At 56.3% G+C, this 56686-nt stretch carries 60 protein-coding genes and 1 tRNA gene (2 of these 61 cut by a window edge); 14 read left to right on the forward strand and 47 right to left on the reverse strand.

All coding sequences use genetic code 11. The features are described from left to right. Positions 1-801: the 5' portion of a DUF6473 family protein gene (locus ABWV47_RS15210; protein WP_353313289.1), read on the reverse strand. The gene continues 27 nt to the left of window position 1, outside the view; only the first 801 of its 828 coding nucleotides appear in the window; the start codon lies at positions 799-801; its stop codon lies off the left edge, out of view. Positions 802-959: 158 nt separating this feature from the next. Between ABWV47_RS15210 and ABWV47_RS15215 the strand changes: the two genes are divergently transcribed. After that, positions 960-1835: a 3-hydroxybutyryl-CoA dehydrogenase gene (locus tag ABWV47_RS15215; RefSeq protein WP_353313291.1), complete on the forward strand. Its 876-nt coding sequence runs from the start codon at positions 960-962 to the stop codon at positions 1833-1835. Positions 1836-1915: 80 nt separating this feature from the next. Here the strand turns inward: ABWV47_RS15215 and ABWV47_RS15220 are convergent, their stop codons facing one another. Genes ABWV47_RS15220 through ABWV47_RS15250 form a run of 7 tightly spaced genes read right to left on the reverse strand, consistent with a single transcriptional unit; the run spans position 1916 to position 7338 of the window. Beyond that, a complete protein-coding gene (locus ABWV47_RS15220) occupies positions 1916-2806 on the reverse strand; it encodes a lysophospholipid acyltransferase family protein (RefSeq protein WP_422065579.1) in 891 nt (296 codons plus the stop codon). 31 nt (positions 2807-2837) lie between these two features. Continuing rightward, on the reverse strand, positions 2838-3116 hold the full coding sequence (locus ABWV47_RS15225) for an HPr family phosphocarrier protein (RefSeq protein WP_353313293.1): 279 nt from the start codon (positions 3114-3116) through the stop codon (positions 2838-2840). A gap of 4 nt (positions 3117-3120) precedes the next feature. Next, positions 3121-3513, reverse strand: a complete 393-nt coding sequence (locus ABWV47_RS15230) for a PTS sugar transporter subunit IIA (protein WP_353313295.1) — start codon at positions 3511-3513, stop codon at positions 3121-3123. Beyond that, the gene (gene rapZ, locus ABWV47_RS15235; protein ID WP_353313297.1) at positions 3510-4442 is read right to left on the reverse strand and encodes an RNase adapter RapZ; all 933 of its coding nucleotides are present in this window, start codon (positions 4440-4442) and stop codon (positions 3510-3512) included. Before rapZ ends, ABWV47_RS15230 begins: the two co-directional genes overlap by 4 nt. Next, positions 4443-4913, reverse strand: a complete 471-nt coding sequence (locus ABWV47_RS15240) for an HPr kinase/phosphorylase (RefSeq protein WP_353313299.1) — start codon at positions 4911-4913, stop codon at positions 4443-4445. It lies immediately after the preceding gene. A 4-nt stretch (positions 4914-4917) separates the two neighbouring features. Continuing rightward, positions 4918-6603, reverse strand: coding sequence for a sensor N-terminal transmembrane domain-containing protein (locus ABWV47_RS15245; RefSeq protein WP_353313301.1), 1686 nt, complete (start codon positions 6601-6603; stop codon positions 4918-4920). A 33-nt stretch (positions 6604-6636) separates the two neighbouring features. Then, positions 6637-7338: a response regulator transcription factor gene (locus ABWV47_RS15250; protein WP_353313303.1), complete on the reverse strand. Its 702-nt coding sequence runs from the start codon at positions 7336-7338 to the stop codon at positions 6637-6639. Between the two features lie 376 nt (positions 7339-7714). On the opposite strand from ABWV47_RS15250, the gene ABWV47_RS15255 reads away from it, so the two are divergent. After that, positions 7715-9313, forward strand: coding sequence for a phosphoenolpyruvate carboxykinase (locus ABWV47_RS15255; protein ID WP_353313305.1), 1599 nt, complete (start codon positions 7715-7717; stop codon positions 9311-9313). Positions 9314-9459: 146 nt separating this feature from the next. Here the strand turns inward: ABWV47_RS15255 and ABWV47_RS15260 are convergent, their stop codons facing one another. From ABWV47_RS15260 to ABWV47_RS15285, 6 genes are all read right to left on the reverse strand, one after another. Beyond that, positions 9460-9792 carry a PepSY domain-containing protein gene (locus ABWV47_RS15260; protein WP_353313307.1) on the reverse strand — a complete coding sequence of 111 codons (333 nt, stop codon included), beginning with the start codon at positions 9790-9792 and terminating at the stop codon, positions 9460-9462. Position 9793: 1 nt separating this feature from the next. Next, positions 9794-10408 (reverse strand): protein-methionine-sulfoxide reductase heme-binding subunit MsrQ, encoded by a 615-nt coding sequence (locus tag ABWV47_RS15265; RefSeq protein ID WP_353313309.1) that lies wholly within the window; start codon positions 10406-10408, stop codon positions 9794-9796. 87 nt (positions 10409-10495) lie between these two features. After that, the gene (locus tag ABWV47_RS15270; protein WP_353313311.1) at positions 10496-11029 is read right to left on the reverse strand and encodes a luciferase domain-containing protein; all 534 of its coding nucleotides are present in this window, start codon (positions 11027-11029) and stop codon (positions 10496-10498) included. Between the two features lie 145 nt (positions 11030-11174). Next, complete coding sequence (locus ABWV47_RS15275; protein WP_353313313.1) at positions 11175-11942, reverse strand: nuclear transport factor 2 family protein; 768 nt, start codon at positions 11940-11942, stop codon at positions 11175-11177. A 63-nt stretch (positions 11943-12005) separates the two neighbouring features. Beyond that, entirely contained in the window at positions 12006-12497 is a 492-nt protein-coding gene (locus tag ABWV47_RS15280) for a nuclear transport factor 2 family protein (RefSeq protein WP_353313315.1), read from the reverse strand. Between the two features lie 58 nt (positions 12498-12555). Further along, the gene (locus ABWV47_RS15285; RefSeq protein WP_353313317.1) at positions 12556-13032 is read right to left on the reverse strand and encodes an ester cyclase; all 477 of its coding nucleotides are present in this window, start codon (positions 13030-13032) and stop codon (positions 12556-12558) included. 121 nt (positions 13033-13153) lie between these two features. Between ABWV47_RS15285 and ABWV47_RS15290 the strand changes: the two genes are divergently transcribed. Next, positions 13154-14035 carry a LysR family transcriptional regulator gene (locus ABWV47_RS15290; protein ID WP_353313319.1) on the forward strand — a complete coding sequence of 294 codons (882 nt, stop codon included), beginning with the start codon at positions 13154-13156 and terminating at the stop codon, positions 14033-14035. 175 nt (positions 14036-14210) lie between these two features. Here the strand turns inward: ABWV47_RS15290 and ABWV47_RS15295 are convergent, their stop codons facing one another. Continuing rightward, entirely contained in the window at positions 14211-15356 is a 1146-nt protein-coding gene (locus ABWV47_RS15295; protein WP_353313321.1) for an alpha-D-ribose 1-methylphosphonate 5-triphosphate diphosphatase, read from the reverse strand. 52 nt (positions 15357-15408) lie between these two features. Between ABWV47_RS15295 and ABWV47_RS15300 the strand changes: the two genes are divergently transcribed. Then, positions 15409-16092, forward strand: coding sequence for a DUF1045 domain-containing protein (locus ABWV47_RS15300; RefSeq protein ID WP_353313323.1), 684 nt, complete (start codon positions 15409-15411; stop codon positions 16090-16092). Here ABWV47_RS15300 and phnN read toward each other — a convergent pair. The 8 genes from phnN to phnG all read right to left on the reverse strand — a co-directional run bounded on the left by phnN (position 16074) and on the right by phnG (position 21708). Continuing rightward, positions 16074-16613, reverse strand: coding sequence for a phosphonate metabolism protein/1,5-bisphosphokinase (PRPP-forming) PhnN (phnN, locus tag ABWV47_RS15305; protein WP_353313325.1), 540 nt, complete (start codon positions 16611-16613; stop codon positions 16074-16076). The genes ABWV47_RS15300 and phnN overlap by 19 nt on opposite strands. After that, positions 16613-17293, reverse strand: a complete 681-nt coding sequence (phnL, locus tag ABWV47_RS15310) for a phosphonate C-P lyase system protein PhnL (RefSeq protein WP_353313327.1) — start codon at positions 17291-17293, stop codon at positions 16613-16615. The genes phnN and phnL overlap by 1 nt, the downstream gene beginning before the upstream one ends. Positions 17294-17369: 76 nt before the next feature. Continuing rightward, on the reverse strand, positions 17370-18140 hold the full coding sequence (gene phnK / locus ABWV47_RS15315; protein WP_353313329.1) for a phosphonate C-P lyase system protein PhnK: 771 nt from the start codon (positions 18138-18140) through the stop codon (positions 17370-17372). Further along, the gene (locus tag ABWV47_RS15320) at positions 18137-19006 is read right to left on the reverse strand and encodes an alpha-D-ribose 1-methylphosphonate 5-phosphate C-P-lyase PhnJ (protein WP_353313331.1); all 870 of its coding nucleotides are present in this window, start codon (positions 19004-19006) and stop codon (positions 18137-18139) included. Before ABWV47_RS15320 ends, phnK begins: the two co-directional genes overlap by 4 nt. Beyond that, complete coding sequence (locus tag ABWV47_RS15325; protein WP_353313333.1) at positions 19003-19605, reverse strand: HAD family hydrolase; 603 nt, start codon at positions 19603-19605, stop codon at positions 19003-19005. Before ABWV47_RS15325 ends, ABWV47_RS15320 begins: the two co-directional genes overlap by 4 nt. After that, complete coding sequence (locus ABWV47_RS15330; protein WP_353313335.1) at positions 19602-20696, reverse strand: carbon-phosphorus lyase complex subunit; 1095 nt, start codon at positions 20694-20696, stop codon at positions 19602-19604. The genes ABWV47_RS15325 and ABWV47_RS15330 overlap by 4 nt, the downstream gene beginning before the upstream one ends. Continuing rightward, positions 20696-21265, reverse strand: a complete 570-nt coding sequence (phnH, locus tag ABWV47_RS15335; protein ID WP_353313337.1) for a phosphonate C-P lyase system protein PhnH — start codon at positions 21263-21265, stop codon at positions 20696-20698. Before phnH ends, ABWV47_RS15330 begins: the two co-directional genes overlap by 1 nt. Then, positions 21265-21708, reverse strand: a complete 444-nt coding sequence (phnG, locus tag ABWV47_RS15340) for a phosphonate C-P lyase system protein PhnG (RefSeq protein WP_353313339.1) — start codon at positions 21706-21708, stop codon at positions 21265-21267. The genes phnH and phnG overlap by 1 nt, the downstream gene beginning before the upstream one ends. 96 nt (positions 21709-21804) lie before the next feature. Here phnG and phnF point away from each other — a divergent pair, with 96 nt between their 5' ends. Both phnF and ABWV47_RS15350 read left to right on the forward strand, forming a co-directional pair. Continuing rightward, positions 21805-22536 carry a phosphonate metabolism transcriptional regulator PhnF gene (gene phnF / locus ABWV47_RS15345; protein WP_353313341.1) on the forward strand — a complete coding sequence of 244 codons (732 nt, stop codon included), beginning with the start codon at positions 21805-21807 and terminating at the stop codon, positions 22534-22536. A gap of 99 nt (positions 22537-22635) precedes the next feature. Continuing rightward, on the forward strand, positions 22636-23817 hold the full coding sequence (locus ABWV47_RS15350; protein WP_353313343.1) for an alpha-D-ribose 1-methylphosphonate 5-triphosphate diphosphatase: 1182 nt from the start codon (positions 22636-22638) through the stop codon (positions 23815-23817). Between the two features lie 13 nt (positions 23818-23830). Here the strand turns inward: ABWV47_RS15350 and ABWV47_RS15355 are convergent, their stop codons facing one another. From ABWV47_RS15355 to phnC, 5 genes are all read right to left on the reverse strand, one after another. Continuing rightward, positions 23831-24448, reverse strand: a complete 618-nt coding sequence (locus ABWV47_RS15355) for an LbetaH domain-containing protein (protein ID WP_353313345.1) — start codon at positions 24446-24448, stop codon at positions 23831-23833. Between the two features lie 104 nt (positions 24449-24552). Next, positions 24553-25878, reverse strand: coding sequence for a phosphonate ABC transporter, permease protein PhnE (phnE, locus tag ABWV47_RS15360; RefSeq protein ID WP_353313347.1), 1326 nt, complete (start codon positions 25876-25878; stop codon positions 24553-24555). Continuing rightward, positions 25875-26762 carry a phosphonate ABC transporter, permease protein PhnE gene (gene phnE / locus ABWV47_RS15365; protein ID WP_353313349.1) on the reverse strand — a complete coding sequence of 296 codons (888 nt, stop codon included), beginning with the start codon at positions 26760-26762 and terminating at the stop codon, positions 25875-25877. The genes phnE (ABWV47_RS15360) and phnE (ABWV47_RS15365) overlap by 4 nt, the downstream gene beginning before the upstream one ends. A 72-nt stretch (positions 26763-26834) precedes the next feature. Then, positions 26835-27743, reverse strand: coding sequence for a phosphonate ABC transporter substrate-binding protein (phnD, locus tag ABWV47_RS15370; protein WP_353313351.1), 909 nt, complete (start codon positions 27741-27743; stop codon positions 26835-26837). A gap of 56 nt (positions 27744-27799) precedes the next feature. Further along, positions 27800-28618: a phosphonate ABC transporter ATP-binding protein gene (gene phnC / locus ABWV47_RS15375; protein ID WP_353313904.1), complete on the reverse strand. Its 819-nt coding sequence runs from the start codon at positions 28616-28618 to the stop codon at positions 27800-27802. Positions 28619-28906: 288 nt separating this feature from the next. On the opposite strand from phnC, the gene ABWV47_RS15380 reads away from it, so the two are divergent. Further along, positions 28907-28983, forward strand: a tRNA-Met gene (locus tag ABWV47_RS15380). Between the two features lie 195 nt (positions 28984-29178). On the opposite strand, the gene ABWV47_RS15385 is transcribed toward ABWV47_RS15380, so the two are convergent. The 3 genes from ABWV47_RS15385 to ABWV47_RS15395 all read right to left on the reverse strand — a co-directional run bounded on the left by ABWV47_RS15385 (position 29179) and on the right by ABWV47_RS15395 (position 32273). After that, positions 29179-29853, reverse strand: coding sequence for a GntR family transcriptional regulator (locus ABWV47_RS15385; RefSeq protein WP_353313353.1), 675 nt, complete (start codon positions 29851-29853; stop codon positions 29179-29181). A gap of 72 nt (positions 29854-29925) precedes the next feature. After that, on the reverse strand, positions 29926-31083 hold the full coding sequence (argE, locus tag ABWV47_RS15390; RefSeq protein WP_353313355.1) for an acetylornithine deacetylase: 1158 nt from the start codon (positions 31081-31083) through the stop codon (positions 29926-29928). A 5-nt stretch (positions 31084-31088) separates the two neighbouring features. Then, entirely contained in the window at positions 31089-32273 is a 1185-nt protein-coding gene (locus ABWV47_RS15395) for a M24 family metallopeptidase (RefSeq protein ID WP_353313357.1), read from the reverse strand. Positions 32274-32517: 244 nt separating this feature from the next. Between ABWV47_RS15395 and eutB the strand changes: the two genes are divergently transcribed. The 3 genes from eutB to ABWV47_RS15410 all read left to right on the forward strand — a co-directional run bounded on the left by eutB (position 32518) and on the right by ABWV47_RS15410 (position 35976). Further along, positions 32518-33543 carry a hydroxyectoine utilization dehydratase EutB gene (gene eutB / locus ABWV47_RS15400; RefSeq protein ID WP_353313359.1) on the forward strand — a complete coding sequence of 342 codons (1026 nt, stop codon included), beginning with the start codon at positions 32518-32520 and terminating at the stop codon, positions 33541-33543. After that, the gene (locus ABWV47_RS15405; protein WP_353313361.1) at positions 33533-34519 is read left to right on the forward strand and encodes a cyclodeaminase; all 987 of its coding nucleotides are present in this window, start codon (positions 33533-33535) and stop codon (positions 34517-34519) included. Before eutB ends, ABWV47_RS15405 begins: the two co-directional genes overlap by 11 nt. An 83-nt stretch (positions 34520-34602) precedes the next feature. Next, positions 34603-35976: an aspartate aminotransferase family protein gene (locus ABWV47_RS15410; RefSeq protein WP_353313363.1), complete on the forward strand. Its 1374-nt coding sequence runs from the start codon at positions 34603-34605 to the stop codon at positions 35974-35976. A gap of 87 nt (positions 35977-36063) precedes the next feature. Here ABWV47_RS15410 and ABWV47_RS15415 read toward each other — a convergent pair whose 3' ends face one another. From ABWV47_RS15415 to ABWV47_RS15455, 9 genes are all read right to left on the reverse strand, one after another. Continuing rightward, positions 36064-36516, reverse strand: coding sequence for an SRPBCC family protein (locus ABWV47_RS15415; protein ID WP_353313365.1), 453 nt, complete (start codon positions 36514-36516; stop codon positions 36064-36066). Positions 36517-36644: 128 nt separating this feature from the next. After that, on the reverse strand, positions 36645-37418 hold the full coding sequence (locus ABWV47_RS15420) for an XdhC family protein (RefSeq protein WP_353313367.1): 774 nt from the start codon (positions 37416-37418) through the stop codon (positions 36645-36647). Positions 37419-37429: 11 nt separating this feature from the next. Then, positions 37430-38620, reverse strand: coding sequence for a vWA domain-containing protein (locus ABWV47_RS15425; protein WP_353313369.1), 1191 nt, complete (start codon positions 38618-38620; stop codon positions 37430-37432). Beyond that, entirely contained in the window at positions 38620-39486 is an 867-nt protein-coding gene (locus tag ABWV47_RS15430; protein ID WP_353313371.1) for an AAA family ATPase, read from the reverse strand. The genes ABWV47_RS15425 and ABWV47_RS15430 overlap by 1 nt, the downstream gene beginning before the upstream one ends. 81 nt (positions 39487-39567) lie before the next feature. After that, positions 39568-41985, reverse strand: a complete 2418-nt coding sequence (locus tag ABWV47_RS15435) for an aerobic carbon-monoxide dehydrogenase large subunit (RefSeq protein ID WP_353313373.1) — start codon at positions 41983-41985, stop codon at positions 39568-39570. Further along, positions 41982-42476, reverse strand: a complete 495-nt coding sequence (locus ABWV47_RS15440; RefSeq protein ID WP_353313375.1) for a (2Fe-2S)-binding protein — start codon at positions 42474-42476, stop codon at positions 41982-41984. Before ABWV47_RS15440 ends, ABWV47_RS15435 begins: the two co-directional genes overlap by 4 nt. 12 nt (positions 42477-42488) lie before the next feature. Further along, positions 42489-43322 (reverse strand): FAD binding domain-containing protein, encoded by an 834-nt coding sequence (locus ABWV47_RS15445; RefSeq protein ID WP_353313377.1) that lies wholly within the window; start codon positions 43320-43322, stop codon positions 42489-42491. A gap of 307 nt (positions 43323-43629) precedes the next feature. Beyond that, the gene (locus tag ABWV47_RS15450) at positions 43630-44250 is read right to left on the reverse strand and encodes a glutathione S-transferase family protein (protein WP_353313379.1); all 621 of its coding nucleotides are present in this window, start codon (positions 44248-44250) and stop codon (positions 43630-43632) included. A gap of 168 nt (positions 44251-44418) precedes the next feature. Next, positions 44419-45534: an MHYT domain-containing protein gene (locus ABWV47_RS15455; RefSeq protein WP_353313381.1), complete on the reverse strand. Its 1116-nt coding sequence runs from the start codon at positions 45532-45534 to the stop codon at positions 44419-44421. A gap of 248 nt (positions 45535-45782) precedes the next feature. Here ABWV47_RS15455 and aroQ point away from each other — a divergent pair, with 248 nt between their 5' ends. After that, a complete protein-coding gene (gene aroQ / locus ABWV47_RS15460) occupies positions 45783-46220 on the forward strand; it encodes a type II 3-dehydroquinate dehydratase (protein WP_353313383.1) in 438 nt (145 codons plus the stop codon). Between the two features lie 59 nt (positions 46221-46279). On the opposite strand, the gene ABWV47_RS15465 is transcribed toward aroQ, so the two are convergent. The 6 genes from ABWV47_RS15465 to ABWV47_RS15490 all read right to left on the reverse strand — a co-directional run bounded on the left by ABWV47_RS15465 (position 46280) and on the right by ABWV47_RS15490 (position 54634). After that, a complete protein-coding gene (locus tag ABWV47_RS15465) occupies positions 46280-48637 on the reverse strand; it encodes a Tex family protein (RefSeq protein WP_353313386.1) in 2358 nt (785 codons plus the stop codon). Between the two features lie 114 nt (positions 48638-48751). Next, a complete protein-coding gene (gene hisG, locus ABWV47_RS15470) occupies positions 48752-49450 on the reverse strand; it encodes an ATP phosphoribosyltransferase (protein WP_353313388.1) in 699 nt (232 codons plus the stop codon). Then, entirely contained in the window at positions 49447-50532 is a 1086-nt protein-coding gene (locus tag ABWV47_RS15475; RefSeq protein WP_353313390.1) for an ATP phosphoribosyltransferase regulatory subunit, read from the reverse strand. The genes hisG and ABWV47_RS15475 overlap by 4 nt, the downstream gene beginning before the upstream one ends. Then, the gene (gene hisS / locus ABWV47_RS15480; protein ID WP_353313392.1) at positions 50532-52022 is read right to left on the reverse strand and encodes a histidine--tRNA ligase; all 1491 of its coding nucleotides are present in this window, start codon (positions 52020-52022) and stop codon (positions 50532-50534) included. Before hisS ends, ABWV47_RS15475 begins: the two co-directional genes overlap by 1 nt. Before the next feature lie 177 nt (positions 52023-52199). Then, a complete protein-coding gene (locus ABWV47_RS15485; RefSeq protein WP_353313394.1) occupies positions 52200-53894 on the reverse strand; it encodes a flotillin family protein in 1695 nt (564 codons plus the stop codon). 47 nt (positions 53895-53941) lie between these two features. Beyond that, a complete protein-coding gene (locus tag ABWV47_RS15490; protein WP_353313395.1) occupies positions 53942-54634 on the reverse strand; it encodes a YqiJ family protein in 693 nt (230 codons plus the stop codon). A gap of 165 nt (positions 54635-54799) precedes the next feature. Between ABWV47_RS15490 and ABWV47_RS15495 the strand changes: the two genes are divergently transcribed. Continuing rightward, a complete protein-coding gene (locus ABWV47_RS15495) occupies positions 54800-55276 on the forward strand; it encodes a helix-turn-helix domain-containing protein (RefSeq protein WP_353313397.1) in 477 nt (158 codons plus the stop codon). On the opposite strand, the gene ABWV47_RS15500 is transcribed toward ABWV47_RS15495, so the two are convergent. Continuing rightward, the gene (locus ABWV47_RS15500; RefSeq protein WP_353313399.1) at positions 55265-56068 is read right to left on the reverse strand and encodes a crotonase/enoyl-CoA hydratase family protein; all 804 of its coding nucleotides are present in this window, start codon (positions 56066-56068) and stop codon (positions 55265-55267) included. The two genes, ABWV47_RS15495 and ABWV47_RS15500, sit on opposite strands and share 12 nt — an antisense overlap. Before the next feature lie 100 nt (positions 56069-56168). Here ABWV47_RS15500 and ABWV47_RS15505 point away from each other — a divergent pair, with 100 nt between their 5' ends. Together ABWV47_RS15505 and dnaE are read left to right on the forward strand one after the other, a co-directional pair. Continuing rightward, positions 56169-56363: a SlyX family protein gene (locus tag ABWV47_RS15505; protein ID WP_353313401.1), complete on the forward strand. Its 195-nt coding sequence runs from the start codon at positions 56169-56171 to the stop codon at positions 56361-56363. 141 nt (positions 56364-56504) lie between these two features. Continuing rightward, a protein-coding gene (dnaE, locus tag ABWV47_RS15510) for a DNA polymerase III subunit alpha (protein ID WP_353313403.1) crosses the window boundary here: on the forward strand, positions 56505-56686 show its 5' end (the start). Its footprint extends 3337 nt past the window's final position; 182 of the gene's 3519 nt are visible here — the first part of the coding sequence; its start codon is at positions 56505-56507; the stop codon falls past the right edge of the window.

Raw genomic sequence — 56686 nt, forward strand, 5'->3', positions numbered from 1 at the left:
TAGCGCCGTCGCGGTTTCAACATGTGCTTGGACGCCCAGCATTCGCTGTGCGGCAACGCGCTCCAATTCGGTAAACTGCATGCCCTCGATGCCTTGCGAAACCGCCTTGTCGCTGACCACAACCTCAACCACATCTTCAACCAAAGGGCGCAATTCTTCGATCATCAAACGATCAACAAACAGCGGATCGGCACCAAGTCCGCTGGTCCCCAAAGCTGTCTCAGGTGCGTGATCTGCCATCCAAAGCAACACAACTTTCCCCCCGATGGTGTTCAGCAACAACTTCATGCGTGCGCTCCACGCCATACGCAGTTCGTCCCGCACCATCGCATAGCGGTCAGGGGTGCGAGCGCATAGCGTGCCAAGCATGTGTCGGGTGAAATGGAATTCACTAAAGTCAACTTCGTTGAAAACCATCTGCATCATGTTGGAGGCGCCAATAAACCGATCATTACGACGGGGGTGCACTTTGTAGTACCGGTTGGACATATTCTGCGCGCCCATGATCTGAATAACCGTCAGTTCGGACTTTTGCGCAATTTCCAAAACAGAGGGCTCCGCCAGAAAGGCATCAATGCCTGCGTTCACATATCCCAAGTTCACACAGCCCAAATCCAACGTGTCCTCAAGAATTTCCACAAATGGCTGTGGTATGAATTTTCCGTAGGTTTCAGTTCCCCCCAGGAACGCCACATACGGTTTGGATAGGCTCTTCTGAGGTCCACGGAATGTCAGCCGCGACTCTCCATATTGGCATGGCTCATAATTGAGCTCATCGCCAACCATCTTTTCGTAAGACATTTTCTCACCCTAATTTTCTCACCCATCTAAGAGAATCGCGCAAAGGCCTTGCGAAAAAGCTAATGGCGGCCTTTGTCATAACTTTTAGGAACCTCCCCCTCTTGCGGCCTGACCGTTGCCGGGCATAAGGTCAGCGAAACGTCGAGAGGGTTAAATACATGGACATCAAGACAATTGGGGTCGTCGGTGCGGGCCAAATGGGAAATGGCATTGCACATGTTATGGCCGTGTCTGGATTTGATGTGCTTTTGAATGATATCAGCCAAGACGCTTTGGATGCGGCGGTGGCACGAATCGACAAAAACCTGGAACGCCAAGTCAGCCGTGAGAAGATCTCAGTCACCGAAAAAGCGGATGCCATGGCACGGATCGACACCACGCTCGAGCTGCCCGCACTTGGGACCACCGATTTGGTCATTGAGGCCGCCACTGAACGCGAAGAGATCAAACACCAAATTTTTGACACGCTCAAACCGCATGTGGGCCCAGACACGATCCTGACATCCAACACCTCTTCGATTTCGATCACCCGTTTGGCCAGCCGCACGAACCATCCCGAACGGTTTATGGGCTTTCATTTTATGAACCCCGTGCCGGTGATGCAGCTGGTGGAATTGATCCGCGGTATTGCGACTGATGAGGCCACCTATCAGACATGCTTAGGAATTGTTGAGCGTTTGGGAAAAACCGCCGCAAGCGCCGAGGACTTTCCTGCCTTCATTGTAAACCGAATTCTGATTCCGATGATCAACGAAGCTTGCTACACGCTCTACGAAGGCGTCGGCAATGTGGCCTCAATAGACAACGCGATGAAATTGGGCGCAAACCATCCCATGGGCCCGCTCGAACTGGCAGACTTCATTGGATTGGACACATGTTTGGCGATCATGAATGTCTTGCATGACGGATTGGCAGATACCAAGTACCGTCCCTGCCCACTGCTCACCAAATATGTCGAAGCTGGGTGGCTTGGACGCAAAACCAAACGCGGATTTTATGACTATCGTGGAGAAACACCGCTGCCAACCCGGTGACTGGGCGTCGGGAAGCAAAGCAATGTCTCGAAGAAAACCGCAGTCGCTTTGAATTGGCACCTAGATCCCGCGTAGGAAGCTCAATCCGCGCTCTTGCCAAGGTCCAATGTATGCTTGCGCAGCCAAGCCATAAAACCGCGCGGATCACTGTGCAGTTGTTGCATCTGCTCTTCGGTGAGTGGCTCGCCAACAACTGGTTTTTGCGGCCTGTGGCACGAACGCACAATTTCATGCAGCAGAAGCCCCTGACGTAAGATCGGGGACAATTTGTTGGCAATTTGATACGCGCGACTATTTTGCCCTGGATAGAAAATTGGCACCACGCGCGCGCCCGAACGGCGGATAAGCTGTGCCGTGAATACGTTCCATTCCTGCTCTATGGCAGGGCCAAACCAAGTGTCAGAACTCATCACCACACCAGACGGGAACAGCGCGACAACGCCACCCTCCTTAAGATGCGCCATCGTTTTACTGCGCATCTCGACCATCTTGCGTTGCGCATCCGGATCGTGGGGGAATGGCACCGGGATCATAAAGCTAGAAGCTGCCTCATCCAAACCGGTCAGCACAGAACGCGTCAGGATACGATAGTCCTGCCGGCGCCGGCCGATCAGATCCGCAAAAATCATTCCGTCAACCATACCGTGTGGGTGATTGGCAACCACCACCACAGGACCTTCTGTTGGGATATTCTCCAACTGGTCTTGTGGCGTCTGAAGTTCTATCCCCATCACATTGAGCGCCCCGCGCCAGAATTTCTGGCCGCGGTATTTTTCATTGTTGCCTTCAAACTTTTTGACCATCCGAAGTATGGTCAGCTTTCCGGTCAACCACTCAATCGCCCGGATCGCAAAAGAGGTCCAACGATCATCGAACGAGTTGGCATAGGTCAGCGTGCGGCGGTCGTAGATCTGACCTTCCGTGTCGCTTGCAGGTGCTTTGACCTGCGCCTCTGGCACCGTATCTACCAAATTTTCATTCCCGTCTCGCAACAATCCGCCTTTAGAAGCCTTCACCGAACTTGTCTGCGACAAGCGCCTCAATGGCATCAGCCAAGGCCCGTGCATCTGGCCCGCTGGTTTCAACGTCGATGCTTGTGCCTTTGGAAGCCGCCAGCATCAGCAAACCCATAATACTGTCGCCGCCTGCACTCAAGCCATCCTTTGCCACTTGCGCCGTTGCGTCAAAACCTTCTGCAACTTCGACCAGTTTGGCGGACGCCCGAGCATGTAGGCCTTTTTCGTTCACGATCTGCATCGTACGTTGGACAAGCTCGCTCATGTATCTACCCTGTTTGAATATTTTGGCTGTCAATATACTTGCGACCAGCTTCCAGAGCAGCCCGAACAGCATCTGTAACCGCCAAATGGCGACTTTTGGCCAATTTGATCAACATAGGCAAATTTGCACCATAAAGAATACGACGATTGGAAGGCGCACAGGCCCGCAAACTCAAATTTGATGGCGATCCCCCGAACATATCAGTCACGATCACAACGCCATCGCCCTGATCTACGCTATCTGCCGCTTCGCAAATTTCACGCTGTTTTTGTGGGCGATCATGATCGGCTTCGATCGTGATCGCTTGCACACCACCCTGCGCGCCCACAACATGTTCCATGGCGGCCAGGTATTCCTTGGCCAGCCCGCCATGCGCCACGATCACTATCCCGATCAAGCTGTTTGTTCCCCATCTTCTGTGCTGGCCGAAGAACGTCCTGAGATAGACGCAAACCGGTTAAGCTCGCGGTGCCTTATAGACACCTGCCAGCCCCTGTTTGCAAGGGATTCGGCCATCTTCTCCGTCACAAAGACGGATCGATGTTTCCCCCCGGTACATCCAAACGCAATCAATAGATGGGTGCGACCCTCCCGTATGTATCCTGGCAACACACCATCAACCATTGCCTTCAGATGCTCCATAAAGGGCGCAAACCCCGGGTCTTGCGACACGTAATCCCCGACCAATGCATCGCCACCATCCATGTCGCGCAATTCAGATCGCCAATGTGGATTGTGAAGAAACCGGCAATCCATCACCATATCCGCGCCTTGAGGTAGACCACGTTTGTAGCTGAAGGACTGCACCGTGATGCCAATTTCCTGACCTTGCAACGGGGCAAAACGTGTCGACACAGCGTGGCGCAGATCGTGTGGAGAAAGTTCGGAGGTATCGATCAAAACATCTGCGTGAGCTTGAACCCCGTGCAACAAAGACAGTTCTCGCTGAATACCTTCTGTAGGGTCTTCCTGCCGCGCCATTGGGTGATTGCGACGTGTTTCATTGTACCGCCGCCGCAGCACATCTGCACGGCAATCAAGATATAGAAGTTCCGCCATGGTGTTCGGCATCGCGTCAGCCAATTCCATCGCCGCTAACAGCGCTTCAGGGGAGAAGTCGCGATTCCGAACATCTAGGCCAAGAGCCATGGGCTGCTTTAAGGCTTGGCCAGACAAAAGCCGATGCAAGAGGCCCAACGGCAGGTTGTCGATGGTTTCATAGCCGGCATCCTCCAAAGCTTTGATAGCTGTAGAACGTCCGGCTCCCGACGGGCCTGTGAGCAGCACAAGAGGGATTTTGGCGTCCGACGCAGGCACATCCGGCATTTAGGCGTTCCTTCCATGACGCAAACACTGCAGCACAGCAGCAGCAAAATAGGGAGCCTCCGTTCCCAACAACAAAGGCAGAGCGCTCTCCAAAATGCGCGCTTCACGAGGGTGCGGAAGTCGGTCTTGTTCGGTTTCGTCTAGATCCACCACAAGATGCAAACGCGCATTAGACACGGGCGACGCTTGTAAAATACCAACTCCTCGGGCCTCAATCAGACCCCGTGTTGTCTCTGGAGCAGACACATACAAATCACCTCCAAACCGCCGCACGACGGTTTGATCATCGGCCACCAACTCCGCTCCATAGGCCATCAATTGAAGGGCTAGTGCGGATTTTCCTGTACCTGACGCTCCACGGATCAGCACAGCGCGCCCATCGTGCGCGACACAGGACCCGTGTAACAACGTTTCATCGTCTGCGACTGCGTTTGACTGAGAGGCTGAAAACAAATCCCGGCCCAAACTCATGTCATTACACCGGCAAACCGACAACAAAACGGGCACCTAGAGGCTCTGAAGTAACATCCGCATCGGTTGGCCGGATATTCTCAGCCCAAATCACGCCGCCATGCGCTTCCACGATTTGCTTGGATATTGCGAGCCCGAGGCCAGAGTTGTTGCCAAATTGTGATTCCGGGCGATGCGAATAGAACCGATTGAAGATTTTGTTCAACGCCTGCTCAGGAATGCCGGGACCAGTGTCCTCTACGACCACAAGCACACGATTCTCACGCTTCCGCGCCCAGACTCGGATTGCATCACCTTCCTCACAAAAGCTGATGGCGTTGGTGATCAAGTTTACAAACACCTGCGCAAGTCGCGCTTCCAAACCATTAATTTCAATCGGTTGGTCCGGGAGATCCGAAATGAAATCAATGCCCTTGGTTTTCGCATCTTCACTTAAATACTGATTGAGGTTTCCAATCATCGACATCAGGTCGAAATTCTCTTCTTCCTCTTTGACCAATTCACTGTCGAGACGCGACGCATTGGAAATGTCACTCACCAAACGGTCAAGACGACGTACATCATGCTCAATCACATTGAGCAGCTTTTCACGATGCTCTTCTTTTTTAACCATACGCAGCGACCCAACTGCTGATCTTAGCGAGGCAAGTGGGTTTTTAATCTCATGGGCGACATCGGCCGCAAACTGTTCGTTGCTATCGATCCGCTCATAAAGTGCCGACACCATACCGCGCAAAGCTCCGGACAGCCGGCCAATCTCATCGGGTCGCGCCGTGAGGTCGGGAATACGCACCCGCCCTGGGTTCACTTTGCGACTGTCGCTGTCGCGCCCCAATTCGGCCGCGGCGGCCAAGTCAGAAAGTGGGTTAGAAATCGTGGATGCCAACACCATAGACAGGCCCACAGAAACAACCGTGGCAATCAGAAACATCTGTAAGACGCGTTCGCGTTCGGAACTCACCATTTGATCCAGTTCACCTGATGCACTGGTCAAAACCACCGCACCGATCACACTATTCCCCTGCATGATAGGAACCGCCATAGCGAAGATACGATCGCCAGATGCGTCTGTGAGCGTGGCAAGTTTCTCCATACCTGAGAGAGCATCGGCGGCCAGCGTTTTCAGCTGTTCACCTAAGCCTGGAACAGAAGTCTGCGTAGTGTCATCAGGGCCCGCGATCGCCTCCCAGATTTTACTGAGTGTAGATGTCAACGGCGTACCGTCAGGGCGCTCTGCAAAAGCGGCGGCAGCGTCAGCGGAAGCCACCCCCTCTTTTTGACCAACCACGGAGGGCGAGACATCAAACACAGCGACACTTGTACCTGTCTGCAAAGGCAGCTTGTCCAAGGTTTCCGCCACATCCACACCGTCACCGGTCACCAGATTCACCGGCGCTCCAGCGGGCAACTGCGCTTCAAACGCACCGGCGATCAGACGGGCTTCCGTCACGAGACCAGCCGCCCGTTGGACGGCAAAGCTGTCACGCGCACTGTTTAAATACAAAATACCAGCAACCAGCACGCATAGCGCAATCAGGTTGAAAGTGATGATTTTTCGGGTCAGCGGGGACTTTGAAAGCGGCAAAAGCCGACGGCGTTCGCGTCGGCCTTGCAGCTCTTTCTGGACGTTGGCTTCCGGTGCGACCCAATCATCGCCCAAAACAACATCCCCATCCCTCCCTTGGGCCATGTCCTGCACGTTGGTCCTTCCGGCCTTGCGTCGTTACTCTTCGTTGTATCTATAGCCGATGCCATAGAGCGTCTCAATCGCAGAGAAGTCCCGGTCAACTGTCCGCATCTTCTTGCGCAAGCGTTTGATGTGGCTGTCGATTGTCCTGTCATCTACGTAGACCTGATCATCGTAGGCCACATCCATCAACTGATCACGACTCTTCACAAAGCCGGGGCGTTGCGCAAGAGCTTGAAGCAGCAGGAATTCGGTGACTGTCAATGTCACATCCTGACCTTTCCAGCTGACCGAGTGGCGCAGCGGGTCCATGGTCAGCTCACCGCGTTCAATGATTTTGGTTTCTTCTGTATCGCCAACGATATCACCGTCTACCGCTTCCTGGCGGCGCAACAACGCGCGAATACGCTCCACCAACAAACGCTGGGAAAATGGCTTTTTGACATAGTCATCCGCCCCCATACGCAGACCGAGCACTTCGTCGATCTCATCGTCTTTAGAGGTCAGGAAAATCACGGGCATGCTGGTTTTCTGTCGCAAACGCTGCAACAAATCCATGCCGTCCATACGGGGCATTTTAATGTCCAATACGGCCATATCTGGCAATTTTTTATTAAATGCGTCCAGCGCTTGCTGGCCGTCATTGTAGGTCTCGACTTCAAAACCCTCTGCCTCAAGGGTGATGGAAACTGACGTCAGGATATTCCTGTCGTCATCCACAAGGGCTATTTTCGACATCGGACGGGTCCTTATGCTGCTCTTATTATGTGCCTGTTTTTTGCAACATTATGCGCATTTCAGGCCCGGGCAATCAATGTAAAAGTGCGATTCGGGTCTCATACCGGACGTATTTAGCCAGAATTTCACTAAGCAATGGCTAAATTGCCTCACTTTCGCCACATCTCTCATCAACGGCTTTCCGATCGGAAAGGCTGATTGCGCTAACCTTCATTTGGTTGCGCTAACTGTGCCAAAGCGTCCTGTTCTTCTTAATAATCGCCATGTTAAGACCGCCCTGTCGCACTTCGGGGTGCGTTGAAACGCAAGAATATTTCGCCCCGAGGACTTTCAAGGAACGCCGCAACAGCACATGCGGTTACAGGAGTGTAAGATAATGACATTTGGACGGGTAAACCCGCAATTCCGCCTGCAAGATCAAGGGATCGAAGGTCTGGGAAATGTCTATTACAACTTTATGGAGCCAGCCCTGATCGAATACGCGCTCAAACGCGACGAGGGCACACTTGGCAACGGCGGAACCTTCCTGGTCAGCACCGGTGAATTCACCGGTCGATCCCCCAAAGATAAATTTACGGTCCGCACGCCTATGACCGAGGATACCATCTGGTGGGAAAACAACGCCCCGATGGAGTCTGACTCATTTGACCGCCTGCACGCCGATATGCTCGAGCATATGAAGGGCGGCGACTACTTTGTCCAAGACCTCACCGCTGGGGCTGATCCAACCCACGCCATAAATGTGCGTGTCGTAAACGAACTGGCCTGGCACAATCTTTTCATCCGCCACTTGCTGCGCCGCCCGGATCGTGATGCGCTGGATCACTTCGTGGCGGACTATACCATCATCAACTGTCCGAGTTTCAAAGCAGACCCAGCCAAACACGGCTGCCGCTCTGAAACTGTGATCGCCGTGAACATCGAGAAGAAGTTGATCCTGATCGGCAACACAGAGTATGCGGGCGAAAACAAGAAATCCGTATTTGGCTTGCTGAACTACCTGTTGCCTGAAAAAGGCATCATGCCGATGCACTGCTCCGCCAACCACGCCAAAGACAACCCGGTCGATGCGGCCATCTTTTTCGGCCTGTCGGGCACCGGCAAGACCACGCTTTCTGCAGACCCAAATCGCACGCTGATCGGCGATGACGAACACGGCTGGTCAGATCGTGGCACCTTCAACTTCGAAGGGGGTTGCTACGCCAAAACCATCGGTCTGAATCCCGAGGCGGAACCTGAAATCTACGCCACCACCCAGATGTTTGGCACTGTGATTGAGAACATGGTCTTTGATGAGCAGACCAAAGAGCTCGACTTTGAGAACAAGAGCCTCACTGAGAACATGCGCTGCGCCTACCCGTTGGACTCGATCCCAAACGCCTCCGACAACGGTTTGGGCGGGCACCCAAAAAACGTGATTATGCTGACGTGTGACGCCTTTGGCATCTTGCCTCCCATTGCGCGGTTGACCCCGGCACAGGCAGAGTACCACTTCCTCTCCGGCTTCACCGCAAAAATGGCGGGCACTGAGCGTGGTTTGACCGAGCCAACCCCGGCCTTCTCCACTTGCTACGGCGCCCCCTTCATGCCACGTCGCCCAGAAGCCTACGGCGCCCTGCTGCGCAACAAGATCGCGGAATTTGGCACCACCTGCTGGCTGGTGAATACCGGCTGGACCGGCGGCGCTTACGGCACCGGTAACCGCATGCCAATCAAGGCCACCCGCGCGCTATTGACCGCCGCACTGGATGGATCTTTGAACCACGTAGAGTTCCGTAAAGACCCCAATTTCGGTTTTGAAGTGCCGGTATCTGTACCGGATGTCGATGACAGCCTGCTCGACCCACGCGGCACATGGGCTGACAAAGAGGCATACGATGCGCAGGCTCAAAAGCTGGTGAACATGTTTGCCGACAATTTTGAGCAATACCTACCATACATCGATGCAGACGTGAAAGCGGCAGCAATCGGCTGAGCCGACAAGTATTTAAGCTAACAGAAGCCCCGGCATTCGCTGGGGCTTTTTAATTTTTGGCCAGACGTCGCGAACGAACAACGCAACTGCAACAATGGCTCAGAAGACCAAGTGCACGCTCAACGAACACTCTACACCGTCCACGTTCATTCACGGACGCAGCGCTGGTCGCTTCCGCTGTTGGCACGAAACAAAATGCGGCCACGTTGTGCGATCAGTTCCGGCGCTCCAGTAACGGGATGAAAGTAGCCCTCAACACGCTTTCCCTCGGGGTTCGTACCGTAGACTTCCCAACACCCCCCGTCTTCTTTCACGAAACGGACCGACCAACCTTTCGCTTCCAATTGCTCGGTAATCTCGGTGTCACTAAGCCACGCGGACTTCTCGGTCGGTTCGCATTTGTGGATGCCAGTTGCCTCGGCGCTGAGCGGCAAACTAAGCAGGACAGACACCGATGCGAGTTTGGTCAATAGGGACATATCATACCTCTTGGATTCTTTGCGATTTTGCGCGGCTGTTGCAATACAAACGGTAGGTTTCCAAAGCCGCGAGCGGCACAAAATGTACAAGCGCCGGGCCCAAATTGTTATGAACAAAGACCCAATGCAGCAAAGTCGCGACTGCCGCGATGTAGACCGTGCGCTGCAGTGGCTTCCAGCGCAGTCCCAGTTTGCGCACAGCGCTATCTGTAGACGTTAGTGCCAGAGGGATGAAGATCAGCATCGCCAACCACCCTGTCCAGATTCCAAGTGCAAAGAACTCATCCAGTATCGCTTGCAAGTTCTTCATGTCGACGACGTAGAGCACCGTATGGAAAAGCGCATAGAAAAACGCCGCCATGCCAAAGTAGCGTCGCCGCTTGATCATCCAGCGAAGAAAGCCAGAGGCCGGAAACAACAGCCGAAGTGGCGTAAGCATCATTGTAATGATCAGAAATCGAGCGCTGAATTCACCAGTCGGGTGCAGCAGCATCTCGGTCAAAGGCACGCCATTAGGACCAGACCCGCCGGACGCCAAAGCCGCAATCATTGGAATTGAGGGCAATGCCAAAACGGCCCAAATGAAATAGCGGTGGTTGAGAGTGTTTCTGACCATTGGCAATCTTTCGAATACGCGTTTCATAGCTAAACGTTTGACCCGGCGGTTTCCGTCGGAGTTTCATAGCGCATTGTTTTGGACCAACTAACGAACAGCTACACCACTCACAAAACTGTACGAAGCTTTGACTAGGTCATAGACAACCTCCAGTTCCTGTTTGTTCTTAGGTGTATAGATCATCACGAATCCCTCCCAGCCGTCGCGCTGCTGCGCCCAAGGGTGCGCAACAGCCCAACCAGCCTCTATCGCCGCCTGAGCAATTTCAGGGGTAAGGCTGGCATGCAGGCTGCCGTCCGGATGAAGGTGCGCAAACTCACGTCCTCCGACAATGACTTCGGGACGCGCCAGAAACATGTCACTTGAGAGCTGGAAGCCAACGGCGCCCGGCAGCGAAACGCGAGTTGCCCCAAGATCAACGCCTGGCAAAGCATCCACACGGCGCAGCAATTCCTCGGATAACTCAGGCTTAGGGAGGACGCCGATTTGGATATGCGGCACGCCACTCGTTGTCTCTGGTTGTGGCCCCTGTCTTTCGGGCAGGGAAAGACCCTGCGCCGATACAGTCGAACTTAGACAGAGCCCTAACAATACTGTCGACAGGCTGCGAAAGTGGGTCATAGCCAACTCCTTTTTTACTTTCTCGTGCGCTTCGCTATCTGATGTTCGCCTGCGGTCACTCCGATCTTCTGGTCGCCGGAAACATATGTGTCTGCCCAAGGCAGGTGCTTTGGCTGACGATCAAAGTCACCTTGGAAATTCACTGTCAGAATTTGCCCGAGTTGCCCCAGGCCTCGCGGGGGCTGATTTCTTCTTCATTCATCCAATGCTCAACGATCTTTCCATGCGCCACGCGATATAGGTCAAAGACAGCGATATCTTTGCCTCGGGCATATCGCTTGCCATAGGTCGCAACGAAATCTCCTTGGCCAACTAGTTGGAACATCATTTCGTATGACCCGGCTTCATCGGATCTTAGCCAGCTCTCGAAACCAACATGCCCGGCTGCAATAGTCGCGCTGTGCTGAATGATATCATCAGCCAGAAAGTCAGAGACTTTGTCAAAGTCACCTTCTTGCCGAACTTGTTTCGTGAATTCGAGAACGAGTGATTTGCTTGCAACCGTGTCGGCATTTATGTCGACTTCTTTGGTTCCCGCAGCCATGCCAGCACCCGAGGCAGTTTCCTCAACGTATGGCGCGATCGTGTCCCAGTGTTCCAAAATCAGGCCATCGGGATCAGTATAAAACAAATCCATCGTGATCCATTTTGCTTCGCCATTGTTTAGCGATTGAAAGGCGCTGCAAAACACCCACGGCCCGTCTTCGAAAATCCGAACGATCTTGATTTCGCGCTTTGGATTGCGTTGAACAAAGGGAACAAAGAATTCTAGGAAGCCTTCGACACCATCTGCAACACCCGTCGAATGCTGTGTGTAGCGATGGCCGGTATTCTTTGTGACGGCTTCACGAATGTTTCCGCCAGCGATACCGTCTAAATAGATATCGCGCACGTTGTCCAAACCTTTTCCCATCAGCACGTCCCCCCGTTTTGTTGCTAGTTGACTGGCGGGCAAGCCTTGCCCGCCAAATGCGCTTTAGCCGTGATAGGCTTTGCTGACGGCAAAACTGTCTTCGAACCAGTTCCACAGAACGACCTTTCCGTCGCTTACTTTGGCGCGCAGAGCGAAAGTGAAATCGCCGATTTCTTTACCGGACTTCGTGGTGATCCCGTTCATATTCCCGAACACCGCCACTGTGTCTCCTGACGCCAAAACGTCTGTGTTTTCCCATTTAGTGGTTTGGAAATTTGCACCAAAGATGGGCAAAAACTTGAAGATCTCTTCTTTGCCGTTCCAGGGACCGATCCATGGGAGGGTTGCGTCACCTTCGTTGTGCCAGACCATGTCATCGGCCATCAGATCGTTCATCGTGCCCATATCGCCCGACCCCATGGCTCCCATGAGTCCCATCACAATGTCCAGCGTGGCTTGACTGGTTTCGTCGATGTCTTGTGCGCCTGCTTTGCTTGCGACGATCAGAGCGAGTGCCGCGCCGATAGAGGTCTTGAGAGCTGTTCTTCGTTGCATACCGTGATCCTTTTTCATGCGGCGCACAGACTTCCTATGCGCCGTTTGGTCGTGTGACTTATTTGCCTGCAAGCTGCCGAAGCGCAGTGGACCAATCTTCCACGTGATAGGTCCGGGTGATCTTCCCGTTTTCGAGCTCGTGGATGTCGATTGTCAGGATGTCAAAGCCACGACCCTCGCCGTCCACTCCGAAGAAAGGTGCAACAGGTGTACCTGTGGCGCGACTACGGACAATAACCGTATCGCCATCCTCGTGCATGTCCTGAATGGCCCAGTCGATGTCAGGTATCAGCTGAGCAAACCCACCCATCTGACCAAGAAAGGCTTCGCGACTTTTGGCTTTGCCAGAATAATCACCGATGCTTTCCCAACCTTCAGTCGTGGCACTTTGAAACGCTTCAACTTGACGTGCATTGCCGGGATCGCTGAGCAGATCGTAGAAAACAGACACTGTCTCCTTGTTGTCCGCAAAGACGCTTGTTGTTGTCGCGACCAAAGCGACAGCGGTCGCACCGAGAAAACGTGTGATTTGCATGGAGGTAGTCCTCAGAATTTTCGTTTGTGAGCCCAAATTGCTTGTGGGGAAACATGTACAGACGTTGTATGTTCGGAATAATGACCTGATTGCAGACGGAACTGTTCGACTAGGATGAACAATGATTGATAAACTTCGCAGCATTGCGATCTTTGCAACGGTCGTTGACCAAGGGTCCTTTCGGGCTGCGGCCCTGCATCTCGGGCTTGCGCCATCACGCATAAGCGAAGTTGTCTCGCAACTTGAAAAAGACCTTGGCGTCACGCTCCTTTATCGCTCAACCCGTCAACTCTCGCTCACAAACGAAGGGCGACAGTTGAACGATGCAGCAAAGGATATGCTTGGAGCAGCGGAGTCCGGGCTTGACGCAATCAGCCCGATGTCCAACGAGCCCGCCGGGGCATTAAAAGTGACCGCGCCCGCTTTCGTGACTCAAACCGAATTGATGGACAGCTTCGCGCGGTTTGCCAGCGCATATCCCAAGGTGGATCTGGATTTTCATTTCTCAGACCGCCCGTCAGATGTCATCCGGGATGGATTTGACCTGGCAATCCGGGCGGGGTGGCTGGATGACAGTGATTTGGTAGCGCGCACTATTGGGCATGTTGACAGATTCTTGGTGGCCAGCCCGACCTACTTTGCATCCATGCCCGCGCCCTCAAACCCGAGCGATCTGGAAAGCTGGGACTGGATCAGATTTGCAATGCGCGCGGACCACACCGAGATGACCACCAAGGACGGCCAAGTTGCAAAAGTGCTCGGAAAATCGAGCCTGTCCGTCAACTCGGCCAGCGCGCTGTATGAATTTTCTGTGCGCGGCCTCGGGCTAACGGCCATTCCTGAACATCTCGCGCGTCGTGGATTCAACCGTGGCGAATTGGTGCACGTGTTGCCGGAATGGACGATGAAGCCCCTTGGCATTCACGCGATTTGGCCAAATCAGTCGCGCCGAGAAAACCTCACCACCCTCTTCGTACGCTCCCTTGTTGGAGAGCAGTTGTAACTCTTACGATTCTGATGCCATCCCAATTGGGGCTATCGCACGTCGGGCCAAACGCTCCCGTTTTTTGGAAGAACCGTCACAGCAGCGACCAATTCGGTCTCAAAGCCAGCCTAGGCTGCCGACAGATCTTCGCTTCATCAGCCTGCCCAGCTTGCCGCGATCGATCGCATTTCAATCACGCACTCCGCGCACCCTTGTGCCAAGCTGCCCGCAAGGACGGCACACCTTCGGTGACCCGGAAACGGACCATGTCCGCCTGCAAGCCAATTTCGAGCCGACCGCGGTCTTCAAGGTTGGTGTATTTTGCAGGCGCAGCTGTCACAGTGTGCAGCCCTTTGGCCATATCGCCCCACGCATTGCCCAACATCACCGCTCCAAACAAAAGCGAAGACGGCACATAGTCCGACGAAATGATATCCAACAGGCCCAGCTCGGCCAATTCCATTGCCGCCACGTTGCCTGAATGGCTGCCCCCACGCACAAGGTTCGGTCCCCCCATGATATTGGCAATACCATGTTTATGGTTGGCCTCTGCAGCCTCGACCGTGGTCGGGAACTCAGCAAGGTGAATGCCATACCCTGCTGACGTCGCAACTTGCTCTACAGTGGTGTCATCATGGCTCGCCAAAACGGCACCAAACCGTTCCGCAGCCGCAACAGTCGCCAACTCATGTTTTTGGCCAAGCTTGTCATAAAGACCCAATAGAAACGCGACGTAGTCGTCAAACCCTTCTTTGTCGATACCGTGCTTGCCACGGATATAGGATTCAAACTTGGAGATATCGGTGAACTGTCGCTGGCCGGGCGTGTGGTCCATCAGACTCACAATGCCCACCCGATCTTCTGGCCCAAACTCATCCAATTCTTCAACCAACGTCTCCGAGCATGTCTCCGCACGCAAATGGATATGGTGGCTTATCCGCAACGCCCCACTGTCACGCATCGCTAACAGCTCGCTGGTCACATCCCGCGCATATTTGCCGTAACCTGCCTTGCCGCTGGACAAAATCGACCCGACGCGCAACGCATCAAACACCGTCGTGATACCAACGCTCGCCAATTCTGCATCATGCGCCACAATCGCAGCTTGATGTGGCCAATCCACTTTTGGCCGCGGGCGCATGTGACGTTCCAGATTGTCGGTGTGCAACTCGATCAAACCCGGTGCAACATAGTCCCCCTGACAATCCTCTGCCCCCGTCGGCACGTTGGCACCTTGGTCAATTTCGACGATCACCCCATCACGCACCACAACACTGCCGGTGACAGTCTCATCAGGCAAAACAAGGGTGGCATTTGCAAGGATTAGGTCTTGTGTCATCACGGTGTCACGCATTTTTGGCATTCGCAGTCAAAAGGTTGAAAGGGGTACTATGCAGTTCAAAAGATACGGCATTTATTACACGCCAGAGCCCGGCGCTCTGACAGCGTTCGGCGCGGCTTGGTTGGGCTGGGACTTGGACACGGGCACGGCAGTGGCGCATCCCAACGTCATGGGACTGCCCCTGACGGTCTCCGACATCACCGCAACCCCGCGCAAATACGGGCTGCACGGCACGATCAAACCACCGTTTTTCTTGGCGGATGGAACCGATGCCACGGGGCTGAACGCGGCTTTGGCCACGTTCTGTGCTGCCCAGAGACAGGTCTCGATGAAGGGGCTTGTTTTGGCGCGTCTGGGCGGATTTCTCGCGCTGAAAATTGACGGCGATCAGACCCCGCTTGCCAATGTCGCCAGCGCCTGTGTGCGCGAACTTGACGCTTTTCGTGCACCACCCTCTGAGGCCGAACTCGCGCGCCGCCGCAAAGCCGGATTGAGCGAAGTGCAAGAGGCGCTTTTGATGCACTGGGGCTACCCATACGTGATGGAAGAGTTTCGCTTTCATATCACGCTGTCCGGCCGCCTTGGCGAACACGCCGACGCCACCAGAGTGGCCTTGGAACCGCATGTCGTCCCGCATTTGCCACGCCCCTTTGTGGTCTCCGGGCTCACGCTGGTCGGCGAAGATGAAGCCGGTATGTTCCACACCATTCAGCGTCATACGTTTTCTGCCTGAAGCGCGGCAAGTGCCCTTGCAACCGTGTCTGAAAGCGGCCCGTCGTTCGCGACTTCCAACACATCTTCCCCCACCGGGCGCATGTTTTCAGCTCGCTTGAGACGTGCGGCAATCTCTGTCGCCGTCTCACGCCCCCGCGCCGCCAATCGCGCCGCCAGAGTGTCAGTACCCGCGGTCAAAGACAGCACAGCAAAATCCTCAAAGGCTGCCCGTGCCTGATCCAAGACGCCCCGCGAAAGATTCACCAGCACCACATTGGCCCCCGGTGTCACTAACGCAGATTTAGGCACCCCGTATCGCAGCCCATGCGCCGCCCACCAAAGAGCAAAGGCATCCTCGGCCACCAAAGCGTCAAACTCTGCCTCTGTCGCCCCGATGGATTTTTCGCCCCCCGCACCGGCCGCACGTGTGATCACCCGTCGAGCCAGAACAACATCAGGTCGCACCGCCACCATGGCTTCCATAACGGTGTCCTTGCCAACCCCAGAAGGACCAACAACTCCCACAACTTTCGCACTCATCACTGCGCCCTCGGAGTATATACCGACACATCAATCTCACGATCACACACCTGATCCCGTGCAGCTTCATCATGGAAAATCCCAATGATTGCTGCACCGCGTGCCTTGGCATCTTCGATCAACCCGAGCACGGTCGCCCGATTGGCTGCATCCAAAGACGCTGTTGGCTCGTCAAGCAACATGGCCGGGTAGGTGTGCGCAAAGCCGCGTGCGATGTTCACGCGTTGCTGCTCCCCACCCGAGAACGACGTTGGGCTCAGCCCCCAGAGCCGTTCTGGAATACGCAACTGCGTGAGCAACACGCGCGCACGCGCCAGAGCCGTTTCTTTCTCCACACCTACGGACAACAGTGGCTCGGCCACAACTTCCAACGTGGGCACACGGGGCACCACGCGCAGGAATTGGCTCACATATCCCAAGACTTCCCGGCGCAACGTTAGAATTTCGCGCGGCTCAGCCTGCGCGACATCCAAGCCATCCACCAAAATGGATCCGCCAGCCGCAAGATAGTTGCCATAGATCATCCGCATCAGTGTGGATTTCCCTGCGCCCGATGCTCCGGTCAACGCAACGCATTCGCCACGTGCCACGGTCAGGTTGGCGCCTTCCATCACGGGAATGACTGCGCTGCCTTGATTGTGCAGCGTAAAGGTCTTGCTCAGGTTGTTTATTTCGATCATCGCCATCTTCATTTGGCCTCAAATTTCTTCGGAGAAGTCGCTTGTGACGGGAGGCAGACAGCCCTCCGGCACCCTATCAAACTTGCAAGACCGAGCTGACAAGCAGTTGCGTGTAAGCATGTTGCGGATCGTCCAACACTTGATCGGTCAGACCGGTTTCCACAACATGACCGTCTTTCATCACCATCAAACGGTCCGCCAAAAGCCGCACCACCGCCAAGTCATGTGTCACGATAATGGCGCTCAGCCCCATTTCGCGCACCAAACCGCGGAGCAAATCCAACAAACGCGCCTGAACCGATACATCCAGCCCACCAGTTGGCTCATCCATGAACACCAGTCGCGGACCGGTCACCAGATTGCGGGCAATCTGCAAACGCTGCTGCATACCACCAGAGAACTGAGTTGGTCGATCATCCACGCGGGTCTCGTTGATCTCAACGCGGCCCAGCCAATCCACAGCCTCAGCACGGATGTTGCCATAGTGGCGCGCGCCGACAGCCATAAGCCGCTCACCCACATTGCCGCCCGCACTCACATTCATGCGCAACCCATCGCGGGCATGCTGATGCACAAACGCCCAATCGGTGCGGCTTAACATGCGCCGCTCTGGCTCACTCATTGTGACCGTATCGCGCATGTCCCCATCGCGCATTTCAAACAGCACCTCGCCGGTCTCTGGAGTTAGAAAACCGGCGAGGCAGTTGAGGAGGGTCGACTTGCCTGAACCACTCTCCCCAACAATCCCCATCACTTCACCCGGAAACAGGTCGAAGTTGACGTCCTGACACCCAATGCGGTTGCCATAGAATTTGCTAATATTCTCAACCTTCAAGAGCGGCGTCATGCGGCTGTCTCCTCAAAAGGTGTGCCTTGTGCACCCACGTGGCCCGCCTTGCGGCGGCAGGTGCAGTAGTCTGTGTCAGAGCAGACAAACATCCGCCCGCCTTTGTCATCCATGATGACCTCGTCCAAGTAACTGTCAGTCGCACCGCAAAGATCGCAGGCGTGGTCCGCTTTGCTGGCTTCAAACGGGAAGTCCTCAAAGTCCAGGCTCACCACTTGGCAATATGGCGGCAACGCATAAATCCGCTGTTCTCGACCCGCGCCAAACAGTTGGATCGCGGCCATTTCCATCTTTGGGTTGTCAAATTTTGGGATGGGAGACGGGTCCATCACGTAGCGCCCCTCGACCTTCACCGGATAGGCATAGCTGGTGGCGATCGCACCGTGCTTGGCGATGTCTTCATACAACTTCACATGCATGAGGCCATATTCCTCAAGACTGTGCATCTTACGGGTTTCCACCTCAGACGGCTCCAAGAACCGCAGCGGCTCTGGAATCGGCACCTGATACACAAGGATCTGATCTTCGGTCAGATCCTCTTCTGGAATGCGGTGCCGTGTCTGAATGACACTTGCCTGCGACGTTTCTTCTGTTGTTGCCACGCCAGCAGTTTTTTCAAAGAACTTCCGGATCGACACCGCATTGGTGGTATCATCGGCACCCTGATCAATCACCTTAAGTGTGTCGTCCGGCGTCAATGTCGCCGCAGACACTTGCACCCCACCTGTGCCCCAGCCATAGGGCATCGGCATCTCACGGCTGGCAAACGGCACCTGATAGCCCGGAATGGCCAAACCTTTCAGGATCGCACGACGGATCATGCGTTTGGTTTGCTCATCCAGATAGGCAAAATTGTAGTCGCTCATAACAAGCCCCTCTGCTCCAGAGCTGCACGCAACGCGTCAGCCCCGGTGAAATGGATTGCGTCCCAGCCAGCGGCCTTTGCGCCGTCGACATTTTTGGGACTGTCGTCAATGAAAACACAGTCAGCGGGCGTCACACCGGCGCGCGCGCACAACATTTGGAAGATCTTCGGATCCGGTTTGATCACACCTTCTTCGCCAGACACCACCAAGGTTTCAAACACCTCGCCAAGTCGAGGATGGCTCCTCAAACCCTCAGGCCATGTCTCCGCTGACCAGTTGGTGATGGCATGCACTGGCACACCTTTGGCCTTAAGATCGTCCAAGACGTCCCACGTGCCCGCAACAGCGCCTTCAACCGTTTTGGCGTAGTTCGGCACATATGCCGCCAGGCGTTTTTGGTCTTCAGGATCGTCCAGTTCCAGCGCCATATCGGCAAATTTTTCACCGGTATCGCCGCGCAAGTTGCGTGCAGAAAAATCGACCCGCTCCATAAACGCGATGACATCTTCATGCGTGTCAAACGCGTCGCTCCAGGCCAGATGTGGCTGCCAATCAACCAGCACCCCGCCAATGTCAAAAACCACGACGGACGGTGTCATTCCGCGGCCTCCTGCACAGGCGCGATGTTTTCCATCGCTTCACGGCGCAACTTGCGGATCAGCTCAAGCTCCGATTGGAAATCCACATAGTGCGGCAATTTGATGTGCTCCAGAAAGCCCGTCGCCTGAATGTTGTCCGAGTGATAGAGCACAAACTCCTCGTTCTGCGCCGGCGCGCCTAGGTCATCTTCGCCCAATTCTTTCCAACGCAGCGCACGGTCCACCAACGCCATGGAAATCGACTTGCGCTCAGACTGGCCAAACACCAAGCCATAGCCGCGGGTGAACTGCGGCGGCTCCGTTTTTGAGCCTTGAAACTGGTTCACAGTTTCACATTCGGTCAGCTCGATCTCGCCGATTTCAATGGCAAATCCCAACTCTGGAATGTCCATCTCAACCGCCACCTTACCGATCCGCAACTCGCCCACAAAAGCATGGTTGCGCGCATAACCACGCTGCGTGGAATAGGCCATGGAAAGCACAAAACCCTCATCTCCACGCGTCAGCGCTTGCAAACGCAACGGGCGGTTTGCGGGCAACTCCAATGGCTCACGCGTCAAATCACCAGGCGTTTCCTCAGACGTCACTTCGGTCTGGATCAAACCCTCTTTGTTCAAGAATTCGGTGATATGCGGTGTGGGCTCTACGCGTGCCTGGCCTTTTTCGGTCTGAGGCGCCTCACCCTCCGCGGCCAAAGCGAAATCCAACAAGCGATGCGTGTAGTCAAACGTCGGACCCAGCACCTGACCACCCGGTGCATCCTTAAACGTTGCAGAAACCCGTCGATCACAGGACATGTCAGCGGTCTCAATCGGTGTGGACGCACCAAACCGTGGCAAAGTCGTACGATAGGCGCGGATCAAGAAAATCGCCTCGATCATGTCGCCGCGCGCTTGCTTGATCGCCAGCGCCGCCAAATCGGGATCATAAAGCGACCCTTCCGCCATCACCCGGTTCACCGCCAACGACAACTGCTCACGGATCTGCGCAACGGACAGTTCGGCAATACTCAGGTCACCGCGTCGTTCTTCGGCCAGCCACGCATGCGCATTGTCAATTGCGCGCTCGCCACCTTTTACTGCAACATACATCAGGCTGCCTCCACTTTCGCTGTCCGGGGCAGCGCCGACACCTGATCGCCGCTGGTGAAGAAGAAATCGAGCCCCAGCGGGAACAGAACCGCGTTCATCTGAAACGCCTCCGCTTCCGGCAAAGCCATCGCTGCTTTGTCTTTGATGCCGGGACCGCGCAACGTGGCGGTGTCTCCGGCCAGAGTGTCCCGCTCAACGATCAACGTGGCAGAGCGATCTGGATATTCCGGCGTGCCAATTGCAAACCGTGTCAGCGGCGCCAGCACGTCCCAATCGCCCAAAGCAAACATGGCGGCTTCTGCATCCACAATTGGCGCGCCAACATGAAAAGCCACCCAATCGCGCACCTCTTGGCAATCCCAATGCCCTGCAAGATGCAGTGGTGTGTCCGGATCGCAAATCGTCAAGATCAACGCACCGGCCGCCGCCGACATTGGCGCGGGCGGCACCGCACCGCTCAGCGTTTCAACTGTACCGGGGCGCGCCATGACGTTCATCGCCGCCCGAAAGGCATGAGCCGATTGCACTGGCGCGTCCGCAAAACCGCCCTTTAAAACATCCGCATTCATCAGTCTTCCCCTCGCGCCATGGTGAAGAAGTCGACCTTTGTCGCAGCAGCTTTTTCTGCGCGCTCGGTTTTGGCCGTCGCCACTTCTTCAGCCAGTGGCGTCAAAACCGCGGCCTCTACCGCGTCTGCATCCGCCCCTTGCATCAAAGCATCCACTTTTGCTGCAATCTCTGCCTTCACCTTGTCCCGGCCTTGAACATATCCATGCCCAACTGCGCCGCTCTCAAGCTGTAGCGCGCAACGTGTCAGCGTCATTTCGCCAAGGTTGAACGGCGCTCCGGTGCCGCCAAGACGACCACGCACCATCGTCGCGCCAATTTCTGGCGCGCGCAGCCAGTGAAAATCCGGGGTCGCGCCATAAGCTTGCCAAAGCGCCTCAAGGCGGCCCGCTGGCGCCTTAGCCAACAACGACATCCATGCGCGTCTGTTATTTTCTGCGGTCATCTAGACACCTTGTAGATTTGTCTATTATCCTATACAACTATACAAATCTTATCTGTTGGACGCTGCCAACACAATCCATGACCACGTGAATTTTTCATGACACTCAAGAAGCCTATGACCGCAAAACGCACGCCAATCTGGCAATCCATTGCCACGTCAGTCACCGAAGACATCGCTGAAGCGCGCTATGGACCGGGCGACAAACTCCCCACAGAAGCGGAGCTATCTGCCCGGTTTGGCGTCAACCGCCACACAGTTCGGCACGCATTGAAAGCCTTAGCGGAGACCGGACTAGTTCACGCGCGACGCGGCGCAGGGGTGTTTGTCACTCAGGTTCCAACCGACTACGCCATTGGCAAAAGGGTTCGATTTCATCGCAACCTAGAACAAGCCGGGCGACTGCCCGGAAAAGAGGTATTGCACCTTGAAACCCGCACTGCCGACGCAAAGGAGTGCGAAGCTCTCGCTCTCGTGTCGGGCGCGCAGGTCCAGGTCTACGACGGCCTGTCACTTGCCGATGGCAACCCCATTGCCCTCTTCAAAAGTGTCTTTCCCGCAGAACGCTTCCCAAACATGCTCGAACAACTCAGCCGACTTCGCTCCGTCACAGCAGCGCTCAAAGAAAACCAAGTCACCGATTACACCCGCGCATGGACCCGCATGACAGCGCGCCGCGCGAGCCCAACACAAGCCCTGCACTTGCGAATCTCAGAAGGGGACCCATTGCTGCGAACCGTTGGCGTGAATGTAGATGCCGACCAAACACCGCTGGAATTCGGCACCACCTGGTTTGCGGGAGATAGGGTCACACTCACTCTAACAGAGTAGCGACACATTTAATCAGACTACGGAAACCCCGACCTGCCACCGTCACGCAGACGACACATAAGCAACGTAAAAGCGGGGAAAAATCAGATTGAGCATCCTATGTCCAGATTTCAAGTGTCTATGCGCCTGACCGGCGCGCAAGCCCTGTGCGATGGAGAATTGCAAGATCGCCCGATAACCATTTCTGCCGGTCTGATCTCCTCAGAACCCCAAGCCGATGTCGATTTGTCTGGCTACTTGCTGCTACCGGGCATCATTGATCTTCATGGTGACGCCTTTGAGCGCCACATCGCACCGCGCCCTTCTGCGCCATTTCCCGTTGATATGGGCCTACGCGGCACCGATCGAGACGCCGCCGCCAATGGTGTGACCACTGCTTGGCTGGCACAAAGCTGGAGTTGGGAAGGGGGCCACCGCGGCCCGGAAGCTGCCGAAGAGCTCTTAGCTGCGCTTGACCAATACAGATCACAAAGCTTGACTGATCTGCGTATCCAGATCCGGTGTGAGACACACACGGTCGACACACACGACCGACTTATAGACACCATCAAACGGCACAATGTAGATTACGTCGTGTTCAACAATCATCTGGAAGAAGCGCTTTTCCTGGCGCGAGAGAAACCAGAAGAAATTGCTGTATGGGCGAAAAAGTCTGGCCGCACCTCCGAGGAGCACATGGCCCTAGTGCGCGCCGCATTTGACCAAAGCCCAAAAGTCCCGCGCTATCTCTGCTCTTTGGTAGAACAGTTTGAAAAATTGGGTGTTCATTACGGCAGCCATGACGACCCGGATGGTGACACCCGCGAGCGGTATTCAGTTCTTGGCGCACGTGTCTGCGAGTTTCCAACAGCACGCAGCGCCGCTGCCGTTGCGAAAGCGGTTGATGACCATGTCGTGATGGGGGCGCCCAACGTGGTGCGCGGGGGCAGCCAAGCTGGCAATATCAAGGCAGCTCAACTTGTGGCAGACAACCTGTGTGATGCGCTGGTATCCGACTACCACTACCCTGCTCTATGCAAAGCAGCTTTCCGCCTCGTGGATGACGGCCTCTGCGACTTTCCAAAAGCTTGGGCCATGATTTCCACCAACCCGGCCCAAATTATGCAAATGGATGATCGCGGCACGTTGGACCTTGGCAAGCGCGCCGATATTGTCATCGTGAATCCCGACACCCATGCTGTTGAAGGCACCATCGTTGGTGGCCGTATCAGCCACCTAACAGGTGACGTTGCACATCGGGTCTTCAGCGCCACAGACACAAAGCGGATCGCAGCTGAGTAACCCCCGGACACGGCTACCCGTTGTATTTCTCCAAGAAAGCTTCAGCCTTCAACGCACGGAAATCCATCAGCGCATCGCGCAATGCATGATGCTCCCAGTCCCACCACGCCAGCGCCATCAACCGATCCGCGACGTTTTCACTGAATCGCGGCCGCAACGGCGTCGCCGGCATCCCTGCGACAATCATGTAGGGCGGTACATCTTTGGTGACCACTGCGCCACTTGCAACCACGGAGCCATGGCCCAGCGTGACCTCTGGTTTGATCATCGCACCGTGGCCAATCCACGTATCATGTCCAATGGTCGCCACGCGACTGCGGCGATGCTCAAAGAACGCCTCGTCATTCTCTGCGTCCTCAAAGTAGTCATCTGAGCGGTAAAGGAAGTGATGCAGCGACGCATTCTCCATTGGGTGGTCGGTAGCCCCAATCCTGCTAAACGCGGCGATATTGGCAAACTTACCAATCTTGGCATTCGCGACTTCAGCCATACGATCACAATAAGAATAGTCGTCAAAATGCGCCCCAATAATGCGGCTGCCTTGTCCGATCTCAACATACCGTCCAAACGAAGCGTCATGCACAATGCAATCTGGATGAATCAGCGGTGCGTCGGCTGATAGCTTGGGCATCTTAGGCTCCTTTCCATGATAGAAATGCCACCGAAGGTGGACAAAAGGGCAAGCAGGACATCATGTGCCGTGCCTGCCCCGAAATCCCAAATGATGGGGATATCTTAGTGACCGCTCTCATCTCCAGCGATCAGCTTGCGGCGCAACCAGCCAGAGAACCAGTCCATCATCATCACCATCAAGATGATCAAAACGATGTAGTAGGTCACTTCTTCCCAGTCCTTTTGCGTGATCATCGCCTGCGTCAGCATGAGACCAATACCACCGCCGGTGATGGCCCCAATGATGGTGGCGCTCCGTGTGTTGGATTCCAAGTAATACAGGATCTGGCTCAGTAGGATTGGTGTGATCTGCGGGATCACCCCGAAACGATACCGCTGCAACGGCTTTGCACCTGTAGACTGAATGCCCTCAATCTGTTTCTTATCGACGTTTTCGAGCGCCTCAGAGAACATTTTCCCAAACGACCCGGTGTCTGTGATCAAGATTGCCAAGGCCCCGGTCAGCGGCCCCGGCCCAAAGGCCCGTGCCAAAATGATGGTCCAGATCAGTGCATCCACGCCACGGAAAAAGTCAAAGAAACGGCGGGTCACTTGTCGAATGACCATCAAGGGTGAGAAGTTCTTGGCCGCAAGGAATGCCAATGGCAACGCCACCATCGCAGCCCCCATCGTGCCAAGAAAGGCCATCAATATTGTTTCAAACAAAGCCCATGCAACATCCTGATGGCGCCACATTTTGTTGGTCCAAAAGTCCTGCCAAATCTGAGCATGCTCGCCACCCAGCGCGCGGGACATGACTTCGCCAATGCCCAATCCTGAATACGGGCTGTCCAATGTAAAGAAGAACAGCTCCCACCCGGTGAAATAGCGAAACACCTCAGTTCGATTGCGCGTGATGGTCAACCGTCCGGCATCTGTGGTGATCGCCATCCGGTTTTTGGACGCATTGATCCACACGGGCACCTCGTCAGTTGGCAATTCCGCTTGCACACCTTTGGCACGGGTCGGCTGAGCGGTGATCAGACCGTACCCCGGCACGTCATAGCTGACAAAATTGTCTGCGCCGTAAGTGACGACATGGCCATCGCCAAGGTCAATCACCGTTTCAACGTCACCCATTGTGACCCATTCCGGCCCTGTGCCGTCTGGGTAGGTGCCTTTGCGCTCCCCTTCGATAGCTGCGCTGATCTCCCCAGAGCGGTTGTCGCGGGTGATATGCGTCTTGTAGCTATAACTGTCCGCAACCAGCGCGCGGGCATTGTCGACTTCAAACCGTTTGGCGAGACCCGGAATGTCAAACGCAAAGAAGATATACGTCAGATATGCCAGCACCAAGGCAGGCAGCCCAAAGCTCACAAGTCTCATGCGCAAAAAGTTGCGGTCCACTTGCGTCTTCAAAAAATCGGCGTCGTTGGTTGCGATGGTCATGCCGATACCTTTTCGGATTTGCCGTGCGTCAGGCGCTCGCGCACCACGGAGGAAAGTTGGTCAACCAAAACAATAGTGAAAAACAACAGAATGAAGATCGCAGCAGCCTCGTCGTACTGCCCTTTGCCCCAGCTCATCGCATTGCGCAGCTCATAGCCGATGCCGCCAGCGCCCACGAAACCCAAAATCGCAGAAGCGCGAATGTTGATCTCAAAACGCAGCAACGCATAGCTGAAGTAATTCGGGACGACCTGCGGCATGACGCCGAGCCACATACGTTGTGACCAGCTCGCGCCCACGGATTGCAAGCCTTCAACCGGCTTGAGCGAGGCGTTTTCATTCACCTCAGAAAACAGTTTGCCCAGCGCACCGGCGGTGTGAAATGCAATTGCGACCATCGCAGGAACCGGCCCGCCACCCATGACAAAAATCAGCACAAGCGCGATCACGATTTCAGGAACCGCCCGCATGATGTCCATCACACGGCGGAAAAGAGGGATCAATTTTGGCCATCGGGCCATGCCACGCGTGGACAGCAACGAAAGAACCATCGCCATCATGGCGCCGATCAATGTTGACGCGCCCGCGATGTTGATCGTTTCAATCAAGGAGGGCAAAAACTTTAGGAGATGGGCAGGAAGCGCACTCATCTTCTGAACAGCCTCTCCCAAAACTTCTTTTGGAAAATCGAAGAACCTGTGCAGACCGTCCCAGAACCCACCGGCATTGCGGTCGTCTGCGATCATGAACCCTGCCACCATCAACGCGATGAAAACAACAATGATGATGCCATCCATCATCCGCTTGCGCCGCACTTGCGCCATGTAGTCCGCGCGGATGTTACCCGTGATTTGGGTCGCGGTGGTGCCGGTTGTATCTGTCATAGGAGCCCCTCAGTCAGGAAACAGGCCCCGCGATGAGGGCGGGGCCTGTTCATCAAAAATATCCAAGATGGATTAGTTGGACTTCAGTTTGCGCGCTTCGATGATCACTTCGTATGCGTCGTGACCGATTGGTGCCAAACCTTTGGCTTCACCCGCCAGAACACCATAGGCGCACTCTGGGTCCAGCGACGGCATGGACGCCATCAGAGCTGTGAACTTAACTTTGACGTCTTCTGGCAGGTCTTTGCGCAGAACGATTGGGCCTTCTGGAATTGGCTTGGACTGCCAGATCTGAACCAGCTCGTTCATGTCAACCAGACCAGCGTCAACCGCACGACGCAGAGCGCCAGAGTTGTAGCCATCTTCCCACTCACCCAGGCCGTCTGCCCAAGTCACACCAGCGTCGATATCACCATTGTATACTGCAACGATGGTCTGCTCGTGGCCGCCAGTGAACTTAACTTCACCGAAGTAGTCGCCGGATGTCATGGTGGCGCCGGTTGCTTCAGGAATTTCGATGGATGGGATCAAGAAACCCGATGTGGAGTTCGGATCACCGAAACCAAACACTTTGCCTTTCAGAGCTTCCAGGTTTTCAACACCGCTATCTTTGCGTGCGAAGCCTACGGAATAGTAGCCGTAGCCACCGTCAACGTTCACTTTAACCAGGATTGGCTCAACCGCTTCTGGGTCGGACAAATAGGTTTTCGCGTAACCAGACGCACCCAACCATGCCATGTCGATGGTGCCGCCCAGCAGCCCTTGGATCACACCGTTGTAATCAGCAGGTGCGAACAGCTTGGTTTCGACACCCAACAGCTCCTCAGTTTTGGCGCGCAGGCACTCGTTGTTGTTCATGCGGTCTTGGGCGTTTTCGCCACCCAGAAGGCCGATGCGGAATTCGCTGATGGTGTTGTCATCAGCAAACGCCGGAGCCGTCAGAGCAGTGGTGGCCAGAACGGCAGCAATCAGTGTTTTCATCGTTTCTCTCCAGTTGATAAAACCCCACGCGTTTGCTGCGAGGGGCTTGATGAAATTTAGGCAAGTTCGGGGATAACGGAGGAACCCTCCGGGCGGTCCAACGTCTCGATCTCAGTCGAGGTGGCCGCTTCGCTAAACGAAGCGTCTGCGCCATAGATGTCGCGGGCCACTCCGGTCGTCAGCTGTTCCGGGGTACCGTCAAAAACGATGCGCCCGTCACGCATACCGATCACGCGGTCGCAATAGCGGCGCGCGGTGTCCAAAGTGTGCAGATTGGCGATGACCATCCGGCCATCTTCTTCATGAATTTTGCGCAGAGACTGCATCACAACTTGCGCATTCATCGGGTCCAGCGAGGCGATCGGCTCATCCGCCAGAATGATTTTTGGATCCTGCATCAAGGCGCGGGCAATCGCCACACGTTGCTGCTGACCTCCCGACAGTGCCTCAGCGCGTTTTGCAGCGTGCTCCGCAATACCAAGGCGATCCAGAATATCGATGGCACGGTGAATGTCATCGTTGGGATACAGGTTGAACATCGTCGCCAATGTGTTGCGACGGTTCAACGTCCCGTGCAGGACATTGGATACCACGTCCATCCGCGGCACCAGGTTGAACTGTTGAAAGATCATCGCGCATTCACTTTGCCAACGACGTTTGTCGCTGCCGCTCAACGCCGTGATGTCGGCGCCCTCAAACACGATCTGACCGCTGGTCGCGCTTGTCAGGCGGTTGAGCATACGCAGCAATGTGGATTTACCCGCACCTGACCGTCCGATTATCCCGATCATTGCAGGCTCTTGGACGACAAAATTGGCCGCGTCCACAGCCACATTCGGACCAAAGGATTTGGTCAGCTCACTTATTTTCAGCACAGTCATTCCCCGCCTAGCATCGCCGCGGTAGCTACAAGCTGAATTCAAAGCTTAGTTGTCGGTTTAATGAAGATTGTGTAACGGAAGTGGATTTGATTTTAACAATCGTCACACTTCCTACGTGACCGTATCGCCCACCACACCAACAGACGCCAAACATCTGACATCAAAACCCATGTGCAAGCACCGGTTACAGTATCGTTTAGAGAATTGCGAAAAACACGTAGGGTCTTGTCGATTTCTCTCTTGACCCTGCCTTCGGAAGGCCCTAAATCGCACTCCACTTACGGCGGTATAGCTCAGTTGGTTAGAGCAGCGGAATCATAATCCGCGTGTCCGGGGTTCAAGTCCCTGTACCGCCACCACCCCCCTCCAGAGATACCAACCAAAAACTGGGCAATCCTTAGTGTTCGGCCAAATTTTCTCAAAATTCCGATTTTGCTAAATGCGCAGTTTGTCTGTGTGGAGCGCGACGTTCTATTGGGTGTCGGACATAGAATTGCCCAAAATCAAAACCGCACAAGCTCTCTGCCCGAATGTTTTGATCCACCGCATGCCTGTTACCGCCGCATGCGTGAAAAACTCATCGAGATATGCGCCCGTTGAATCAGCGTCGCTGCCCGCACATCCCCCATCTCAATGGCCGCAAGCGTATCATCCACTTCACGACCAAACACCTGCACCTCTTCGTTGAGATCAATCGACGAAGCAAAAGCTGATTTCAGCCAGATGCGCGTGGTCTGAAAATACAATCGCTCAGACACCTCACGCAGCGGATGGTTCGCTGACAGCTCCAACAAGGACAGAAAGTAATCCATATTCAGCTGCGCAAATGCGCGTGGCTCTGGGGAGTCGATCAAAACCTTTGAGCGCTTGGACAGCGTATAGAACCGCGCCATCAACGTTTCTGACGCAGGTATGGGCGCAAGCTTGCCGGTCAACTCCGCCAATTCCATCCTCAGCATATAGACCTGTGTCAGCGCCTCAATGTCGACATCGGTCACAAACGTGCCAACGCCTTGCACGGATTGAACCAAACCTTCACCTTCCAGGCGCGTCAAAACCCGCCTTAGCGGCGTACGCGACACCCCGAATTCCGCGGCCAATTCAACTTCTGATAACCGAGCACCGGGGGCGTAATCGAGCAGACAAATGCGATTGCGAATGTCTTGATGCATGTGGTCAAACCTGTCGCGCGCATTAAAGTCAGCGTCGCCTCCCTCAGATACCGTCATGCTCTCCCCCTTTCATAGATGCCGCCGTCCTACCTCACGGCGCTCCACAGCAAAAGCCTTGCGCTGCCTGCCTCAAACCAACTTTGTGCACAACCTCTCAAGCATCGCCAAGCATTGCCCCATTTGGTCGACTGAGACAAATTCGTCAGGTTTATGCGCCTGCTCAATCGATCCCGGCCCACAGACAACCACCTGCATGCCAAGCCCCTGAAAGATGCCCGCCTCTGTCCCAAAGGGCACAACATCCGCACCATTGGCCCCAGTCAACGCCATCACTAAGTCACGCGCGGCATTGACCTCCACCGGTTCCAACCCGTCGACCTCACCAATTACCTCAGTGTGGACCCCCGCATCTGGGTGAACCTCCTGCATCGCTGGGATCAAGGTCTGCGTGCAAAACTGCTCCAACTCCGCTTTCACAAATTCCGCATCTCCCGCCTGCACGGGGCGCATCTCCCACTCCACACGTGCTTTGCCGGGGATCACATTATGCGCAACACCCCCCACCAAGGCGCCAGTGTTGATCGTGGTCCAAGGCGGCTCAAACCGGCCATCTTCTGGCGCGCGGCTGCGCAATTGCGCTTTCAGATCTGCCAACTTCGACACATAGCGCGCCGCATACTCCACGGCATTCACCCCGAGATCAGGACTCGACCCGTGCCCCTCAAGGCCGGTGAAATGCGTGGTGTATTCATAACAGCCTTTGTGCCCCTCAATGATTTGCATCATCGTGGGCTCACCTACAATCGCAACCGCTGGCCTGATACCTTTCTCACGCAGTGTCTCCGCAAGGGCACGCGCACCGAAACAGCCCGTCTCCTCGTCGTAGGTCACGGCAAAATGCACCGGACGTTGGAGCTCCAAAGCAGCAATCTTTGGTGCCATGGCGATCGCCGCCGCAACAAAGCCTTTCATGTCGCAGGCCCCACGCCCAAACCACTTGCCGTCCTGCTCGTGCAAAACAAATGGATCGCTAGCCCAATCCTGGTCCGCCACAGGCACCACATCAGAATGCCCGGACAACACGATGCCTCCATCACGCTTTGGGCCCAATGTGGCAAACAAATTTGCTTTGGCACCGGTGTCATCGTGCCAAATCTCGACCGCCGCACCGCAATCCGCCAATTTATCCGCAAGGTACTGGATCATGTCCAGATTGCTGTCGGTCGACACCGTCGGAAACGCGATCAGATCTGCCAGCAGTGATTTCACCTCTTGAAGCGTGCTCACGGCGGTCAGTCCTTCACAAACAGCTTGCGCTCAACATCACACAAAGCCTCCGCCGCCCCATTCTCCTTGATCAAAATCGTCTCAGTGGTTTCCAACCCCCAACTGTCCATCCAAAGCGCGGGCATAAAGTGGAACACCATGCCCGGCTGTAGGATTGTCTCGTCCTCTGAGCGAATTGACGCTGTGCGCTCACCCCAGTCTGGCGGGTAGCTCAGCCCAATGGGATACCCCATGCGCCCCTCACGTGAAATGCCATGTTTGGCGAGCACATCCATGAAGGCCTGTGCGATATCACACGTGCGATTGCCGGAACGCGCCGCCTCAAGACCGGCTGCAATTCCTTCAAGCTGTGCGGCTTCGGCATCCAACATTTCTTGCGGTGGCTTGCCCAGATACACCGTCCTGCACAGCGGCGCATGATACCGACGATAGCAGCCTGACAACTCAAAGAATGTGGCCTCACCCTCTCTCATCGGCGCTCCATTCCACGTCAGATGCGCCGCCGTCGCATCCAAACCGGACGGGGTCAGCGGCACAATCGCAGGATAATCTCCCCAATCGCCCCCAACACCCGTGATCCCCGCGTGGAAAATATCCGCAACCACATCGTTTTTACGCACACCCGGCGCAGCGCGGTCCATCGCGGTGGCCATCACCTTCTCTGAAATCCGCGCAGCCTTACGGATAAACCCAATTTCCTCATCTGATTTGATCAACCGCTGCCAATTCACCAAAGCGGTTGCATCAACCAATGTCGCATCCGGCAACGCTGCGCTTAGAACGGCATGCGCCTTGGCAGAGTAGTAGTAGTTCTCCATTTCCACGCCAATCCGCGCACCCGCTTTTCCAAGGTCAGCAATATGTTTGGCCAGATCTTGCATCGGGTGGCGTTCGGTCGATTGCACATAGTTGTCTGCATAGCCTTTGATGTGTTCCAATGACATCCAGCAGGTGCGCTTCGCACCTTGGGAGTCCATGTAGCGCCCCCACCAAATCGGCGCGCCCTCCATGGACACAAGCACACCCTGATGCACGTAAAACGACCAGCCGTCATACCCCGTCAGCCAAGCTTGATTTGACGGATCTGTCACAAACAAAACGTCGAGCCCGGCTTCGGCCATCGCGGCCCGGGTTTTGGCAAGTCTGCGGTCATATTCGACTTGGCTAAATGCAGCGCAATTGGCAGGCATCAAAGGCTCCTTCTGTCCTACTATGATGATAGATGTACACAAGCTCCGAAGGCGAGTCAGAGCTGAAACATATTTCAGTCAAGCCTAATTCATAATTTACGCTGCAAACAACCATTTTGCGGCACACCAATGTCGTTTTTCAGAGTTGACCACACTCCAAAAAATGCCATGTTGTACACAACACCGCCTGCGCACGCCCACTGCGACACCCGAAACCACCAAATTTGCCGAAAAAATATCATTCATGACTCAAGGGGAGGTCATCATCGTGGACATGAAAGACCTGCTCTCAGCGCAAAAACGCATCCACGGCGTGGCCATCAATACACCCTTCATTCCGTCCCCCTTTATGAGCCAGTTTTCCAACCAAGAAGTGCTGATGAAAATGGAGACGATGCAGCCCATCGGCGCATTCAAACTGCGCGGGGCCCTCTCTGCGGTGGCGGCCTTGCCAGACGGCATAACAGGCGTCACCTGCTGCTCCACCGGCAACCACGGGCGCGGAGTTGCATACGCGGCCAAATCCCGCGGATTGAGGGCCGTAGTCTGCATGTCTGAACTTGTGCCACAGGCAAAGATCGACGGCATCAAGGCACTTGGCGCAGAGGTGCGCATCGTTGGCACCTCTCAAGATGACGCCATGCAAGAAAGCCACCGTCTTTGTGCGGCGGAGAGTCTGGCGAACATCTCGCCGTTTGACGACGCGCATGTCATTGCAGGGCAAGGCACCATCGGTCTCGAAATGCTCCGCAAGCGCCCAGACCTGTCGACAATTTTGGTACCCCTGTCGGGTGGCGGACTTGCGGCAGGTGTCGCCACCGCAGCCAAAACCATCAATCCCAACATCACCGTGATCGGCATCAGCATGGATCGCGGCGCAGCTATGTATCACTCTCTACGCGCTGGCCACCCGGTCGAAGTTGCGGAACACGCCTCCCTCGCTGACAGCCTCGGCGGCGGGATTGGGCAAAGCAACCAACTGAGCTTTGCGATGTGCCGGGACCTGCTGGACGACACCATTTTGGTGACCGAAGATGAGATTCGCCACGCCATGCAAGTGCTCTTCTTTGAAGACCGCATTGTGGCCGAAGGCGCCTCTGCAGTTGGTCATGCTGCCATGCTTTCAGGCAAGCTCGACCACGTCAAAGGCCCCATCGGCACCATCATCACCGGGCGCAATCTCGATATGCCTACCTTTGCGCAGATAATGGCGGGCAATGACGTGCACCTTGGCGATCTCTTTGTGAAAGGCACCCCCTATGGCACATAAAATACAAATTGTGACCGAGGCAGGACTGCGCGGTGCGGTGGATCTGAATCTCGCAATTGTAGAGGTGGTGGAGCAAGCCTTCAGCGCGCTGGCCACCGGGGGCGTCATTATGCCCCCGATCCTCTCTATGGATTTGCCCATGGTCAACGGGGAGGTGGACGTGAAAACCGCCTACATCCCCGGATTTGACGGATTTGCGATAAAGGTCAGCCCCGGCTTTTTTGACAATCCGGGGCTGGGATTGCCAAGCCTCAACGGCCTCATGGTCCTCTTCTCAGCCAAAACCGGCCTTGTCCAAAGCTTGTTTTTGGACAACGGCTATTTGACCGACATACGCACTGCCGCTGCGGGTGCTGTTGCGGCACGCCATTTGGCCCCGGAAACCGTTCAAACTGCGGGGGTGATTGGCACAGGCGTCCAAGCACGGCTTCAAATGAAAGCAGCCCATCTGGTGCGCCCCTTCACCCGCGCACTTGTACACGGGCGCGATCCCGCCAAAGCCGCCGCCTGCGCCGCCGACATTTCTGCCAGCCTGGGTATTGAAGCCGAGGCTATCTCGGATGCGGCTGCCCTTGTCGCCCAATCCCAGCTGGTTGTGACCACAACACCCGCCCGCACACCGATACTTCAGGCGGACTGGCTACATCCCGGCCTTCACATCACAGCGATGGGGTCTGACCAAACTGGAAAGACCGAAATCGATCCTGCGGCGCTTGTCGCAGCTGATGCTTATGTGTGTGACAACGCCCGCCAGTGCGAAACCGCAGGCGAGCTTGAGATCGCCCTCGCCAAAGGCCTCTGGTGCAAAGGCACGCCCACGGAGCTGGGAGAGATCGTCACCGGCACCAAACTCGGTCGCACATCTGCGGATGACGTCACCATTTGCGATCTCACCGGAACCGGTGCTCAGGACACGGCGATTGCCACCTATGTACACACTCAATTTGCAGAGTTGGGCACCGCATTTGACGCATAGCAACGCCCACAAAACATAGCCCCAATGCCGCTTACCGCAGCCTCACCGCCACAGGCGGTTTCGCTGACCTCAAAGGAGACAACATGCTCAAAAACGACAAGCTCGATCAATGGGATCGCGAAAACTTCTTTCACCCGTCCACTCATCTGGCGCAGCACGCCCGCGGCGAAAGCGCCAACCGTGTGATCAAAACTGCCTCTGGCGTGTACATCGAAGACCGCGACGGCACCAAACTTCTGGATGCTTTCGCCGGGCTATACTGTGTGAACGTGGGCTACGGTCGCCAAGAAATCGCCGAAGCGATTGGGGAACAGGCCAAAGAGCTGGCGTATTATCACTCCTACGTCGGCCATGGCACCGAGGCCTCCATCACCCTGTCCAAAATGATCCTAGACCGTGCGCCGTCCAACATGTCCAAAGTCTACTTTGGCCTTGGTGGCAGCGACGCAAACGAAACCAACGTCAAACTCATCTGGTACTACAACAACATCCTTGGCCGCCCTGAGAAGAAGAAAATCATCTCTCGCTGGCGCGGATATCATGGCTCAGGTCTGGTCACAGGTTCGCTCACCGGATTGGAGCTGTTTCACAAGAAATTCGACCTTCCTGTGCAACAAGTGGTGCACACCGAAGCCCCCTATTACTATCGCCGCGATGACCTCTCCCAAACCGAAGAGCAGTTTGTCGCCCATTGCGTGGCCGAACTTGAAGCCCTGATTGATCGCGAAGGTGCGGATACCATCGCGGCCTTCATCGGCGAGCCCGTGCTTGGCACCGGAGGCATCGTGCCACCGCCCGCAGGTTACTGGGCTGCCATCCAGACTGTGCTCAAAAAACACGATATCTTGCTTGTCGCGGATGAAGTTGTCACCGGATTTGGTCGCCTCGGCACCATGTTTGGCAGCGACCATTACGGGATCGAGGCCGATATCATAACCATCGCCAAAGGTCTCACCTCCGCCTACGCCCCCCTGTCGGGCTCCATTATCAGCGACAAGGTTTGGAAGGTCTTAGAGCAAGGCACAGATGAAAATGGCCCCATCGGCCACGGCTGGACCTATTCCGCTCACCCAATCGGCGCGGCGGCTGGCGTTGCCAATCTCAAACTGATCGACACGCTCAACCTCGTGCAAAATGCAGGTGACGTTGGCGCGTATCTCAACAGGACCATGTCAGAGGCTCTATCGGATCACGCCAACGTTGGTGATATCCGTGGCGAAGGCATGCTCTGTGCTGTGGAGTTTGTGAAAGATCGCGACAGCCGTACCTTCTTTGATGCCGCTGATAAGATCGGGCCACAGGTCTCCGCGAAATTGCTGGAGCAATCCAAGGTCATCGCGCGCGCGATGCCACAAGGCGACATTTTAGGCTTCGCGCCACCGTTCTGCCTCACACGAGAGGAGGCCGACAAGATTGTCGCGGCCACCTCTGCTGCTGTCAAAGCCGTTTTGGGATAGACCCAACTCAAAAAACAAGGAGGGCTTGGATGTACGTGATCTGCGCCCTCCTTTTATGTGATCCCCGTGAGTGGATTTTGGCGACAGCTATGCCTCGGCCTGCTCGGTCACAACCTCAGCAAACTTGGTGAAAAACTTACCGGACAACTTCTTCGCGGTCCCTTGGATCAAACGGCTGCCCAGTTGTGCAATCTTACCTCCCACATCCGCCTTGGCGACATATGTCAAAACGGTCTCATCGCCGTCTTCGACCAAAGTGACCTCTGCCCCCCCTTTTGCAAAGCCAGCAGCACCGCCTTTGCCTTCGCCGGACAACGTAAAGCCATCTGGTGCGTTGCTGGTGTCCAGCTGCACTTCGCCTGCAAATTTGGCTTTCACCGGCCCAACTTTTAGCACCACTTTTGCGGACAGATGCTCCGGCGTGTGTTGCTCCAGTTCTTCACATCCCGGAATGCACTCTTTAAGCACCTCGGGGTCGTTGAGCGCCCGGTAAACAACATCCCGTGGGGCTGAAATGCGGATTTCATCTTGTAGTTCCATAAGCTTACTTAGCCTCTTTCTGTCTTAAACTGGTTGGTCAGCAACACTTGGGAAACACCCGCAGCGCTTCCTCTGTGGCTTCCTCTTTGGTCATGCCTTCGCGCGGCGCCCAAAACGCCCGCCATTTTTTACGCAAGTTTTTCATCATGCGCGCCCCCTGTTTCCAGTGCTGAATCTGCGTGACGCCACTGAACAATCTCAGCCAAAATCGACAGCGCAATTTCATGTGGATCAACCGCACCGATGTCCAAACCCGCAGGGCTCTTGAGCCGCCCTACGTGCGCCTCCTCCATGCCAGCCGCAATCAGCTTGTCACACAGCACCTGCGCCTTCTTACGGCTTGCCACCATCGACACACGCCGTGCCGGTGTTTCCAATGCGGTCCGCAACGTGTCGCGGTCACCCTGACCCTGCGAGGCCACCAACACAAAGTCACGCGACTCAATCTGCCCAACGCCTTCGCTGCCAAGGCACACCCGGAACCCGGCCAAGGTTGCATGTGCCGCCACCGCCTGAGCAATGGGAGTGTCGCCAAAAATGACCACCCGAGGCGCCTGCCGGTAGGGCTCGATCAAAAGATCCACAGTGCCGCCCGACGGACAGCCGCTCTTAAACGTCTGTACGCCGTCCGGATCCAAAAGCGTGACCACTTTATCAGAAGGCTTGACCCGGATCATACGCGGCTGACCTGACGCCAAAGCTTGCTCAGCCGCAGAGGCAACCGCGCGCTTCACACAAGTCCCCCCCAAGTGACCGACAATCTCACCACTGATGGTCACAGCCGCTTTGGCCCCTGCTTTGGCTGACGTCACATCCGCTGTGCGCACCACTGTCGCCACACAAAACGGCGCGCCGCGCGCGCGCAAATCAGCCACCGTATCGAAAATATCAAAATCCGCCATGCGGCCCTCCCTCACAGCTTCGCAAATTCTCGCTCCAACGCATCCAATGCCTCAAGCGTATTGGCGGGCAGATGCGCATCCAAATGTGGCGCGGCCGCCTGTATCGCCGCTGCCACGGGTGCATAGTCACGCCACCCCTTCAGCGGATTGAGCCAAACCACCCGGCGCGCACGTTTCCGCACCCGCGCCAAAACAGTTCCCAGCGCCGCCGCATCCGACGTGCAATACCCATCCGACAGAATTATCACGACCGTCCGCCCATTGAGCGCCCGCGCGCCATGTCCCTTCAAGAACGCGTCCAACGACCCTGCAATATCGGTGCCGCCGCCAAACCCTTCGGCCATCAGAGAAAGACGTCCCGCCGCGCGCAAGGTGTCGTGGTCGCGCATCGCATCCGTCACCCGCATTAAACGCGTGTGAAACAAATAGGCGTCGGTGCGTGTGTCACTCCCCACGAGCCCCTTTAAGAAGGCCAGGAACACGCGGGAATAAACGGTCATCGAGCCACTGACATCACACAGTGCCACGATTTGCATCGGCCGCGGCGGCCGTGCTTTGCGAAACAACTCCATCGGCTCACCGCCGCGCGCCAAACTGGCGCGCTGAATACGGCGCATGTCTAACATCCGCCCACGCAAAGCCTGCTTGCGGCGGCGCGACCGCCGATCTCGCATCGCCCGAGCAATCCGCGTGGCCGATTGCTCTGCCTCCCGCAGGCTCTCCTCATCCATCAATTCACGCAGATCACGGCGGCTCAGGTTGTCCGTCTTTGTGGCAATCAAACGCCCGTCTGTGCCTTCAGCAGCACCATCTCCACAGTCCGGGGCGAGCGTATCGTCCACGCTGTCCCCAACATCTTCAGCCGCATCTCCAAAATGCTCCTGCCACACCAAAGGTCGCGCAGACTGCACTTTCACATGCGCGCTGTTTGAAACACCTTGCCGCTGCTTGCCCGCGTTGAACCAATAGGCATCAAACAGCTCGTCAAATTTGCGCCAGCTCTCTGGATCTTGGCTCAACAACACGCACAGCGCTTCGCGCGCCTGATCCACATCTGTTGCGTCAACCTCGGACAACGCGGCCAACGCGTCCCCCGTCTCCGCCACACCAAGCGGCGCCCCATTCATACGCAAATGTGCCATGAACCCGGCCATGCGATCTGCCAGACCCTCTGCCCGGGAAGGGAAACGCGTGACCCGCATTACGCCACCTTCCCAATCAACCGATCCATCACTTCGCGCGGCGCGGCATCATAATCCGCCGCCGTTTTTAGCAAACACACCAACGTCGCCTGCACCGCTTCTGGGTTCTGCGTCATATCATTCACGCCAAGACCCGACAGCGCCGCCGCCCAATCCAGCATCTCCGCAATACCTGGCGCTTTCTCCAGTTCTTCGCGCCGCAACGCTTGCACCACGCCAACCACTTGGCGCGCCAGACGTCCCTCAACGGCAGGCATCCGCGCCCGCAAAATCGCCAGTTCCGTGTCGCGATCTGGATAATCCACATAAGCGTATAAACACCGGCGGCGCAGTGCATCTGACAGCTCACGCGTGCCATTCGCCGTCAATATCACCATCGGCCGCGTCACCGCTTTCACCGTGCCCATCTCAGGAATCGTGATCTGAAAATCCGACAAGACCTCAAGCAAATAGGCCTCAAACTCCTCATCCGCGCGATCGATCTCATCAATCAACAACACCGGCGGCTGGTCCTGTGAAATCGCCTCAAGCAAAGGGCGTTTCAAAAGGTATTCTGCGCCAAACAACGCTGCTTCACTGGTGCCACCCTGTGCTTCAGACGCCCGAATGGCCAAAAGTTGTCTCTGGTAGTTCCATTCGTAAATCGCATGCGCCGCATCCAACCCCTCGTAACACTGCAATCGGATCAGCTGCGTATCGTGGACTGCGGCCATGGCTTTGGCCACTTCCGTCTTGCCAACCCCAGCAGGGCCCTCAAGCAACAAAGGCCGCCCCAAGGCCGTCGCCAAATGCAACGCCATCGACAGGCGTTCACCTGCCACATAGCCCTCTTCCGCCAATGCGGATTGCACATCACTCACACCCATCGTGCGCCCCTTGTCGTCACTTGCCAAAATTTTCCTTGCCAGTGGGCACCGCCCGCGCATGCGGGCGGGCCTCCTGACATCTCAGCCGTGCAGGCCCAGATTGTTGGCTGTCTTCCAAATCCGCCAATGATCATGTGGCATATGGGTCTGCGTCAGCCCAAACGGACGGAACGCATCATGCACCGCATTGGAGAAGCACGGCACACCGCCAACGTTGGGACTCTCCCCCACACCTTTGGCCCCGATCGGGTGGTGTGGACTTGGCGTCGTTGTGTGATCAGTCTCGTAGTTGGGCGTCTCCCAGGACGTTGGAATGAAGAAATCCATCAGCGTCCCGGTTTTGACATTGCCCATCTCATCGTAAGCAATCTCCTGACCCAGTGCGATCGCCAACGCCTCGGTCAGACCACCATGCACCTGCCCTTCGATGATCATCGGGTTGATACGTGTGCCACAATCGTCCAACGCATAGAACTTGCGAATGTCGACTTCCCCTGTGTCCACATCGATATCAAGCACACAGATGTAGGCGCCAAACGGATAGGTCATGTTGGGCGGATCATAGTAACTCACCGCCTCAAGCCCCGGCTCCAACCCTGGAATGGCTTGGTTGTAGGCCGCAAAGGCGATTTCCTTCATGGTCTTAAACCGTTCCGGTGCACCTTTTACGGAAAAGCGGTCAATATCCCACTCCACATCATCGTCGTGCACTTCCAACAGGTAGGCTGCAATCATCTGCGCCTTGGCGCGGATCTTCCGCGCAGCCATGGCCGTCGCCGCACCCGCCACCGGGGTAGAGCGTGACCCGTAGGTTCCAAGCCCATAAGGTGCCGTATCGGTATCGCCTTCCTCCAGCGTGATATCATCCGCAGGCAAACCAATCTCAGATGCGATGATCTGTGCAAAGGTTGTTGCGTGTCCTTGGCCTTGCGAAATTGTGCCCAAGCGCGCAATCGCAGACCCCGTTGGGTGAATGCGGATTTCACAGCTGTCAAACATGCCAAGCCCAAGAATATCACAGTTCTTGACCGGCCCAGCGCCCACAATCTCGGTGAAATGCGTCAGGCCAATGCCCATCAACTTGCGGGTTTTGCCCGCGTTGAAGTCCTCGATCCGCTGCGCTTGCTCCGCCCGCAACGCATCATAGCCAACCGATGACAGCGCTTTGTCCCAAGCGGTGTGATAATCACCGCTATCATACTCCCAACCAAGTGCTGAGTTATACGGGAACTGCTCTTTCTTGATGAAGTTGATCCGGCGCAATTCCGCGGCATCCATGTTCAGCTTAATCGCCAAAACTTCGATCATCCGCTCGATGAAATACGCCGCCTCCGTCACCCGGAAGGAACAGCGATAAGCCACGCCACCAGGGGCTTTGTTGGTATAAACCCCATCCACCGCCAGATACGCCGTCGGAATGTCATAGCTGCCGGTGCAGATGTTCATAAAACCGGCTGGGAATTTGGTGGGATCGGCGCAGGCGTCAAAGCCGCCGTGATCCGCCGTGGTGTGACACCACAGCCCGGTGATCTTACCCTCTTTGGTGGCGGCGATCTTGCCCTGCATCCAATAGTCCCGCGCGAAAGCGGTGGACATCAGGTTCTCCATCCGGTCCTCAACCCATTTCACCGGCTTACCGGTGACAATCGACGCCACAACAGAACAGACATACCCCGCATAGGCTCCAACTTTGTTGCCAAAGCCGCCACCGATGTCAGGCGAAATCACCCGAATGTTGTGTTCTGCAATACCAGAGATCAGTGAGACCACGGTACGGATCGCATGAGGTGCTTGGAATGTGCCATACAACGTCAGCTTGCCAGTCACCTTGTCCATGCTGGCCACTGAACCACAGGTTTCAAGCGGACACGGGTGAGTGCGGTGATAATACACCATCTCCTCTGCCACCACGTCAGCTTCCGCCAACACAGCCTCAGTCGCTTCTTTTTCACCCTGCTCCCATGTGAAGATATGGTTGTGGTGTTTGCGTGGCCCATGTGCGCCTTCGGTCTGACCTTCCAGGTCTTCGCGCAGCACAACATCCGACTTGAGCGCCTCAAACGGGTCAACCAACACCGGCAGTTCTTCGTATTCGACCTCAACCAGTTCCACCGCATCCGCAGCAGCATACCGATCTTCAGCCACAACAAAGGCAACCTCTTGGCCCTGGAACAGCACTTTGCCATCGGCCAGAACCATCTGTTTGTCACCGGCCAGCGTTGGCATCCAGTGAAGCCCCAGTGGCGCCAGCTCTTCCGCAGTCAGAACCGCAATAACACCGGGCACCGCCATCGCGGCTTCGCTGTTGATGCTGACAACTTTGGCATGCGCATACGGCGAGCGGACAAAATCGCCAAACAACATCCCATCCATTTTGATGTCGTCAACATAGTTGCCACGGCCCTGCGTAAAGCGCACATCCTCAACCCGCTTACGAGAAGAGCCCATGCCCTTCAGATTGGCCGCGCGCTGTTCGGGGGTTAACGTTTGCTCGTTCATTCTGCCGCCTCCTTCTGCGCATTCAGCGTGTCTGCTGCTGCGGCGATGGATTTCACGATATTCTGATACCCGGTACAGCGGCATAGGTTGCCAGCCATCCCAAACCGAATGTCTTCTTCAGTCGGCGTTGGGTTTTCTTGCAGCAGACGGTGGGCACGGGTGATCATCCCGGGTGTGCAAAACCCGCACTGCAGACCGTGGTGCTCACGAAACATCTCTTGGATCACACCAAGCGAACCGTCGTCATTCACCAGACCCTCTACGGTGGTCACATCTTTGCCCTGCGCCTGCGCCACAAAGACGGTGCAGGATTTCACCGACTTACCGTCCATATCAACCGTGCAAGCCCCGCAGTGGGAGGTCTCACATCCGATGTGCGGCCCGGTGATGTTCAGGTTTTCCCGTAAGAAATGGATCAACAACGTGCGCGGCTCGGCGAGGCCTTCAACCTCTTTGCCATTCACGTTTAACTTCACATGCATCTTTGACATGTTTCTCTCCCCCTAGCTCGCTCGGCTCTGGGCACGTGCAATCGCACGGCGCAGGATCACAGCAGCCACATGGTTTTTGAATTCAACAGGCCCGCGGTTGTCCTCAACAGGATCAATCGCGCCCAACATCGCAGCCACACAACCGTCGACGTCACCTGACGCCAAGGCGGCGCTTGCGTCTGAAGACCAGATCGGCGTGTCAGCAAGATTGGTCATCGCCACCGACGCAGTGCCGCCGCCAATCATCACCGCCGCAGCCGCAGTCGCGTAGTCACCAATTTTGCGCTTTTGCTTCTCGTAGGCATACCCGGTGCCCGCCGCAGGCCGCGGAATCATAATGCGCGTCAGAATTTCTTCGTCATCACGCGCGGTGAAATAGGCCGCTTCGTAGAAATCACGCGACGCCACCGAACGCACACCGTCCGGACCGCTCAATTCAAAACTGGCGTCCAAACACTGCATGAGCCCCGGCATGTCGTTGCCCGGGTCACCATTGGCAACATTGCCCCCCACGGTGCCAACATAGCGCACCTGCGGGTCGGCAATCAAAAGCGCCGCCTCTCTCAGGAGTGGTACGGCTTGCACAAGCCCTGCATCGGTGATCAGCTCATGTTGCGTGACCATCGCCCCGATGGTGACAGTGTCGCCACTCACCTCAATGCCTTTGAGCGCCTCAATGTCCTGAAGATCAATCAAGTGGCCCATTTCGGCCATCCGCAGCTTCATCATTGGGATCAGGCTGTGCCCGCCCGCGATCACACGCGCTTCATCTCCATGCTCTTGCAAAATCGAAACCGCCGACTCGACGTCGGCCGGCCGGTGGTATTCGAACCCGGCTGGTATCATCTGGTCTGTCCTCCCTTGCCCGCCACATGCGAGCCTCCGATTTCAGTGCACCAAGGGAGGGCAGTCTCAGACCAGTGTTCAAAAACAGGCCGCGTGGTTCATTGCACGAGTTGCGAATAGGCTTCACGAGGTGCGAACTCACCTTGAATAGAGAGAATCTTGTGCAGCATCAAAGTGCGCCGCCCTTTTCGTGAAAATGCGGGCGGGTCGATGGCCAAAGCCGAAAGCCAGGGTCGGTGATGGCCCCAACTTGCCAAATCTTTCCAACGCAACGGCTGTCGGCATCGTGTCTGAATTGAGCCTGCGTTTAGGGGATGCCGTTTTGGCAGTACTCTTTGAAGCCGGGTCTTGAAGCCAAGCGGTTCATCCAAGAAGCGACAGCAGGTAGCGCCGGACGATCCATAGGAGTGAGTTCCCAACGGTTTGTCGACAGCGCCAGTACAATGTCGGCCAAAGTGAACATGTCTCCGCAGACATATTGACCAGATCCCATGAGATGCATGTTCAACGAAGACATGGCGGCGTTCCAGCCATGGACGCTTTGTAGCTGGCGATCAGCATCCTCAAACTCCGGATGTTGCCGCACTTTCCCCATGAAGGCCTCTCGCCAGACCGTGTTTAGATCGGTTGCTTGCCAATCCATCCAAGCCTCCACGATAGCCCGTTGCTTTGGCGCATCTGGCAAAAGATCTGTGCGGCGTTCGCGTGTTGCGAGGTATCGGCAGATTGTATTTGACTCAGTCAGAACCAGATCGTCGTCAATGAGAACCGGGACAAGACCTTTGGGATTGATCGCGAGGAAATCGCGATCACATGTCTCACGTGTCAGACCGCCCCAATCTTCAAGCTCCGGCGTAAGTTTAAGCTCTGCGCACGTCCAAAGGACCTTTCTGACATTGATCGAGTTTTGCTGGCCAAGAAGTTTCATGTGTGAACTATGTTGCGATGAGCAATGCGGTTCAAGTGCTGAAAACAGGTTCTTCTAGGGTGGGAATCTGACGCACCCGTAAACGACAAAGACACGTGGTGGTCGGTTTCAATGGGTCACCTCGTCCGACGCAGCAGACATCCATCGCCCCCCCTCAACCCTTCCCAATCACAAGCCTAACGCCTCCCTGAGTGGCGCCAAACGCGACCGGCTCACCGGTACTTTGCTCAGCGAGTCGACATCCTCAAAGTAGAGCGTACCGTTGTCTTTCTTGCGTTCAAAGCTGCTGACATGCGCCGGATTGACCAAATAACTGCGATGCGTTCGCAGAAAACCCGCGCCATCAAGCCGGGTGGCTGCTTCGGTGATGGACCACGGACAAAACAGCTTCTCTGCATCCAGATAAAGCACCGTGTAGTGCCCCTCAGCCCGGATGGCCGCCACCTGGCTGGGCTCGGCAAAAAACGTCTGTCCTTCGCGCTCATATGGCACGCCTGCGGTGGGCTTTGCGGGTGTGACCTCCGCTTGGGGGGCGAGTGGTGTAGGCTGCGCGGAGCCTCTACCTTCCTCTGCCGCGGTTGGCGCAATGAAGGTAATGCCCGTGAGCAGGAAGGCGCCACAGATCAAAAACACCGTCAGCGTCACGCCCATCGCCAGAATTTGATTGTCCAGCGCAGGCCCGGCAACATTGGCCACATCACTGGGCGCAAACGCCGTCAGGCCAATCGCCACAAAATGCATCGAGAACACAGCAAACCCAAAACAAACCGTGCCCAACACAATGTTGCGTTGAGTACGCGTGTCATACGCGACCCAAATTGCCAGGATCGAGAGCACCACAGATGCCGCCGTCGACAGCACCACATCCAACATGCCATAGACCGGTTTGCACAGCTGCATTCCCGCCATGCCGACATAGTGCATCACCACGATGCCCAACCCGACAATCACGCCCGCCCCGACAATCATCTGCGGGCTACGTGATCTGAAATGCAGCAACAACAGCGCGAGTCCCACCATCAAGATGGCGACCAGCGCCGACATCAAAGTGATCAATGCGTCATAATAAAACAGGATCGGCAGCTGTAGCCCCAACATGGCCACAAAATGCATCGACCAAATGCCGCCACCCAATATGACCGCAGCCAAAGCCACCACAATTTTGCGGCGCGCATCGGGCAAGGCATTGGCACCGCGCGTCAAAGACAGCCCCGTAAACCCGGCCATCAACGCCACAGCCAACGACGTGGCCACAAGCCACGGGTTGTGCGAAAAGTCCAACACCCGCTGCAATCCTCCCCAATCGCTGCCGTTTCGGTCGCTGGAGCGACGCTATCAAACCCCGACCGGCGGCGCAATTTGCACGTGCGCGATTTTCCCTGTGACGAGGATTGCATCATCCCTCAAATCATCGGCGCTTCCAAAGCTGTCCGCGGCAAATCGGAAACAGCGCACTCATCTGAACTGCGCAAAGACTTGCTCACGCCGGACTTTTGCGGCTAGGTCGATACAACAACAAAGGTGACCAGACGATGAGCGGTACAATCTACATTTTAAACGGCCCAAACCTGAACCTTCTGGGCAAACGCGAAACCGACATCTACGGCACCAGCACGCTTGCAGATGTCTCCAGCAACTGTGCGAAAGTTGGCGAGGAGTTCGGGCTTGCGGTGCACCTGCTGCAATCCAATCACGAAGGCCAGCTGATTGATTGGATTCACGAGGCCCGCGACAACGCGCAAGGCATCATCATCAACCCTGCGGCCTACTCTCACACGTCTGTGGGATTGCTCGATGCGCTTAACACTTTTGAAGGCCCGGTGCTGGAAGTGCATATCTCCAACATCCACAAACGTGAAAAGTTCCGCCACCATTCCTTTGTGTCCGCGCGTGCAGAGGGCGTGATCGCAGGCTTTGGCATTGAAGGCTATGCGCTTGCGATGCGCCACATGGGGGCGTTGCTGGCCTAACTTGTGCTATCAGCACCGGCCGCCCGCTCCCCAATTTTAGCACTGGCCCGCAGTACCAATCACTTCTTGCGCATCGCATCCAACAAGGCTGCGCCCAGCGCCCCATTGCCAGCGTCCGGCTTGCCACCAGGCTTGGGTTTGGCGCTATGAGAGCCGCCGCCACCACGCGGACCTTGACCTTTCGGTGCAGGCCCACCCCGGCCTTTGCCTCCAAATCCAGACCGCGCATTACGATCCTCCTTGGCGGAGGCACCACCGTCTTTGCGCATCGAAAGCCCAATCCGTTTGCGCGGCGCATCCACCTCGGTCACGGTCACTTTCACCACATCTCCGGCTTTCACCACCTCATGCGGGTCTTTTACAAATCGGTCCGCCAATTGGCTGACATGCACCAGACCATCCTGATGCACCCCAACATCCACAAACGCCCCAAAGGCCGCCACGTTGGTCACAGTGCCTTCCAGCACCATGCCCGGCTTCAGGTCGGAAATCTCTTCCACCCCATCCGCAAATGTTGCTGTCTTAAACGTTGGCCGTGGATCGCGCCCCGGCTTCTCCAGCTCGCTCAGAATGTCACGCACTGTGGGCAGGCCAAATTTTTCAGACACAAAGTCCTCGGCCTGCAACCGCTTCAATGCGGCTCCGTCGCCCATCAGACTGCGCACATCCCGCCCACAAGCCGAGACAATTTTGCGTGCCACATCATAGGCTTCCGGGTGCACTGAGCTCGCATCAAGTGGCTCTTTGCCATCCGTGATGCGCAAGAACCCGGCGCATTGCTCAAACGCCACCGGTCCCAAACGCGCCACTTTCAACAAGTCTTTGCGCGCTGCAAAAGCCCCGTTTTCATCGCGATGCGCCACAATCGCCTCCGCCAGTCCGGGCCCAAGGCCGGACACATGCGCCAGCAAGGGAGCTGAGGCCATATTCAAATCCACACCCACCGCGTTCACCGCATCCTCAACCACCGCTTCCAGTGATTTGCCAAGCCGGTGCTGGTCCACATCATGTTGATACTGCCCGACACCAATGGACTTGGGCTCAATCTTCACAAGCTCTGCCAGCGGATCCTGCAAACGCCGCGCAATCGACACCGCCCCGCGCAGAGACACATCCAAATCCGGGAATTCCCGCGCCGCCAGCTCGCTCGCAGAATAGACAGACGCACCTGCTTCGCTCACCACAACCTTTGTTGGAGCTGTCACACTGGACGGCAAGAGCTTCAACGTGTCCGCCACCAAACGTTCCGTTTCGCGGCTTGCCGTGCCATTGCCAATCGCAATCAACGCAATGTCATGTTTGGCGATCAGCCCCAAAATGGCAGCCTCTGCGCCGCGCACGTCCTTTTTGGGCTGAAACGGATAAAGCGTCGCCGTGTCCAAGACTTTGCCCGTGGCATCCACCACCGCCGCTTTCACCCCGGTGCGAATACCTGGATCAAGACCCAATGTCGCCTTCGCACCCGCCGGGGCGGCCAACAACAAGTCTTTGAGGTTACGTGCAAAAACCTGAATTGCTTCTTCCTGCGCACGTCCGCGCAGATCGCCCATCAAATCGACTGTCATGGTCAGGCTCAGCTTCACCCGCCACGTCCAACCGGCCACTTTTCGCAACCAAACATCGCCGGGCGCATCACTGCGCGTGTCCAAATGGCTTGCCACCATCTCCTCGGCCCGCGCCTTGCCTGTGTCGGCATCCGGCCCAATGTCCAGCGTGATCACACCTTCTTTGGAGGCCCGCATCATCGCCAACGCCCGATGGCTTGGCACCTTGGACCACAGTTCTGTGTGTTCAAAGTAATCCGAAAACTTCGCGCCAGCCTGCTCTTGCCCGGCGATGACCTTGGCGGTCACCATGGCCTCTTTCTGCAGAAAACTGCGCAGCTCGCCCAGCAGCACCGCATTCTCTGTCAGCCCTTCAGCCACAATATCACGCGCGCCATCCAGCGCCGCTTTCACATCCACCACGGCCTCGCTCACATAACCCGCCGCCAATGTCTCTGGATTGGCACGACGATCCGCCATGATCGCCTCGGCCAATGGTGCCAAACCATTTTCCCGCGCGATCATCGCTTTGGTGCGTCGTTTTTTCTTGTAAGGCAGGTAAATGTCTTCCAGCGCCGCTTTTGTGTCCGCCCCCACAATGGCCTTGGCCAAATCGTCGGTCATCTTGCCCTGCTCTGTGATCGACGCCACAACACTTTCGCGACGTGTCTCAAGCTCCCGCAGATAGCTCAACCGGTCCGCCAATGTCCGCAGCTGCGTGTCATCCAAGCCGCCAGTCACCTCCTTGCGGTAGCGCGCTACAAACGGCACCGTCGCCCCTTCATCCAACAGGTTTACAGCCGCGCCAACCTGTGCGGGTTTGGCGGCGATCTCTGTGGCGATGGTGCGAAAAATGCGGCTGCTTGTGTCCACGGGTCAACTCTCCTTGCGACGTTGGGACACCCTTCTTAGCACCGCGCACGGCCACGCCAAGAGGGGATTTCCCCCGCTCGGCGCAAACCTAAGTTTTGATGGTCAAATTTTTGCTCAGCCGTCCAGCCCAAGCGTCTCCAACAAGGCGGCCATATTGGCGCGCTCCGCATCGTCCATCTGAGCCTTGCGGCTGCGGAACAACGTGGCCTGTGACTTGAGCACCAAAGCATCGGACAGAATTTTCAGGTGATTGGCCCGCAGCGTATCCCCGGATGAGGTGATATCTGCCACGCCTTCGGCCGTCATATTCTTGATCGTGCCCTCGGTGGCACCTTGGCTGTCAACCAGCTGATAATCCGCCACACCATTGTCCTGCAAAAACTCGCGGATCAACCGGTGGTACTTTGTCGCCAACCGCATCCGGAAACCATGCTTGGCCCGAAACGCCGCCGCCGTCGCATCCAAATCTTCCAACGTGTCCACATCGACCCAACATCCCGGAACCGCGATGATCAGGTCCGCATGGCCAAAGCCGAGTTCAGCCATCTCTTGCACTTGCTGTTCCCACTGGCCCAGCTTTTCGCGCACCAAATCCGTGCCCGTCACGCCAAGATGGATACGACCCGCCGCCAATTCACGCGGGATTTCCCCGGCTGACAAAAGCACCAGCTCCACGCCGTCCACGCCATCTACCGCACCGGCATATTCTCGAGACGATCCTGTCCGGCTCAGCGTCACACCGCGTGCGCCAAACCAATCAAAGGTCTTCTCCATCAATCGCCCTTTGGAGGGCACACCCAATTTGATGGTCATGCCGCATCCTCCAGATCAACCAGAATACCGGGGCGGATCACGCCCCCAACCGCTGGAATTTCCTGCCCCTGACCCAACACTTGGGTCAGTGCATCATACCGGCCACCCGTGGCCACCGGAGGCAAATCCGCCCGTCCCGGTACATAGAACCCAAAGACAAAACCGTCGTAATATTCCATAGACGTGCGGCCGTAGCTCGCTTCAAACTCAAGCTGCTCCACATCCACGCCACGCGCCTCAAGCGCCTGCATCCGGTCGCGAAGGCGAAACGTCGCTTCGGTGATGGCGGGCATATCGACCGCCAAATCCCGGATGTGCTCCAGCGCGTTGGGCAAGGTTTCTCGCACGTTCAGCAAGGCTTCGATCAATTCCACCTGCAACGGCGAAATTGGCTCTGCCGCCACATCCGCCCGCAAGCTTTCGATACGTTCCGACACCTCAGCCTGAGAGCGCAGACCAATGTCTGGAAACGCATGTGCCATCGGGTCTTCCGCCGCCAACAACGCCGCACGGCTTGCAGGCATCTCCGCTTTGCCAGAATACCGATCCAACAGCGCCTTAAACTTACGGGGGCGCCAGATATGACGCGCCAGTGCGAGTTTGCGCCGCTCAGTGGTCTCAAGCCCCGCCACAGCCGCCGCCAGAATGCCAATGTCCCCGGTTGAGGCACGCAGTTCTACACCCTTGAGCGCGTCTTGCATCACGGCAAACACTTCCGCATCTGCCGCCGCTGGATTCTCGCGGTCAAACACCTCATAGCCAACCTGCAAATACTCATTGGCCCGCGCCGGGTCGTCTTCTTGGCGACGAAACACTTCGCCCGCATAGGTATAGCGCGCAGGTTCTGCCCCGTGCGCCATATGCATCTGCACCACAGGCACCGTGAAATCAGGGCGCAGCATCTGTTCGCCACGCAGCGCATCTGACGTCACATAGGCACGTCCACGAATGTTCTCGCCATACAGATCCAGCAAAGCGTCCGCTGGCAACAGCACCGGCATCTCCACCGGCAAAGCGCCAGCCGCCTCAAATTCCGCGGACAGCTTTGCCGCCCGCGCTCTGATTTTCGCTTTGTCCGCCATCAGCCCGCCTGCCCCTCAAGGATTTCGCGCACTTTGGCGACCAATTCACTGCGGGGAACTTCAAACTGGCTGGGCCGCTCTTTCCACTCTTCATGGGTCGCGGTCTCGGCAATCTTTGCGCCCAAGATCAAGTCCTTGATCTGAACCACACCGCGATCTTTCTCATCGCCGCCTTCAATGACCGCCACAGGAGAATTGCGCTTATCCGCATATTTCAGCTGATTGCCAAAATTCTTGGGATTGCCAAGGTACACTTCGGCGCGAATGCCCGCATTGCGCAGGTCAGAAACCATTGACTGGTAGTCCGCCATACGGTCGCGATCCATCACGGTCACCACAACCGGACCAGTGGCCACACCACCCATCCGACCCTTTTCACGCAGCGCCGCCAGCAAACGGTCCACGCCAATGGACACACCAACTGCGGGCACTTCCTGTCCGGTGAACCGCTTCACCAATCCATCATAGCGCCCACCACCCGCGACCGAGCCAAACTGCCGCTTGCGACCCTTCTCATCGAGGATCTCAAATGTCAGTTCCGCTTCAAACACCGGGCCTGTGTAGTAGCCAAGGCCGCGCACAATGCTCGGATCAATCTCGATCCGGTCACTGCCATACCCACCGGCCGCCAACAGCTCACCGATCTGCTCCAGCTCCGCGATCCCCTCAGCCCCTACAGCGGAGCCACCGACAGCACCGCGCAGGTTCTCAAAGGTTTTGGCCACGTCATCCGCCTTAGAGGTCAGAAACGCGATCACCGGTTCCACCTGATCATCAGACAGGCCCACGCCGTCGATGTAAGCACCAGAGGCGTCCAAACGCCCCTTGCCCAGCAATTCGCGCACGCCACCTGCGCCAACTTTGTCAAATTTGTCGATGGTGCGCAGCACATTGTCTTTGGCAGCCTGATCATCGCCAAGCCCCATAACCTCCAGTACGCCGTTCATAACTTTGCGGTTGTTGACCCGCACCAGATAGTCACCGCGTGGAATGCCCACGGTCTCCAATGTGTCGCTGAGCATCGCACAAATCTCTGCATCTGCGGCCATGCTGGATGTGCCAACAGTGTCCGCATCACATTGATAAAACTGACGATACCGCCCGGGGCCGGGCTTCTCATTGCGCCACACCGGGCCCATCGCATAGCGACGGTACGGGTTGGGCAAATCATTGCGGTGCTGCGCATAGACCCGCGCCAACGGGGCGGTCAGATCATAGCGCAACGCCATCCAATCGCCATTGTCTTTTTCGTCAAACTCCTGCCACGCAAACACACCTTCGTTTGGGCGGTCCACATCCGGCAAAAACTTGCCCAGCGCTTCGACGGTTTCCACAGCGCTGCTCTCAAGGGCCTCAAAGCCATAGCGATGATACACCCCAGCGATCTGATGCAGCATCTCGGCGCGCTCAGTCACCTCAACGCCGAAATAGTCGCGGAAGCCCTTTGGCGTAACTGCCTTGGGGCGCGGGGCTTTCTTCTGCTTGGCCATGTCCATGGTCCCTGTGTGTGAATTACGCCTGTGCCTTTACCGAATGCCCTGCGGAGGGGCAAGGAAAGCCTTTGTAACACGGCAACACGTAGGGGGCGCATTCCCTGCGCACCACCGCGCCCACGCAAAAGCCCCCAGCGCATCGCCGGGGGCCCAAACCAGATTTATATCGCAGGCTTACTGAAGCGTTTCCGCCTCTTCTGCCTTTGCCTCAACCACGGGCACATCCGCACCATTTGGCTGGGCGTCCACAGAAGCCTTTGGGGCAATCAGACCATTGGTCACACCACTCAAACCATCCTCAAGGCTGATACCCAGCTCCTTGCCGAGCGCCTGCATCGCGGGCATTTGCAACGCCATGCCCAACACGCTGTCCAGCGCCTGATTGACCGGCGTGCCGCTCTCACCGGAGCCCGCGCCAGAGCCGGCACCGTTCATACCGGTCACCTGATGGATCTTGATGCTGTCGATCTTCTCGGCAGGTTTCACCATCTGCTCCACGATCTGCGGCATTGCCTCAAGCATCGCCAAACGCAGCTTCATCTCGATGATGTCGCGGCTCAGCTCGTTTTCAGAGTTCGCAATCGCGGTCTGACCTTCCGCGGTTGCCAGCAAGTCAGCCTTTTTCGCTGCCGCCCGAATGGTCAAAGCGTCCGCATCCGCCTGCGCCTCTTCCATACGCGCCGCTGCCCGGTCGCTGGCGGCATCTTTCTCCGCCGCAGCGGCCAAACGGATGGCTGTGGCCTGACGCTCCGCCTCTTTCTGGGCCTCAATCAACGCGATCTGCTTCTGACGTTCGGCCTCTGCAACCGCACGTGCGGTTTCAATCGCCTCGCTGGCTTTCTTCGCCTCAGCACGCGCCGCATCCGCAGACGCCCGCGCTTGGCTTTCTTCCTCAGACTTGCGCGCAACAATGATCTGACGCTCTTGGTCCGCGACTTCCAGCTCACGCTCTTTGGCAATCTCGCTTTCGCGAATGGTGCGCTCGCGTTCAATCTCAGACGACCGGACCGCGCGCTCCCGCTCAATCCGCGCCTGCTCTTTGGCCTTGTCGGATTCTTCCTGCTTCAACGCAATCTCCGCTTCCTGTACGGCCTGCATCATCTGGATTTCACGCTCCTGATTGATCGACGCTTCTTTCTGTTCGCGCTCAATCTCATATTTGCGCTTCTCAGCTTCCATCTCAGAGCGGGCCACAGACACTTCGGCCTCGGCTGTGATTTCCGCACGCTCCTTACGTGAGGTTGCAATCACCGCTGCCAATTTCTGCATCCCAATCGCGTTAAACGCGTTGTTTTCATCCAAACTTTCAAACGGGGTCTGATCCAACGCGGTCAACGACACCGCCTCAAGCTCCAGACCGTTTTTCAACAGATCCTCTGAGATCGCATTCTGCACCTCCTGAACAAAAATCGCGCGGTTTTCGTGCAGCTCATCCATGGTCATCTGCGCAGCCACCGCCCGCAAACCATCCACCAACTTACCTTCGATCATCTCCCGCAACTGATCGACATGGAATGTGCGATCCCCCAGCGTCTGGGCCGCGCGCGAAATCCCGTCTTCGGTGGCATTCACCGACACATAGAATTCGACACCAACATCCACCCGCATCCGGTCTTTGGTGATCAGGGACTGTTCATTCACGCGCGCCACTTCAAGGCGCAGCGTCTTCATGTTGACCTTGGAAATCTCGTGCAGGAACGGCACCACAACTGTGCCCCCATCCATGACAACCTTGCGGCCGCCAGATCCGGTCTTCACCAAAGACATTTCTCGTGTCGCGCGTTTGTACAAGCGCGCCATAATCAAACCGATGAACAACAAAAGGCATACGATGGCACCTGCGAACGTAAGTATAGGCATGAAAGTCATGTCAACTCCTCAATTATTTGATTTATCTGTGTGTTTTAGGCGTGCGATCAGATCACAAAGAACTGGTCGCCGCGCTTGCGAATGATGGTGACGTCGCTGCCTTGGTCAAAGGTGGCATCGTCCTCCAAGGGCTCCACGCGCAGGTAGTGCGTGTTGCCATGGCGGTCTTTGATTTTGGCCTCCGCCGGTCGGCCACGGGCCGCTTGGCCCTGGGTGATGACGCCGCTGTAGCCGCCCAGATGGCGGGCGCGCAGCGCCGTGGTTTCGGTCTTGGGCATCAACAGCGCCACCCAATTGGACAGCACCCGCGTGCCAACCAAGGCTGGTAGCAGCGCCACCAGAGAGGCAATGGACGGTGACAAACCTTTGCCAAACATCGCCGAAATCCCGGCCTGCAATGTCAGTCCAATCAAACCAAACAAGGTCAGCAAAGAGACAAACCAGATCAGGAATGGCACACCGCGCACCCCCAACCAGCCCAACAGGCCTGCGGGCGATGCCGCGTCAACACCATCAGCCACATCCAAATCCGCCTCTGGGGCATCCAGATCAAGGTCAAGCCCGGTGGCCAGATCAAAGTCCGCATCTACGTCCAAATCGATCTCAGCACCTTCAGCGCCTGCACCCAAAACTGAAAATCCGAGCACCGAGCTCAAAACTTCCAAAACAAACAAAGCTCCCACCACGGTCAGCGCGACCGCAAATGGCAATGACTGTGGGTTCAAAAACACTTCAAGCATGTATTTTCCTCAAAATTTCCCCTTAGAACTCAAATGTGACAATTGATATATGTGCATTGGATGTCCATTTTACAACCTATATATGTAATAATTGTATTGCAGGGCCAAGAGTATTATGTGTCCTACGTACAATTTGTCAGATCGTGTTGGAGGTAGACGGGCATCGTGGAAGATTTTATCCAACGCAGGCGCCTTGCGCGCATCGTGGATCAAGCCGCAAAGAGCGCCGAAACCTGGCCAACACCGGAAAGCGGTTGGATCTCCACAATGCGTCGTGCACTTGGAATGTCGGCAGATCAAGTGGCCCGCCGCAAAGGTGTGAGCCGCAATGCGGTCTATCAGGCAGAGCGCAGTGAGAAAGACGGGGCGGTCTCGCTCAAACAGATGGAACGCTTGGCAGACGCCATGGGAGGGAAATTTGTCTACGCCATTGTGCCCAAGGAACCTGTTGAGCGCTTGAAATACGCGCAAGCTGTGGCCACCGCCCAAGAGCTGTCACGGACCGAAGACGGGTTTTCCAGTTGGTCGCAGGAGGATCAGGAAGACTGGCTGGACGACAAAGCCGCGGAGCTGCTGCACGACATGCCAGGGTATTTCTGGTCCCTGCGGACGGACATCTCCGACCCAAACTCAGATATCTGAGAACCCGCCACCGCGCCCCCTGCCCGCTGCAAATCTTGCGGCACCTGTTTGCCCTTCGGTTGCAAACATCTCAAAAGACGCCCACTCCCGGCGCAACGCTGTGGCCAAGTCTACGCCACTCATTTGGGCGGATAAGACGTCTGCCCGCATGCAGCCCTGCGGAAACCGCGTCAGGCCGTCTGCCAACTGCAAAGCCTCCGCCAGCGCCTGCCCCTCGGCGCACAGCCGATCCACCAACCCAATGTGATGTGCCTCCTCGGCGTCCACCGGCCGCCCGGTCAAGATCAGATCATTGGCCCGACCTTGGCCAATGAGACCGGGCAACCGGACCGTGCCACCATCAATCAACGGCACCCCCCAACGGCGACAAAACACCCCCAACACGGCGGATTTTGCAGCCACACGCATGTCACACCACGCCGCCAACTCAAGCCCGCCCGCCACTGCGGGACCTTCGATTGCGGCAATCACCGGTTTGGACAACATCAACCGCGACGGCCCCATGGGCCCCATCAACGGTTGCAGCCGCGCGTCCTGCCAATCGTCGGGCATCATCACAGCGTCTTGCCATGCCTGCCCAACACCGTTTGCGGCCGCTTTGAGATCAAAACCCGCACAAAAGCTGGCGCCCTGCCCGGTCAGAATGGCCACATCCACGCTGACGTCCGCCTCAAAGGCCATAAACGCCTCATACAGCGCAAAGGCGGTTGTCGGGTTCACCGCATTGCGCACCTCGGGACGGTCGATCGCCACAATGCGCACCCGCCCTTGATCTGTTACCAATACTGTCATGACGATCCTCCTGCGCTGATCCCAACAGGGCGCGATCCGCTGCGCAAACAAAACGCCACGTCGCTTGACCTTACTGCCCACCCCAGCTTATGCCGCCTACATGGAACACCTCGAAGAAAAAATCGCCCACCTGACCCGTACAGTGGAAGACCTCAGCGACGTGGTTGCGCGCCAAGACGCTGAGATTGCTGTGCTGACACGCCGGGTCCAGATGTTGATGGAACGCGAAGCCGGCCGTGACACCGATGGTGGCGGCGCTGTGGTGATGGGGGATGAGCGCCCACCACACTACTGAGTTGCGTGTTTCGGTGGCTCAGCTGCGCTGAGCCTGAGGGGCGCTGCCCCCGACACATCTTTGATGTGCCTCCCCCGCAATATTTCGCGCCAAATGAAGTCTGTCGTTTTCTCTTGGGGTACGCTGAGATAGCTTGCAGCCATGAGCACTGATCCCCGATTCATTCACCTGCGCGTCCATACCGAATACTCTCTGCTTGAGGGGGCGGTGCGCGCCAAGAAACTGCCTGGCCTGTGCACCAGCATGGGCATGCCGGCAGTCGCAATGACCGACACCAACAGCCTGTTTGCGGCCTTGGAGTTCTCGGTCACAGCGCAAGACGC

It is taken from the genome of Shimia sp. NS0008-38b, from assembly GCF_040370365.1.
Classification (GTDB): Bacteria; Pseudomonadota; Alphaproteobacteria; order Rhodobacterales; family Rhodobacteraceae; genus Shimia.

Coding starts and splice junctions, on each gene's coding strand:
- ABWV47_RS15215 (WP_353313291.1), top strand. CDS start 960: ATGGACATCAAGACAATTGGGGTCGTCGGTGCGGGCCAAATGGGAAAT.
- ABWV47_RS15225 (WP_353313293.1), bottom strand. CDS start 3,116: ATGAGCGAGCTTGTCCAACGTACGATGCAGATCGTGAACGAAAAAGGC.
- rapZ (WP_353313297.1), bottom strand. CDS start 4,442: ATGCCGGATGTGCCTGCGTCGGACGCCAAAATCCCTCTTGTGCTGCTC.
- ABWV47_RS15240 (WP_353313299.1), bottom strand. CDS start 4,913: ATGAGTTTGGGCCGGGATTTGTTTTCAGCCTCTCAGTCAAACGCAGTC.
- ABWV47_RS15245 (WP_353313301.1), bottom strand. CDS start 6,603: ATGGCCCAAGGGAGGGATGGGGATGTTGTTTTGGGCGATGATTGGGTC.
- ABWV47_RS15250 (WP_353313303.1), bottom strand. CDS start 7,338: ATGTCGAAAATAGCCCTTGTGGATGACGACAGGAATATCCTGACGTCA.
- ABWV47_RS15255 (WP_353313305.1), top strand. CDS start 7,715: ATGACATTTGGACGGGTAAACCCGCAATTCCGCCTGCAAGATCAAGGG.
- ABWV47_RS15260 (WP_353313307.1), bottom strand. CDS start 9,792: ATGTCCCTATTGACCAAACTCGCATCGGTGTCTGTCCTGCTTAGTTTG.
- ABWV47_RS15265 (WP_353313309.1), bottom strand. CDS start 10,408: ATGGTCAGAAACACTCTCAACCACCGCTATTTCATTTGGGCCGTTTTG.
- ABWV47_RS15270 (WP_353313311.1), bottom strand. CDS start 11,029: ATGACCCACTTTCGCAGCCTGTCGACAGTATTGTTAGGGCTCTGTCTA.
- ABWV47_RS15275 (WP_353313313.1), bottom strand. CDS start 11,942: ATGGGAAAAGGTTTGGACAACGTGCGCGATATCTATTTAGACGGTATC.
- ABWV47_RS15280 (WP_353313315.1), bottom strand. CDS start 12,497: ATGCAACGAAGAACAGCTCTCAAGACCTCTATCGGCGCGGCACTCGCT.
- ABWV47_RS15285 (WP_353313317.1), bottom strand. CDS start 13,032: ATGCAAATCACACGTTTTCTCGGTGCGACCGCTGTCGCTTTGGTCGCG.
- ABWV47_RS15290 (WP_353313319.1), top strand. CDS start 13,154: ATGATTGATAAACTTCGCAGCATTGCGATCTTTGCAACGGTCGTTGAC.
- ABWV47_RS15295 (WP_353313321.1), bottom strand. CDS start 15,356: ATGACACAAGACCTAATCCTTGCAAATGCCACCCTTGTTTTGCCTGAT.
- ABWV47_RS15300 (WP_353313323.1), top strand. CDS start 15,409: ATGCAGTTCAAAAGATACGGCATTTATTACACGCCAGAGCCCGGCGCT.
- phnN (WP_353313325.1), bottom strand. CDS start 16,613: ATGAGTGCGAAAGTTGTGGGAGTTGTTGGTCCTTCTGGGGTTGGCAAG.
- phnL (WP_353313327.1), bottom strand. CDS start 17,293: ATGATCGAAATAAACAACCTGAGCAAGACCTTTACGCTGCACAATCAA.
- phnK (WP_353313329.1), bottom strand. CDS start 18,140: ATGACGCCGCTCTTGAAGGTTGAGAATATTAGCAAATTCTATGGCAAC.
- ABWV47_RS15320 (WP_353313331.1), bottom strand. CDS start 19,006: ATGAGCGACTACAATTTTGCCTATCTGGATGAGCAAACCAAACGCATG.
- ABWV47_RS15325 (WP_353313333.1), bottom strand. CDS start 19,605: ATGACACCGTCCGTCGTGGTTTTTGACATTGGCGGGGTGCTGGTTGAT.
- ABWV47_RS15330 (WP_353313335.1), bottom strand. CDS start 20,696: ATGTATGTTGCAGTAAAAGGTGGCGAGCGCGCAATTGACAATGCGCAT.
- phnH (WP_353313337.1), bottom strand. CDS start 21,265: ATGAATGCGGATGTTTTAAAGGGCGGTTTTGCGGACGCGCCAGTGCAA.
- phnG (WP_353313339.1), bottom strand. CDS start 21,708: ATGACCGCAGAAAATAACAGACGCGCATGGATGTCGTTGTTGGCTAAG.
- phnF (WP_353313341.1), top strand. CDS start 21,805: ATGACACTCAAGAAGCCTATGACCGCAAAACGCACGCCAATCTGGCAA.
- ABWV47_RS15350 (WP_353313343.1), top strand. CDS start 22,636: ATGTCCAGATTTCAAGTGTCTATGCGCCTGACCGGCGCGCAAGCCCTG.
- ABWV47_RS15355 (WP_353313345.1), bottom strand. CDS start 24,448: ATGCCCAAGCTATCAGCCGACGCACCGCTGATTCATCCAGATTGCATT.
- phnE (WP_353313347.1), bottom strand. CDS start 25,878: ATGACCATCGCAACCAACGACGCCGATTTTTTGAAGACGCAAGTGGAC.
- phnE (WP_353313349.1), bottom strand. CDS start 26,762: ATGACAGATACAACCGGCACCACCGCGACCCAAATCACGGGTAACATC.
- phnD (WP_353313351.1), bottom strand. CDS start 27,743: ATGAAAACACTGATTGCTGCCGTTCTGGCCACCACTGCTCTGACGGCT.
- ABWV47_RS15385 (WP_353313353.1), bottom strand. CDS start 29,853: ATGACGGTATCTGAGGGAGGCGACGCTGACTTTAATGCGCGCGACAGG.
- ABWV47_RS15395 (WP_353313357.1), bottom strand. CDS start 32,273: ATGCCTGCCAATTGCGCTGCATTTAGCCAAGTCGAATATGACCGCAGA.
- eutB (WP_353313359.1), top strand. CDS start 32,518: ATGACTCAAGGGGAGGTCATCATCGTGGACATGAAAGACCTGCTCTCA.
- ABWV47_RS15405 (WP_353313361.1), top strand. CDS start 33,533: ATGGCACATAAAATACAAATTGTGACCGAGGCAGGACTGCGCGGTGCG.
- ABWV47_RS15410 (WP_353313363.1), top strand. CDS start 34,603: ATGCTCAAAAACGACAAGCTCGATCAATGGGATCGCGAAAACTTCTTT.
- ABWV47_RS15415 (WP_353313365.1), bottom strand. CDS start 36,516: ATGGAACTACAAGATGAAATCCGCATTTCAGCCCCACGGGATGTTGTT.
- ABWV47_RS15420 (WP_353313367.1), bottom strand. CDS start 37,418: ATGGCGGATTTTGATATTTTCGATACGGTGGCTGATTTGCGCGCGCGC.
- ABWV47_RS15425 (WP_353313369.1), bottom strand. CDS start 38,620: ATGCGGGTCACGCGTTTCCCTTCCCGGGCAGAGGGTCTGGCAGATCGC.
- ABWV47_RS15430 (WP_353313371.1), bottom strand. CDS start 39,486: ATGGGTGTGAGTGATGTGCAATCCGCATTGGCGGAAGAGGGCTATGTG.
- ABWV47_RS15435 (WP_353313373.1), bottom strand. CDS start 41,985: ATGAACGAGCAAACGTTAACCCCCGAACAGCGCGCGGCCAATCTGAAG.
- ABWV47_RS15440 (WP_353313375.1), bottom strand. CDS start 42,476: ATGTCAAAGATGCATGTGAAGTTAAACGTGAATGGCAAAGAGGTTGAA.
- ABWV47_RS15445 (WP_353313377.1), bottom strand. CDS start 43,322: ATGATACCAGCCGGGTTCGAATACCACCGGCCGGCCGACGTCGAGTCG.
- ABWV47_RS15450 (WP_353313379.1), bottom strand. CDS start 44,250: ATGAAACTTCTTGGCCAGCAAAACTCGATCAATGTCAGAAAGGTCCTT.
- aroQ (WP_353313383.1), top strand. CDS start 45,783: ATGAGCGGTACAATCTACATTTTAAACGGCCCAAACCTGAACCTTCTG.
- hisG (WP_353313388.1), bottom strand. CDS start 49,450: ATGACCATCAAATTGGGTGTGCCCTCCAAAGGGCGATTGATGGAGAAG.
- ABWV47_RS15475 (WP_353313390.1), bottom strand. CDS start 50,532: ATGGCGGACAAAGCGAAAATCAGAGCGCGGGCGGCAAAGCTGTCCGCG.
- hisS (WP_353313392.1), bottom strand. CDS start 52,022: ATGGCCAAGCAGAAGAAAGCCCCGCGCCCCAAGGCAGTTACGCCAAAG.
- ABWV47_RS15485 (WP_353313394.1), bottom strand. CDS start 53,894: ATGACTTTCATGCCTATACTTACGTTCGCAGGTGCCATCGTATGCCTT.
- ABWV47_RS15490 (WP_353313395.1), bottom strand. CDS start 54,634: ATGCTTGAAGTGTTTTTGAACCCACAGTCATTGCCATTTGCGGTCGCG.
- ABWV47_RS15500 (WP_353313399.1), bottom strand. CDS start 56,068: ATGACAGTATTGGTAACAGATCAAGGGCGGGTGCGCATTGTGGCGATC.
- ABWV47_RS15505 (WP_353313401.1), top strand. CDS start 56,169: ATGGAACACCTCGAAGAAAAAATCGCCCACCTGACCCGTACAGTGGAA.